We start from the raw sequence: 57,671 nt of genomic DNA on the forward strand, positions 1-57,671 counted from the left end.
CATCCGCCAGATCGCTGACTGCCTCGTCGTCGCGGGCGTAACCGAACTCTTCCAACATCGCGGCGAGACTTCTCTTCGTGAGAAGCTCCTCGGCGGGCCGGGCTGCCAGCCGGCGCCAGGCGAGCAGCAAAAGACCGGCGGGCCCGACGGACAAAAAATCGCCCGGTCGCGTGAGCAGCACGGCGTCGCGCAATTGGCTTTCATCCTCGACGCGACCGACCTGCTTTGCCGTGACCGCGGCCGCCGCAAGCGCCAGGCGCTGCCGCCAAGCGCCAGCCCACCGCTGCTGCCGACGGACCACCGCATCGAGCGCGCCAATGGTGGCGCCTGCGGCGAGCGCGACGTCCTCAAGGGCATTTGGCCCTGCGCCTTTTCCCGCAAGGCTTTGCGCATCCGGGATGGCCCGGCGCAGCCAGGCCGGGACGGGGACTGCCGGAGTGATGGCGGCCGCGCCAAGAAGCGTGCCGGGGTGGCGCGAGAGAGATGTGGGCCGCAGAATCATCGGAAGTAGCATGGATCATCGCGGCGCTTGTCGCAATCGGAATGAGCAATAACCGCCGCGCCTGTCGTGGATAAATAACGATTGATAATCTTGCATTATCGCTCGTTTGGAAAAAGGACTACTGCAGCACCTGCAAACCGTGCTTTTCGACCACCGACAGAAGCTTCAGCGCCAGCCCGCTCGGCCGCTTGGCGCCGGTCTCCCACTTCTGCACCGTCGATTCGGACGTGTTGAGATAGCGCGCGAACACCGGCTGGCTGACGTGATTGCGCTCGCGCAGCGCCTTGATCTTCTTGGCGTCGAATATCGTCGGCCGGGAAAGGCAGGCTTCGTCGAAGGAGCGCAGGGTCTGCATGTCGACCGTGCCGGCGCGCACCATGCCTTCCACCGCGCTGTGGATCGCCTCGAAGGCGTCGCTCTTGAATTTTCGTTTAATCGTCATCGCCAATCTCCATCAAAGCTCCAGCAGTCAATTCCGCGTCCAGATCCACGGTGGATTTGCGCCGGTAGAGCGCGGCCAGATCGCGAAACGCACGCAATTCGTCATCATCGATGTTCGCCCTGTCCTGTTTAGCGAACAGATAGACGTAAACCCAAAACTCGCCGCTCCTGGCGAGCAGGATCGATCGGAAGCGATTGTCGCCGAGCCGTTTTTTGAAAACGCCTCCGCCGAGATCGTCCGCCTTGCCCTGCGCGGCCTCCCTGGCTGCCCGCGTAAGCGCTGCATCCGAAAGCCGTGCCTTGCGCGCCGCCTTGGCGAACCATGCTGCCTTGAATATTCGATCCGGCATGACGAAAGATAGCACTTGGTGCTATGGTATTCAAGGGATGTCGCAACGGTTGTCGAGCGACGCCAGCCTCCGGATCACGACTTCCCTTGCAACCGCCTCATCCAAGGTGGCATCATCAATCGTGTCCCTGTCGGGTCCGTGAACCACAGCGGCCTCGCTGTAAAATGTTACGAAAAATCCGCTAATTCGGCTAGAATCCGGCAATGAATCCAAAATCTGATTCGTTCGAGATCAATGAATTGCCGCCCGTTGATGGAATGCGAACGACAGCCCAAGACGTCGAGCAGAAGCCCAAAATTTACACCCGGAATAACTCCGGGGCGTCCCACAGCACAACGCTGAATGTCGAGATTTCCGCCTCACAGGCCTGGACTGAGCCGTCAGCGCCGATTGCCCGCGACGGTCTCGACAGCGGCGGTCTCGACAACGAGTTGCCGGACATTATCGATCTCGTCATGGCAATGGGACGGCCGGTCGACGGCACCTCGGACTGGACGCCCTCCCCTCCCCTGTCGTCCACCGCGCCAAATCGCCTGCCGGCACACGTGGACCAGCTCGCCGACCGCGCCCGCGACTATGTCGAGGCGGCAAGTTCGGCCAACACGCGCCGCGCCTACGCCGCCGACTGGAAGCATTTTTGCGCCTGGGCACGCCGCCAGAATCTAGAGGTGTTTCCGCCTGGCCCACAGACCGTCGGCCTCTACATCACCGCCTGCGCATCCGGCAAGGTAACGGGGGACAAGAAGCCGAACTCCGTGGCGACAATCGAGCGCCGTCTCTCCTCCCTATCCTGGAACTATACGCAGCGTGGCCAGCCGCTCGACCGCAAGGACCGCCATATCGCCACTGTGCTCGCCGGCATTCGCAACAGCCACGCACAGCCGCCACGGCAGAAGGAGGCGCTTCTTCCCGAGGATCTGATCGCGATGCTGGAGACCCTCGACCGCGGCACCCTGCGCGGCCTGCGTGATCGCGCCATGTTGCTGCTTGGCTTCGCTGGCGGCCTGCGTCGCTCGGAAATAGTCGGCCTCGATGTTGGCCGCGATCAGACCGAAGATTCTTCGGGCTGGATCGAGAGTTTTGACAAAGGCATGCTGGTGACGCTGCGGGGAAAGACCGGCTGGCGCGAAGTCGAGATCGGCCGCGGCTCCTCCGACGCCACCTGCCCGGTGGTCGCCCTGCAGACCTGGTTGAAACTCGCTCGTATCGCGCACGGACCGCTGTTCCGCCGTGTCACAGGCCACGGCAAAGCGGTTGGAGCCGAGCGTCTCAACGACCAGGAAGTTGCACGGCTGGTCAAGCGCACCGCGCTGGCCGCGGGCGTTCGTGGCGATCTGTCGGAAGGCGAGCGCGGGACCAAATTCTCTGGGCATTCGCTGCGCGCCGGCCTCGCTTCCTCGGCCGAGGTCGATGAGCGATACGTGCAGAAGCAGCTCGGCCATGCTTCCGCGGAAATGACCCGTCGCTATCAGCGCCGGCGCGACAGGTTTCGGATCAACCTCACCAAGGCAAGCGGGCTGTAAACGCCCCTTTGGAGGGAGCCGCCGCTAATAACCTCCGTTTGCGCGATCGCCTTGCTGCTATCACAATATGTCGATAGATTACGGTTCTATCGACATGATTTGACAATGTGTCGATGCCAACGACATATCAACCCCGACATGTCGATCGAACAGGGAACCATCGACATGACGTTTCAGGCCGACCGGCCTTACAATGACCTCCCTCCCCTGCCCCCAAAGGAGGATGTTGAAACGAAGTCCGTGCTCAAGGCCTGCATAGCGGCGCGCGCGGCCCTAGCAGAACTCAGGATATCGGGTCAGCATATTCCGAACCAAGCAGTCCTCATCAACTCTATCCCGCTCTTAGAAGCCCAGGCAAGTTCCGAAATAGAGAACATCGTCACGACGACGGACCGCTTGTTTCGCTTCGCCAATGAAGCCGGAAATCTCGCTGATGCTGCCACGAAGGAGGCGCTGCGCTACCGCACCGCGCTCAATCAGGGCTTCCGAACTCTGCAAGAGCGTCCTGTGACGACATCAACGGCGGTCGCGGTGTGCCGCACCATCAAGGGCGTCGAACTCGACATTCGGTCGACGCCCGGCACGGCCCTGGTCAACCAGGCGACGGGTGCGGTTGTCTACACCCCGCCCGAGGGACAGAACCTCCTGCGCGACAAGCTGGCGAACTGGGAGCGCTACATCCATGAGGCCGAGGACATCGATCCGTTGATCCGCCTCGCCGTGATGCACTACCAATTCGAGGCCATCCATCCGTTTATCGACGGCAATGGCAGAACCGGCCGCGTGCTGAATCTGCTCTATCTGGTTGACAAGGGCCTCCTGGACATCCCGGTGCTCTATCTAAGCCGCTATATCATCCGAAACAAAGGAGCCTACTACGATCGCCTTCTCGCCGTGACGACGGAGGGCGCGTGGGAAAGTTGGATCCTCTACATGCTCGCCGCGGTAACGGAGACTGCAGGCTGGTCAACTGCCCGTATACGTGCGATCCGCGACCTGCTCGACCAGACCGCCGAGCGCTTGCGCCGAGACCTCCCGAAAATCTACTCCCGAGAGCTTGCCGAGATAATCTTCGTCAATCCGTACTGCCGGATCGGCGACCTGGTTTCATCCGGCATAGCGAAACGACAGGCGGCATCGGTCTATCTAAAGACCCTCGTCGACAATGGCCTGTTGCAAGAAGTCAAGGCTGGTCGCGAGAACCTCTATATCAATCCGGCCTTGCTGGCGCTTCTCACCGAGCGCGAGCCGGCGCAAGGCGGCCGGTGAAGCCCTCACCTTCCTACCGGCACTAAACCGCCCGTCGTGCATCTCGCCCTCATCCGAAGAGGACCGTTTGATTGCCCTGGTTTCCGGCATATCTGAAACGTGCCTGGGCTTTTTCGTTCGCCACATTGCCGCTAAAATTGTTCATCCGAGGTCACCGTTGGCCATGGCCAGGCAGGATCCTCGCCGGCCGCCTCCTCTTTTCGGGCGCGTTCCTGCAAGAGCTGGCATGCCGACACCCGCCATTCGTGCCCCTCTTTGGTTACCCACATTTTCATCCGGTCACCCTACCGGTACGGTTGGGGCTTGAGCGGCTACTGCAGCACCTGCGATCCGTGCTTTTCAACCACCCACAGAAGCTTCTGCTACAGCCCGCTCGGCCGCTTGGCGCACCGGTCTCCCACTTCTGCACCGTCGATTGCGACGTGTTGAGATAGCGCGCGAACACCGGCTGGCTGACGTGATTGCGCTCGGGCAGCGCCTTGATCTTCTTTGCGACGCATAACGTCGGCCGGAACAGGCAGGCTTCGTCGAAGGAAGGGTCTGCTTGTCGACCGTGCCGGCGCGCACCATGCCTTCCATCGCGCTGTGGACCGCCTCGAAGGCGTCGCTCTTGAATTTTCGTCTAATCGTCATCGCCTATCTCCATCAAAGCTCCAGCATTCAACTCCGCGTCCAGATCCACGTTTGGGTTTACGTCTATCTGTTCGCCAAACAGGACAGGGCGAACATAATGATGCCGAATTGCGTGCATTTCACTGGATTAGCGCCGGTAAGCGCCCCCCAAGGCTAGTCAGATGGCATCGTTTCAAAGTGCAGGTGGGGTTCTGGATGGGTCGATGAAACCGAGCAATTGAGGGTCGTCGAGGAAAATATCGATGTCGTGGCTTTCGCGATGGCCGATCTGTATCATCATCGCCATTCCGCCACCAAATGACCTTTCGAAGTCGTGGCCGCCGGCATTCTGGCGAAGCTGGTCGATTAGGTCAGATAGTGGGGCGACCAAGCTGGAAATCGGGCAGGCCGGCCAAGAGACACCGCCGACCGCCATCAGCCAGAACGTATCGCCGACTTCGTGCATCCGTTCCAGAGGCGGTCTGCAATGAGAGAAAGGCGCACCCTTCGCATCCATTGCGATTGCGTCCGCTCACCGACCGGTCGGGGCACGCTCGACATCTGAAGGCCGTGGAGCGTTCGATTATCTTACTTTGATAGCTATACATCATCCGAAATTAGGTCGGCCAGTTCGGCAGTTGAAAGGGTGGACGACCGCGCAAGTTCGCCTCCCGCTGAAGTTCGGCCCTCAGGTCGGCCCAGCACCGTTCCTATCTTGCACAGAGGGCATAACGTCAACCACGGAACCGGAATCGTGCCCCGACCGTTAAACTTGACAGCCGTGCAAATCGGATAATTGTGCCATCATTTCAATGGTGTAGACGTCCGAATGTCATGCCAAGCTCGTGCTGCCTTTATGGCTTGCGACAACGGTCCCAACAGCTCACAGATGCAATTTTAGATTATGCTTTCGAGGCGAGAACGCCCGTTAACCTCCTGTTAGCTAAAAACTTCTTGCTGGATTGTCCGAATCGGGCATTAATCACGCTTGAAGTGACAATCATGTCAGAAAAGCGTTATTCTGGAAATTGCCGAGTATGAATTTGATGCCCGATCACGACTTGGAGTTCGATTTCGACGAGGAGATTCTCGAACAGGGAGAGCTTATCTCGGACAAATTGAACATGCTGCGGCTTGAGCAGTATCCACCAAATGCGATGAAGGGGCTACGGCAATTTTCCTCGGTCGAAGTCGCGGATTTTCTGGGCGTCACCCAGAATCATATTAAAAAGCTGCATCTCGAAGGCAAGGGCCCCGCACCTGAGGTTTCCAATTCGGGTCGTCGTTCATACACTGCTCTGCAGATGCTCGAGTTGCGTCAATACCTCGACAAGCACGGTCGTTCGGACTTCAAGCGCTATGTTCCTCACCGCCGTCAAGGTGACACATTGCAAGTCATCTCCGTCGTCAATTTCAAGGGTGGCTCCGGCAAGACAACAACAGCTGCCCATCTAGCTCAATACCTCGCTCTGACAGGGCATCGCGTTCTCGCAATTGACCTTGATCCGCAGGCTTCCCTGTCAGCTCTGCATGGCATTCAGCCTGAACTCGACAAGAATCCCTCGCTTTATGAGGCACTTCGATACGACGAGCACAAAAAATCAATCAAGGAGATTATTCGGCCGACCAATTTCCCGGGTTTGGACATCGTGCCTGCCAATCTTGAACTGCAGGAATACGAGTACGACACTCCACTAGCCGCTTCTAGCAAGAATTCACCAGAAGGGCGCTTGTTCTTCACGCGCATTTCTGCGGCGCTCAAGGAAGTTGACGATCGCTATGACGTGATTGTCATAGATTGCCCACCGCAACTCGGTTACCTAACGCTCACATCTCTGACAGCTTCGACGTCAGTGATTATTACCGTGCACCCGCAGATGCTCGATGTGATGTCGATGTCTCAGTTCTTGCTCATGCTCGGTGGCATCCTGCAGTCCATCAAGGGGGCTGGGGCAGCGGTGAAGCTGAAGTGGTTCCGTTATCTCGTGACTCGATATGAGCCGACCGATGGTCCCCAGGCCCAGATGGTTGGTTTCCTGCAAGCACTTTTCAACAAGCGCATGCTCAAGAACCAAATGGTGAAGACTACGGCCATCTCAGACGCGGGCATCACGAAACAGACACTTTACGAGGTCGAGAAAAGCCAATTCACGCGAACAACATATGAGCGGGCGATTGAAAGTCTGAACGCGGTCAATTCCGAGATTACATCACTTATTCATAAGGCATGGGGGCGGAAGTGACCATTTTGACAGCCGTGCAGAACGGCAGTTTTGGAAGCAATTTCAAAAAGATGAGAGCAGGTCTGAGAGGACAGAATGGCTAGAAAGGACCTTCTGGCAAGCGTAACCGCGTCACTTACTCGGGAACAGCCAGTGCATTCGGCATCGCAGGCTAGGTCTGACTACGCCAAGCGTGGCGCGTCGCGTTCGATGATGCAGTCACTGGACGAACTGGCCGAGAATTCAGTGCGGATGCTCGACGGAGAAACCGTGGTGGCGATTGACCCCAAGGATCTCGATGGTTCGTTCATTGCTGATCGTATAGGGGAGGATGACGCAGAATACCTACAGCTCAGACAAGCCATTCGTACATCTGGCCAGTCGACACCGATCCTTGTGCGACCGCACCCCCATGATATAGGCCGCTACATGATTGTATTTGGCCATCGACGGGCAAAGGTCGCCCGCGATCTCGGCATTAATGTCCGAGCGGTCGTGAAGCGCTTGGCTGACATTGAGCATGTCATCGCACAGGGCCAAGAAAATACTGCTCGAGCCGACCTGTCGTTTATCGAGAAGTCGTTGTTCGCACGGAAGTTGATTGAGAGCGGTATGACGAAGGATACTGTCAAATCAGCCCTTACGGTCGATGACACGCTGCTGTCTCGTATGCTGTCGGTCGCTGAGACGGTTCCCGAAGCGGTGCTGAGTGTCGTTGGGGCCGCAAAGGGTGTTGGCAGGGATCGTTGGGAAGAACTCAAAAAACTAGTTCAGATTCCAGCCAATGCTACCAAAGCGATCGAGTACGTTCGAACCGAGGAGTTTGCAGCAGGTCAGGTGAAGGACGAAGTCTTCAACCTGCTCCTCAGTCATCTGAAATCATCCAAGACACCCAAGAAGCCAAAGGTTGCCCTCGCACCCAAAGCCTGGGCTCCTGCCGACAGATCACTGAGCGTTGCGATTAGAGGGACGCCAAAGAAAGCTTCGATAATAGTCGAGGCAGCTTACGGTCTCCATTTTGCTGAGTTCATAGCAGGCCAACTGGACGGTCTTTATGAGGCCTACAGGAAGCAGGAAAAGGAAACCAAGGGAGACTAAAACCGCAAAAGAAAAAGGCCCCCGACGGCGAACCGTGGAAGCCCTTCTCGATCTTTAGCAAGCCGAGAATCTCATTTCTGCGAATCAGTGTCAAGCGTTTTAAGCGTCGATTCGGCGGACGGATTTCTTTTGCCTAATTGAAGGCGAAGGGAAGAAATGGAGACTGGTATTGCAACGACGCCCTTTGGGCGGCGGCCGATGTCGCTTGCCATGCTGGCAGCGCGAAACGATTCACGTGAAATCCCTAAGGGCAGGGTTGTCGACAAGTGGCAGATCTACCGCAACCTCTGCGAAGGCAAGAGCATCGTCGGTATCGGCGATCGCGCTCTGGCCGTCCTGAATGCGCTGCTATCATTCTATCCTGACAGCGAGCTGAGTGAGGAAAACGGCCTCATCGTCTTTCCCTCGAACGCCCAACTGTCGCTCAGGGCGCACGGAATGCCCGAGCCCACAGTCAGGCGACACCTGGCGGCTCTTGTTGACTGCGGGCTAATCATCCGTCGGGACAGCCCGAACGGCAAGCGCTACGCCCGCAAGGGCCGGGGAGGGGAGATAGAGGAAGCATTCGGCTTCTCCTTGGCACCTCTGCTAGCCCGTGCTTGCGAGTTTGAGGCGGCGGCGGAGCGTGTTCGTGCCGACAACCGGGCGCTCAGGCTCATGCGCGAGCGGATCACCTTGCACCGCCGTGACATCCACAAGCTCATCGAGGCCGCCCTTGAAGAGCACGTTCCGGGCGGCTGGGGAGGCTTGTGGAAGCGCTTCCGCAGCGTTGTGGAGGCAATTCCGCGCCGAGCCTGCATTGCGGAGCTGGAACCGATCGTAGCCGATCTTGCCGTATTGCATGACGATGTGGATAAGCTGCTGGAAACTCATATGAAATCCACGAATCCGAGCGGCAATGACTCTCAAAGCGAGCGGCAGCAATCTGATTCAAATACCGACTCTACTTTTGAATTTGAACCTGCTTTAGAGAAAAGCGGGGCGACGGCCGAGCCCAGAACGAGGACCGCAGAGGCGCCGAAAACATACCCGCTGGGGATGGTGCTGAAGGCCTGCCCCGAAATTGCGGATTATGCCGTCGACGGGATCAGCAATTGGCGCGATCTCATGATAACCGCCGCCCAGGTGCGGGGATATCTGGGTGTTTCGCCGTCAGCGTATGAGGAAGCCTGCCATGCGATGGGTCAGGAGACCGCGGCGATGGTGATCGCCTGTATCCTGCAACGTGCTCAGCACATCAATTCCGCCGGCGGCTATCTTCGGGCGCTGACTGATAAGGCCAGGGTAGGGACTTTTTCGGTCGGGCCGATGCTGATGGCGGCGCTCAAGGCCAACGGCGCCACAGCAAGGATGACGGGATGATGATCGCCAAATCCCGCAGCTTATCGCTTTGTGCCCAGCTCAAGCGCGTATTACGATGGCCGGCTGATACCTGTGGAAAGCCCGGAAAACCCATGTCTTCCGGAAGAAAAGAGTTCAGCCGATGACCACCACCGTCACCGTCACCGCCGTCTCGAAAACCTTCGGCGCCTATCAGGATGCCGCGGTCCGCGACCCTGTCATCATCACCCAGAACGGCGGCCTCGCACCGTGCTGCTGGCTTACGAAGATTTTGTCCGGCTGTCGAAGCGCGACCGCCGGGTCGATCTGACCGCGGAACTCAGCGCCGACGAGATCGCCGCTGTCGAAGCCGTCGAAATGGAGTCGGGCCTTGACCATCTCAACGGCGAGCTTCTTCCGGCAAAGGTCTGACAGCAAAAAATGCTGCCGGCTGAAATCAAGGTCGGTCATGTCTTCCGCTATTCGTATCTCTGGCACTGGCAACACCGCGAGCGGCGCCAGCAAGCCGACACAAGGACCGGCAATGCCTGGTGCTAGTGCTGGTCGCCATGTAGGAGGACGGCCCCCGGTCGTCCACGTCCTGCCGATCACCCGTACACCACCGTCCAATCCCGATGATGCCATCGAGATGCCGGCCGCGGTCAAGCGCTTGCGGCTGACGGTGAGCGGGCGGATCGGTTTGAGTGTGCCAACGTCGAGACAGTCGAAATGGTACATTTCGAGATAGGCGGTCGGCGTCGGATTCGGATGGAAGGACGCCCTCCGGCTATTTCCAGCGCTAGGAGTGTGGTCTTGCCAAACCTGACGCGGTCCGAGCAGCGCTACGGCGGCCAGCGATTCCGTAAGTTCGGTCGTGGCGCGGCGCCCAGTTATCCTAGCAATTGTGGAGTGCGACTCCTATTTTGCAAGGAAGAATCGATGCTCACGCCGCGTCGCTGCTGCGGTCGAGCGTCCCAGCATGGCGGACAGATCATCCGGCAGCACCGCCTCTTCTGTGGCGGGGCGGCGTGTTTGTTGCCGTCGCGGTATGCTTGCTCTTGCCCAACGCGCATTTCCGGGTTTTGATCGACGAGAGAGAGCATCTCCTCTACAAGGATTAAAACGAAAGGCTACGGTTTATCGTTCGTTTTTAACTGTCGACGGGCGCGGCGGCTTTAGGCCATTTTCGTTGCCAGAAGCGCCGCGATGATTCATGCTGTCGACGATGATTCTGCGCCCGAAACTGCTTCGCCATGCACCTGTGGCCCTCACCGGTGCAGCCCCGGCTGCGCTGGCCACTCCCGTCCCGACCTGGCTGCGCGCCGTGGCGGCCGGTCCGGACTCGAGCGAAGACGCTGCGTTTGCCGCGGCTGCGGCGCTGACCGCCCTCGATGCGGTGGTGCGCCGGCAGGAGAGATGGGCCGGCGCCTGGCGGCAGCGCCTGGCACTCGGGGCAGCGGCGGCAACGGCCAAACGCGCCGGCCGGGTCGAGGACGAGGCGGCGCTGCGTGACGCGCTGCTGCTCACCCGTCCCGGCGACGACGTTGGACCCGCCGGCCGTATGCTGCTTGCCTGGCGAACGCTGGCATCGCGTCCAGTCGCGACGTTGGTCAGCGAGGGGGTATTGGTCGATGTCGCCGCGGATCTGGGGAGCGCGCTTGACGTGGGGGCGGCCGGTCAAATCGGTGACGAAATCCAGGCGATCGCTGGCGCGGTCGGTAATGCAGTCGCTGGCGCGGTCGACGCGATGGCCGTGCTCGAGCGTCATCACAGTCGCGCCACGCGTGAGCTTGGACCGTGGCTTGCGGACGCTGTTCTGGCCGACCGGCTAGGGTGGACGCATGCGCTGCCCCTGTTCGGCTTGCACCCGGTGGCGGGCGGTCGTCGGTCACCCCATGCCGGACGGGAATCCGGGCAGGCGTCCCGGCAACGCATTTGGGCGGCTTATGCGCAGGCGGCGCTGCAGGCGATGGATCTTGCGGCCGAGCTCGGCCGCCGCGCCGACCGCCTGCTGGCTGTCGCCCCAAAGCTGCGGGCGAAAGGGGCGGACACTGTCGTCGAGAAGCTGCTTTCCGACGACGCGATCGTCGCATCCTCAAAGATCGCCGCCTGTTCGACCGGCTGATCGAACTTGGCGCCGTGCGCGAGCTGTCCGGTCGTCCGACCTTCCGCATCTACGGGCTGTGAGACCATGGAGCAGGCGAGGGGGAAAAGGGCGAAGGAGCAATCAGATGGTCACCTGTTCGACCGCGAACTGGATCACCTGCCGCCAGAAGTACGTTGGCGCGAATGGATGAACCGCGTCGAAGCAACCATCTTCGCCGCCAGCGAACCGGTCAGCCGCGAGGTGCTTACCCGCATCGTCGGCAAGACCTGCAGCATCGACCTCTTGATCGACGACATCCGCGAGGAGCTGCGGGGCCGGCCTTACGATCTGGTCGCGGTCGCCAGCGGCTGGAAGCACCTGACGCGGCCGGCCTATGCCGACGCCATCCGTACCGCCGTCGGCTCTGGCGAACGCGCCGTCGACCTCACGCAATCCGAAGTGCTGGTCTTGATGTGCATCGCCTTCTTTCAGCCGATCACGCGCGCCGAACTCTCGTCATTCTTCGGCAAGGAGATCAGCCGCGACCTGATCGGCAATTTGCGCTCCTTCGGCCTGATCGCCTCAGGCCCGCGAAGCCCGACGCCCGGCGCCCCCTATACCTATGTGACGACGAAACAGTTCCTGCTGGAATTCGGGCTTGAAACCTTGCGCGATCTTCCCGACTTCGAGGCTCTCGAGGATGCGGGGCTGCTGTCGAAGGAAAAGCTTCTGGCGGGCGACATCATGCCGGGGTTTTTCCGCCCCCGGCGAGAATGATGCCGACGTCGACGAATAGAGCGCCTGTGCCTGGCCGGACGACCGCCATCGTCACCGCAACTTCTCGAGCGATATGACGGCGAGATCGATTTTTCCCACGAGGTCCCTCAACGGCGCACAATCCGGATAGTGTTGCATCAGGATGGACTGTGCGAGGCGGAGGTCCTCGATGTGTTGTTCACCCGCTTTTGACGTTCCTCCGGCGGAATTCTCTCCGTAGTAGAGGTCGAAAAACACCTCATCGGGCATGGCCGCCCGATCGTGTTCGCATTGAACCCAGTCATCAAGCTCGCTTCGGACTGCATCAACGCGCTTGTAGACGCCCGCGCGCGCTCGCATGTCGGTCAGCACACCCTTCAGCAGGGTGCCTATCCTGGCATGCGCGTCCACGGGCATCGCCGCCTTAGGGCGCCGGCGCCGCATGCCGCTGAGCGGCAGCCGGTACTCGACAGTGGTATTGGGACCGCGTGGCGCGGTAGCCTTTCGTTGAACATTTCTCGCGAGCTTCGCCTCGGCTTTAGCCTTCTCTCCCGGAGTCACAAAAGGAGCGCGACCGTCGATGGCGACCCGGTCACAATTCGCGGGCACGATCGGTGAAGGGCCTTTGGAAAGCGCCTTGAGAAGCCCATCAAGCGAATATCCCTTCGACGCATCGGCATACAGGTAAAGTTCACAGCTTCCCGGATAGTACATTCCCGGCCATTCCGGCCTTGCGAGCACCAGTTGTGTCGCCGCGCCCAGGCGTCCCGCTCTTTCGACGCAACACTCCTTGCGTAAGGTTCGTCGGCCCCGACGTGATGTTTTGCGACGGGATCGTACCAGCCACTTCCATGATCACGTCCAGGCAGGCGGGCCAGATATTCCGCTCCGGGTTCGACGTGTGCCTTGGATGGCTGCAGGCCCGTGATGTCCATGAACTGCAGTACCCTCGCAGCTCCGCAAGCGATGTCCAAAGCCGCGCTCGCAGAGTCTGGTCGATGCCCATCGACCACATGGTCTGAGGCACGACGCCGGAAACGACCGAGCTTATGAGCATATCGATACTGAGACGGCTTGATCAGTTCATCAAGCGGCTTTGAAATGAATACCCGGATAGTCTCACGGCCGGATGTTCGTGACCATCTTCCCAGAAGGTGGAGATATAGACCACATTCCGCGCCAGGCTGGCTTCCGCTGAACGATCGCCCAACGATCGGCGTGCATGCTGAAAATTGCCAAAGCCCGATACTTTAGATGCCGTGTCAAGGGCTTCGCTGTGCGAGATTGCATCTCGCTTTGAGATAGCCTTGGCAAGGCGCTTTATGCCCTCAATCGAGGACGGCTGAACATCTGTCTTGGACATGCCAGTTCTCCTGGCTCGTTGGGAAGTGTCGCCCGTCAACCACCTCGCGAGCCCGAACATGACATGAACGGGAGCGTCAGAATCGGCAGTGCTGTCAACAGCTTCGCAACGACGGGCGGCGCGCTCCTGCCAGAAGCACCGCATCGCAGAATACAATTGATTTCTTTTCGTGAGAAGTCTCTGGCCCACTGCCCAATCGAGCAAAGTGTCGAAGGTCACCGGGGCAGTGTTGCGAGCTATGCTGTGCGGATCGGGCGGGTGCCAATCGCATGGCCCGAGAGTTGGCCCAAGCAATTGGCGTGAGCAGCATACCGCCGTGGTGGGCGTTTCGACCTGACGACGCGCCACTGTCGCGTCCCGTTCTCATGGTCCGGCCGACAATCCTTTGCTGCCTACAGTGCACAATCCAAGATCCGAAGCGCCATACTGGTCGTGAGGGTGGGCCACGCGATGATGAGCGATGCCTTTTGAAACTTCGACGCGCCGCCATGCGCGAAAAAGCGCTTCGCCGAAATCTTCACGCGAAAGAGGAAACGTCTGGAGGTGACCGGCCGGAGCCGCAAAATGCCTGATCTACGATCTCGACTGGAATGAAGAAGAACGGCTGGCCAATGGCAGGACGTTATGGCCAGGACACGCGATCTGCCAGTCGTTCTGCGCTGCGCGATCCTGCTCGAGGCCTGATCGGACATGGAGGTGCTGCAGCATGCCGCCTGGCTTAGGCCACCGCTCGTGGTCGCACTGCTACGGCGGGAAGGTCTTGCCGCGCACCTATCTAACTTGACGAACTTGCGCTCTGTAACCATATTGGTGACAGCACGGGGGTGTCATCCATGGCCGCTCCAAAACGCAGCAACCATAGCGGGACCAGATCCCGTGCGGGAGTCGCCGGCCTGAGCTTTACCACGAAGCTGCCGGCACAGGCAGACTTCGAGAAGGTGTTGCTCGAACGCTATCAGGAAGCGATCGCACGCAGCCGCAAGATCGGCCATCGCGTATCATTCCGGGTAGAGGTCGATCCGGGCGCTGATGCGCAGACGATCACTCCGGTCGAAAAGCAATCGATCGCTTCAGACGATACTTTTCCCGTCGAGGACACGGGCAAGCCGGAGGGTGAACTTGAAGCGGCGCTTGCAGCGGCGCGCGAACGTGGCCGCAAGCGCGTCGCCGAAATTGTCGCCGGGGAAGACATGCTCAGTGCTGAAGCCTTCGCCAAGTTGCTAGGCACGTCGCGGGTGACAGTCAACGCCAAGCGACAGAGTGGGCAGGTGCTCGGGATCGATGGCGCCAAGCGCGGCTTTCGCTTTCCTGTGTGGCAGCTCGACAAGGTCGGTCGTCCCTTCGGCGCAGGCGCTCCATGCCATGTTGGGCAATAGTGCCTGGGCCGTCTATCGGTTTCTGGCGTCGCGCCATGGCGCCCTCGATGGGCGGACGGGTCTTAGAGCCCTTCAGCAGGGCGACGATGCCGCGGTGCTGGCCGCGGCCGAAGGTATGGCCAGGGGCGATTTCGACTGAATGCCGGGCGTTCCACCTCCTCCCGATTTCGGGCGTGCAAAGCTCGAAATCGAGACCATATCGCCGGGTCGGACATTCGGCCGGATCTACCGGAGCACCTATCCCAATCCGTTGGGGTACGGGAAGCCGCTGTGTGGTTCCTAGTGAGGCCATTGCCCAGATGGTCGTCGTCGACCAGCGCCTTCAGCCCCTTGTCGGCGAGCTGCAGGCAATAATGCAGCATTGCGTTGTTGAGGGCGTGGCCGAGGTGACCGGCACCGCGCCTGGCATGTTCGTGATAGAGCGCATAGAGCGTCCAGCAGACCCAGAAGTCCTTTTCGACATTACCGACCGGGGCACCAATGCGATTGGCCGTGGCGAGGAACAGGTCGAGCCGGTCACGTGGCGGCGCTGCGATGATTTGGCGGTAGGCGTCGGTGCTCATGATTTGCCCTCGTGCCGAGCGTCTAGGCTGAGGAGTTCGCGCAGGAACTCCTGCATCCAGATCGGCACAGCGGAGAGACCAGCGCGCAGATCCTCGCGGATCGGCATCGCGCCTTTTCTCAGTCGCTAACCCAAACTCTGCCTCGACTTGAAAGCGGTCGTTCTCACAACTGCAACAGCGGCAGCCAAGCGCCCTTTTTTGTGATGATTCCATGAGCCATTCCTCTGCCAGACTACGGCCTTTGGGTTACAGATAGGCAAGTGCGACCCCTGCTGCCTCGGCGTTTCTTCCGGGTTTGCGAACCGCAATATCGGAAGCCGATCGGCGGTGACCTCCGTCGCCGATTTGGATCAATCAGCGGTTCACAATTTGTTTCGCGTAGGATAATGCCGATCGTGAGAAATTTTGCGATCGTCAAAGAATGAACAATCTTGACCTGTTCCGCCACGACTTCGTTCTGAGCATCAAGCCAGAGTACGCTACCAAGATTGTAAGCGGTCAGAAGAAAGTCGAACTGAGGCGTCGATTTCCGTATGGGACGGTCACCGGCGCAGTCATGTACATTTATGCGTCGGCTCCCATCCAAGCGGTGATCGGCTACGCCACGATCTCTACCGTGGAAGAACTCCCGGTCGAGAGCATATGGGCGAACTATAATGACGTAGCGTTCATCGAGCGCGATGACTTCGATGCATACTATGCTGAGAGGACGTCCGGCTTCGTAATCAAGCTCCAGGATCCGGTCGCCGTCACGGAACCCGTCCCCCTATCCATACTCAAGGAACGTCTCGGCTTTACGCCACCACAGTCATTCGCCTATGCCGACGACGCTTTCCGTCAGCTGATCCGAGGTTCCGAGAGATGAAGCTGCTCATCGACACCAATGTCATCATCCAGCTCGAGGATGCGAAGGAGATCAAGGCTCAATTCGCCGACCTGCAGCGCAAATGCCAGGAGCACGGAATTTCCGTCTTCGTGCATGAAGCCTCTTTGGAAGATATCGAACGCGACCCCGACAAGGATCGAAGGAGGGTCACTCTCTCTAAGGTCAAGAAGTTTCGGCAATTGAAGGGCGTTCACGTTCCTTCCGAGGGGGAACTGGCAAGGCTCTACGGCAAGCTGCCGAAGCCGAATGACGTTTGCGACGCTAAGATGCTGCACGCGGTCGCGGATGGTGTCGTGGAGCTATTCGTTACCGAGGACGACGGCATCCATCGACGTGCGAAGGCCGCCGGTCTCAGCGAACAGGTCCTGACAGTCGCTGACGCGGTCGCTTGGCTTAAGCAAGCGTACGAACCTGATCAGGTTTTCCTGCCCTCCGTCGAATACGCCAAAGCGTATAACCCGACTTGAACAGTTGGAGGTGAACGGATGGCGAACGCTGTCCGTTAAGCTATTGAATTCACTCGCCTTGAGTTTTCGGCGCGAGAATGTGTGGTAACAACATTTGATCTGCTAGCCGCATGTTGTATGGATTTTATGGCATTTATTCGCTAACAACGCTGGCATGTTTGTCGTTGAGAGAGTCGCGCGCGGCCACCGCTATCTTTACCTCGTGGAAAGTGTCCGCGACGGCAAAACCGTTCGCCAGCGCACGATAAAGGCGCTGGGCCGCAAGGATGCGCTGGTTGCCAGCGGCGAACTTGACAGATTGGCGGCCTCGATTGCGCGCCATGGCGAACGCAGCCTCATCCTGTCCGACATTGACGCGGGGCGAATTGCCTCTCGCCGCATCGGCGGTCCGCTGTTGTTCGGGCGGCTGTGGCAGCGGCTCGGGATCGGCGAGGTGCTGGAAGAGGTGCTGGAAGGGCGCCAGTTCGGCTTTGCGGTGGAACGGGCGGTGTTCGTTGGCACGCTGCATCGGCTGTTCGTCTCGGGCTCGGACCGCGACTGCGCGAACTGGATGGCCGATTATGGTATCGAGGGCGCCGAGGGTCTGGCGCTCCATCACTTTTACCGGGCAATGGCGTGGCTGGGCGAGGAACTCGGCGAAAAGGCGCAAGGCGCGCTGGTGGCGCGCTGCGTGAAAGACGCGATCGAGGAAAAGCTCTTCGCGCGCCGGCAGGACCTGTTCACCGACCTCAGCCTTGTGTTCATGGACACCACCTCGTTGTCCTTCTACGGCGCGGGCGGCGAGACGCTGGGCAAGCGCGGGCATTCCAAGGACTTCCGCCCCGATCTGGCGCAAATGATCCTGGCGCTGGTCGTTGATGCCGAGGGCCGGCCGATCTGCACCGAGATGGTGCCCGGCAACACCGCTGACGTGACCGTCCTGTTGCCGGTGGTCGATCGGCTGCGAACGCGCTTCGGCGTCACACGCGCCTGCGTTGTCGCCGATCGCGGCATGATCAGCGCCGATACCATCGCCGCGCTCGAAAAGCTGGGCATGGAATACATTCTGGGGGCCCGCGAACGCTCGAGCAGCGTGATCCACAACGTCGTGCTCAATGACACGGCACCGATGGTTCCGCTCGTTCTCGAGCGCCAGCGTGGTGAAACTCAGTTGTGGGTCAAAGAGGTCAAGGTCGGTAAAGACCGCTATATTGTCAGCCGCAATGACGCCGAGGCCGAGAAGGACAAGGCCGACCGCCAGGCGATCATCGCCGGCCTCGAGGCACAGCTCAAGAAGGGCGACAAGGCACTGGTCGGCAACTCGGCCTACCGGCGTTACCTCAAGGCCAGCGGCAAGAACTTCAAGATCGATGTCGGCAAGCTTGCCGAGGAAGCCCGGTACGACGGCATCACCGTGGTGCGGACCAACGCGAAGGTGACCCCGCTCCAGGCCGTGCTGCGGTATCGCGATTTGCTCGAGGTCGAGAGCCTGTTCCGCGCCGCCAAGGCAACCTTCAATACCCGGCCGATCTTCCACCAATCCGATGCCGCCATCCGCGGGCATGTGTTCTGCTCGTTCCTGGCGCTCGTACTCAGCAAGGAACTGCGCCGCCTCTGCCGGGCCAAAGGCCTGACGCCCGAATGGCAGCCGCTCCTACGCGATCTCGACCGCCTCCAGGAAGCCACCATCGAAAAGGATGGTCGCATCGTCACCACCAGAACCCACGTTACGGGCCAAGTGGGCAACGTCTTCAAGGCAGCTGGCATCGCTCTGCCACACAACCTCGACGAACAACTCGCCTGAGATCATCCCCAAAATGTAGTGGTAACACGCGCCGGCGCGCGCCTAACGTGCTGATATAATTACATATTCTTACAGGCGGTGTTTAAGTGGGGTATAACATCGACTTCAAGGATGAGATTTTCGACGATCTGGCCGCCGATTACGTCGGGTTCCGTGAGGTCTGGGTGCCGAAGTGTAAGGAAGAGCACCGCGACTGCTGGGTGATCAAGGACGGCGGCAAGCTAGCCGGGATCGTCATTCGAAAAGACGAGACCCACGCCGAAGCCGGCACGCAGTACGCTGCTGCCAAGATTCTGAAAATCTGCACCTTCAAGGTGGCGCAGGGCCATCGGGGCCAGAAGTTAGGCGAGCAGTTGCTGAAGCAGGTCCTATGGCATTGTCAACGGAACGACTACGACCTGACCTACGTCACCGCATTTCCGAAGCAGGAAGGTCTGATCCGCCTCCTTGAAGAATACGGGTTCGAGAAGACAAAAACCCTCGCGAAAGGCGAGCTAGTTTTCGAAAAGCCAATGGGAAGTGGGCCGCTGGCGGCCGGAACCGATAAGCTCAAGACCGTGAAGAAGAACTACCCGCGGTTTTCGGACGACGCTGCTGTGAGCAAGTTCGTCGTACCTATCCAGCCGGGATATCATCGGAAGTTGTTCCCGGAGGCGACCGCTCCGACGACCGGAAGCACCGGGGTGCCAGGTGGTAAACCGGGTAACACCATCAAGAAGGTCTACATCTGCCACGCCCCCACGAACGCCATGCAGCCCGGAGATCTGCTCTTCTTCTACATGACCAAGTCCCCGTCGTACGGCTCCCAGTCGATGACGAGCGTGGGTGTCGTGGAATCCGTCCGTTGGACCCTCGATGTGAACGAGGTACGAAAGTGGACTGCGAAACGGTCCGTGTTCTCGGACGCGGAACTCGCGCACTGGGTGGCGGGATCGCGTCCGCTTAAGGTCATTGACTTCCTGCTGATCGGGCACGTAGAGCCAACCGTGCCGTTGACCGATTTGCTCGGCTACGGCGTCCTGCCTTCGTGGCCGCAGTCGATAAACAAGATTCCCGAATCGGCCTACACGAAGCTGAAGCCGCTCCTAAAGCTAGGCTTCAAGTTTTAGACCGAGGGGGATTCCAGCACGACGTTCCGGCCGCGAGTGTTTCGCTTCGTCGCCGTTGGCTCGAGGGCGAACTCGTAAATGCAGACCGTGTCTTCCGGCATTATGCGGCCGTAGAAGCGCTGCAGTGCACCGAGCAATTCGTCTAGGGAAGAAAACCCGTCGGAACGCGCATCCGCTTCAGTAAGGCCATTGAATGTGGAGTAGCGCACGCTCAGGACACGGAGACAGGCAAGGCAACGATACTCATCTTGCGGCCCGCGCTCTTCAGCCGCGTAAAGTGGCAGGACAGGCCCAGCGGGGTACTCGACCCTATCGCGGTCGTATCGGATCGTCGTCGATTTCTGCTCAGACAACACCTTGTCCGCGAGGCGTTCGGCCATGACGAAGCGCCGACGCGGAACGGAAGTTCGTTCGGGAAACTCGTCTGCGAGCCTTGTCTTCAGGCGCTCGAGAGCGGCGTCGTACAACCGTCGGGGAGTAGGAAAAACGAATTGCATTGCAACTCCTGTCTTTTCCGGATCCTATGCCAACACGAGAGAGATCAAAACGGTCCCAGGCAAACTTGTAGTGGACAGCGTGTGCGATGTAGCGGGCAATTTCGTCGCACGGTCGTCCATGGCAGAGGCTCAGGCTAGAGGAAGTTGAGGGGGACATGGCGAGAGCCGCACTGGTAGTCGGCGTGTCAGGTGTCGGAAAATCGTACGTGATTGGACGATGTGCCGCAAATGCCGGCTTCATCCACATTCAGGCAAGCGATGTCCTACGGCAAGCGAAAGCCGACCTGCTGGCTCGAACCGTAGACCGCGAGGAACTCAGAAAAGGTCAAGTTCTCGACAATCAGACGCTGCTAATCGAAGCTTTCGGGAAGCTGCGGGCCCAGGAGAGCCGCCCAATCGTTTTCGACGCGCATAACATCATCGACACCGACAACGGCTATGTCGAAATCCCTCTGGAAGTGTTCCGTGCGATCGATCTGTACGTTGTGATAGCTCTTTCCGGCGATCCTGAAAGCATCCTCGCTCGCAGGACTCGAGACACGGGTAGGGTGCGCCCAGACAGGACTTCTGGCCAGATTGCCGAGTACCAATCCCTGGTCATAGCGCTCGCCGAGAAACATGCCCGGGAACTCGGCGTGCCGTTCCGTTTAGTGGGCTCGGGTGACGAGGAAGCTTTCGCTCAGGCGATCCTGGCTTAGACGTCGATAGCACCTGGTCTTCCGTTGGAAGTCGCGGCAGCTATTCGATTACAACTCGTCGGGAAATTGAAGCGCGGCCCGCGCCGTCGTATCCTAACCGAACGATTCTTGTCCCTATTCTCGATTCTGGGTCGCATACTCTCGTTGAGCGGAAGATGGCGAAGAAGATTGGGCGTACCGATATCATCGGCGAACGCGGCATCGCGTATATTCGCCAAGTCGTGTTGAGCATGGGCTTCATGTTCTACGAGACTGGCGGCGTCGAAGCCGGAATCGATGGATTTATCGAACTACGTGATGAAACGACGGGAGCCGTCTCAAACCTGTTGCTACAGGTTCAGGGAAAGGCAACCGAGCGCACGCGACTGCAGGCCGAAACCGACACCACGTTTGAGTTCCCCGTGACAGAAGCAGACATCCAGTACTGGATGCATGGCACGGCTCCTGTTCTGCTGCTCGTCGTGAAGCTCGATGAAGGGAAGGCCTATTGGAAGTCGATCAAAGAATGGTTCAGTGACATCGAGCACTTGAAGTCGCGGAAGGTCGTGTTCGACAAGCGATCCGATTTCTTCTCTGTCGATGCAAAGGCCGCGATCGTGGCGGTAGCCACTTCGGCAAAGCCCGGGTCCACGGGACCTAGCGTGCGTCTCCACGAATCCCTGCTCGTGAATCTGTTGGAGATCGGTTTCGCGCCTAAGATCTACTGGGCCCCAACCCACCACCACACGGACAAATCTTTCGGAGCCGCCCTAAGGGAGCTGGACTCGAAAGCGTCTTCCGAGTGGATAGTCAGGAGCAATGCGGTTCTGTCATTCAACGACTTGGACAAGTGGCCCTGGAACAAGATCTGCGATGTGTCGGCGATGGAAGTCTTCGACACCTCCGAGTGGTCGGGCAGCGACGACGTGGACCGGGTTCGTGATTTCGTGGCGCTGTTGAATAGGGCGATCGGGGATTTTGTGAGACCCGACCTCCGTCGCGATCGCGACAGCGGCATCCTGTATTTCGTGAAGCCGAGAAACCGAGGGAAGCTCAACTACGCCTACAGGAGCCTCCGGAACTTGACTGCGCGTCGCGTTGTCAAGGGCTATGGCCGCCAGCGCGACCATCCGGGGAAGCCTGCTTACTTCCGTCATTCGGGCTTCCGCCCGCATTTCGTCCGCTATGACCAGAAATGGTATGTCGAGGTCTCGCCGACCTATCATTTCAGCAGGGATGGCTGGGAACCGGATTTCAAAGCAGGCGAACATCTGAAGAAGATTAAAGAACTCGAAAACAACGCTGCTGTCATGGGTCAGTTTGTGATGTGGCAGGCGTTTCTGACCACGCACCGCACAGGAGACCTGCTCGGAGAAGCCTACCCACATCTCAGATTCGCGCCGTTGGAATCATTCGAACTCGACGTCGGTGTCCCGGACCAACTTTGGACGGCGCAAGAATCCAATCCCACCTCGCCGCTGTTCGACTTCGACAAGATGCAGGAGGGCACGGAATGAGGCTTTCTCATCTGGCCGAGCCCGCACTGGAATTCGGAAGTGGGCTGCGGCATGCCGACATCCGCTGCGCGGCGACAATTAAGTTGGCCAGTTCGACGACAATTATCTTGGCCGGTTAGGGCGTCCGCCAGCGCCGTTTGAAGGGAGGGGCGGAGCCCCGACCGGAAAGCGGCACTGGCGGACGGCGGCGATTTCAAGCCCCCCTTCAGGGTGGGCCAGCCGTTCGGCGTCGAGGGTGGTATCGCAGCTCAATCAACCAACGATTTGAGCTCGATGCCAAACCTTCATGTGACCGACTGCCAGGTGATGCTCTACATGACCTCCCGTTCCCGACACCAAAGCAAGGATGCCGCCGCAGCCAGCGCCGGCTTTAGCGCGCGCACCGCACGCCGCATAGACAAAGACCCGCGTTTGCCGTCTCAAAAGAAGCAGCCGCGAACCTGGCGAACTCGCACCGACCCACTGACGGACGTCTGGCCCCGGGTATTGGAGATGCTGGGGATACCAGGTGTCATGGCCGTGACGATCTTCGAGGACCTCCAGGATGAACTCGGCCTTGACGCTCTTCCCGACAGCGTCCGCCGCACGCTGGAGCGTCGCATCGCCAAATGGCGCGCCCTTCACGGCGAAGACAAGGAGGTCTTCTTCCCTCAGCGCCATGATCCCGGCCGCCAGGCGCTGTCCGATTTCACCGTCACGGACAGCCTCGGCGTCACCATTGCCGGCGAGCCTTTCCCGCACCGCCTCTATCATTTCCGGCTGGCCTGTAGCGGCTGGGAACATGCGCGAGTCATTCTCGGCGGCGAAAGCTTTTCAGCTGTCGCCGAAGGCCTGCAGGATGCGCTTTGGAAGCTGGGCGGCGTCCCGCGCGAACACCGGACTGACTCGCTGTCGGCTGCTTTCAAAAACCTCGACCGCGACGCCGAACGCGATTTTACCAAGCGTTATGGCGACCTGTGCCGACACTACGGCATGGAGCCCACCCGCAACAATCCCGGCGTCGCCAATGAGAACGGTAGCATCGAAGCCGCCAACGGCCACATCAAGATCCGCCTCGACCAGAGGCTCCGGCGCCGCCGAAGCCGAGATTTCGACAGCCTTGAAGCCTATCGAGCCTTCGTCAGTGGCGTCTGCGATCGTCACAACGCCCGCCGCGCCAAGGCCGTCGCGGCCGAGCGCGAGACGCTCAAAACTCTGCCCAAGCGCCGAACCACCGACTTCGCGATGGTGACGGCGAAGGTGACACGCAACAGCACCATCAATGTCGATCGGATCCTCTATTCCGTTCCGTCCCGGCTCATCGGCAACAAGATCGAAGTGCGTCTCTTCGATGACCGGCTGGAATGCTTCCTCGGCCCCGACCCGGTCATGCGCATGACCCGCGCACGGACCGACCGAGCACGCGGCCACTCGATCGATTATCATCATCTGATCGGTACACTGCGGCGCAAGCCGCAAGCCCTCCGATACCTCGTCTACCGCGAAGCACTCTTCCCGCGCGCAGCCTACGCTCGCGCCTGGACCGCTCTGGACGAAGCCCTGCCGCCCAGAGACGCCTGCCGGTCAATGGTCGCTTTGCTGGCAATGGCCTCGACCTGCGAAGCCATTGAGATCACCTTGGCCGATCGTCTCGACGCAATCCTGGACGCCGGCCGGCTGCCTGACCTCGCCAAACTTGAGATCGAGTTCGCGAGCAAACCGAACTCGTCGAGCGAGGTCGCCATCCCAGAGCCAAATCTTGAAGCCTACGATCGGCTTCTGCCCTCGGCTTGCGAGGTACGGCCATGACCGACGCAGCCCTCCTCTCCTCCTTGCTGACCGAACTGCGCCTGCCCAGCATCGTGCGCAATTGGCGGCGCATCGCCGACACTGCCGACCGCGACGGCTGGCCAGCCCAAAAAACCATCGCTGCGCTGATGGAGATCGAGGTCGCCGAGCGCACCTCACGCCGCATCCAGCGTCATCGCGATCAATCCGAAGCGCCGGCTGGCAAAACCTTCGCCAGCTTCGATTTCGACGCCGCACCAGGCGTGCGCAAACAGCAACTTCTGTCCCTCGGCGCCGGCGGAGACTGGATCAAGAACGGCGACAACCTCCTGTTGTTCGGCAAAAGCGGCACAGGCAAAAGTCACGCTATCGCGGCCATCTGCCATGCTCTTATCGATGCTGGAAAGCGGGCCTTGTTCACGCGTACCATCGACATCGTTCAAAGGCTGCAGACTGCGCGTCGCGACCTTTCCCTGATCGGCGCCCTTGAGAAGCTCGATAAGTTCGACCTCATCGTACTCGACGACCTTTCCTATGTCAGGAAGGATCAAGCCGAGACCAGCGTCCTGTTCGAACTCATCGCGCATCGATACGAACGGCACAGCATCGCCATCACCGCCAATCATGCATTTTCAGCATGGAGCACCGTTTTCCCGGACGCCGCCATGACCGCGGCGGCGGTGGACAGATTGGTCCATCACGCCACGATCATAGAAATGAATGGCGAAAGTTATCGAGAGCGCTCCGCCGCCCGGCGAGCCACCAACGAGGAAACTCCCATCTTGGCTTAGGCTTTAACAGCAACACATCATCGCATGGGCTGTAATCGTCGCTGGGACAATAGCTAGCGACAATTACTCACGCCACTATCATAAACAGCCAGCGACAATTAAAATGATTGTCGCTAAGACTCCCCCTTGTCAAACGACAATTAGAAAGATAGACGTCTTGTCGCTACTCGGCGACTGTCCAAATATGCCAGTTTAATTGTCGATAGACGGACACCGTAATTGTCGCGTTGCAATCCGCTTCGGGATCATGGACTACGGTCCCTTTGACGTGCACATCGATGGTGCGCCAAGACGCATCAAGCTTGGAATAGTCGGGAGCGCGGACACGGTGGAAGGTACCGCCAGATGGATCGAGGCGTGCTCTGACGGTTTCGAAGCAAAGTCCAGCCGGCAGGCGAACCTGTTCCCACGATTCCCAGGTCTGCGAAACGATGAAACCTTTCGATGCGAATTCACCACATCGAGCGAGCTTCAGCGAATCCTTCCAACAAAGGAAATCGGTCGTCTGGTTGCGATCCCGGGACAAAGGGAGGTCACTCGCGAGGTGGTCAGCACCATCGTCAACGAAATCGCGGTCCTCGCTGAAAGGACCGCGCTACCGGATGTCGTTCTTATCGCGTTGCCTGTCGAGATCATCGAAAGGACCGTGAATGCGCGTGAAGCCACCCGCGAGAACGATGACGAGGTCGACGCGGAGGCCCCGGTGGAAGCGGAGCCAGGCAGCGAACTGGACTTCCGCGGCATGCTCAAGGCAGCGTGCATGCGCCTGCGTATTCCTATTCAGTTGATGTGGCCGACCACATTCGATCCGTCTTACCGCATACCTCGGAAACTGAAGGAGAACAGCGACCGGCGCATGCAGGATCCTGCCACCATCGCCTGGAACCTTATCACTGCCATCTACTACAAAGCCGGTGGCCTGCCGTGGCGCCTCGCAAGGGATGCCAGAGAACTTAGAACATCTTTCGTCGGTCTAAGTTTCTACCGATCGGTGGAAGGCGAGCATATGCATACAAGCACGGCCCAGATGTTTGACGAGAGAGGGGAAGGTTTAATCCTTCGTGGCGGACGCATGGTCGAGAGCGAAGAAGACCGTTCGCCCCATCTCACCGCCGAAGATGCTTATGCGCTCCTGAGAGATTCCCTGAAGGTGTTTCGCGGTCAGCACGGCCACTACCCAGCCCGCGTAGTACTGCACAAGACCTCGCGTTTCGATCGGAACGAACTGGACGGTTTTCACAAGGCCATTGACGAGCGCGACATCGACTATGCCGATTTCGTCTGGATCCAGAAATCGATGACACGCCTTTATCGCCTCGGTGTCTATCCACCGTTGAGAGGCAGCCTTTTGCGCTTCAGCAAGGATCAGGCTCTCCTTTACACGCGCGGCAGCGTCGACTTCTTCCGCACATATCCCGGAATGTATGTGCCGCGGCCGCTGATGCTGCGATGTCAGGTCCTCGGTCAACCACTGCAGCATATCGCGTACGAGACCCTGGCTTTGACCAAGATGAATTGGAACAACACTCAGTTCGACAACGGAATGCCGATTACTATTGCGGCGGCAAGACAGGTGGGGCAGGTGCTAAAGTACCTCGGAGACGGGCAGGAGATCGCCCCAAGGTACAGCTTTTACATGTAGAGAATCGGCTCTGACGCTGCGGAAGCAGCAGCTCTATGTCGGCTATGCCAGCCATATTCTTGCTTTCAGTGCTTCAGCACGACTTTCCCGGAAGCGCCCGCTGCAACCGCTTTTTGGGCCGCGCCAATCTGGTCCAGGGTGAAAGTGTGGGAAATCGGGATCACCAGCTGCCCACGTACGGCGGAATCCAGCACTGCATCAAGCGTGGCGGCATCGGTGCGGTGGTAGAGTTCAATGACAGCCACGCGATTTCCGGCATTGGCGCCCTCGGGCACCGGAACAACGCTGGCCACATGGCCACCGTCGCGGACATGGCTGATGAGATTGTCGGCCACGGGGCCGGCGGCGCTAATGGCATAGTCGAAACTCGGAATTGCGGCTGGGATCGTGATATCGAGCGCTTCGCCCGCCACGTCGCGGCCTTCACTCAGCCGCTCACGCCGGACGCCGGCCACCGGCTTGGCGCCGATCTGTTTGAGATACTGGATCGCGGACCGTCCCACCGTGCCAAGGCCGCCCGAGACCAGAACCCGATCGCCAGCCTTGATTCCCAGCGCTTCGACGGTTTGGCGCCCGGTAAGGCCTGCTTTGACGAGCGAGGCACCCTGCTCGAAACTTAGTTCAGCAGGCAGCTTGGCGACAGATGTGGCTGCAACGACGCCATATTCGGCGTGCGCGCCTTTGCCGTTTGCCGGAAAATCGGCCACAACCCGGTCACCGACCGCAAAACCGGTCACGCCTTCGCCGAGCGCCGAAATGGCGCCGGCGGCGTCTCCGCCAAGCACAGCCGGCAGCGGCAGCGGTATAAATTCGGCCATGAAGCCCTGGCGGAGAACAAGGTCGAATGGGTTGACCGCGGATGCCTCGATCTTAATGAGGACCTCGCCCGGCCCCGGCTGCGGCGTCGGAATATCGGCGATTTCGAAGTGATCGACGTCGCCGTAGGATTTGAGAAGTGCGGCTTTCATTGCGGTCTCCAAAATTCTGGTCGTCTGGTTTGGCACTTGCTTTTTCCAGATGCTGCCGTTTACGCCATGGCCGGGCGGCGAGCGTTCTCGAGGGCCCATGCCCCACCGCCTGCGAGGGCGAGATAAAGGAAGATGAAGCAGAACAGGATCGCGGGTTCGCCGAAATTCAGAGCCGGCCAGAAACCCTGCGACGCGTGTGCCATGAAATAGGCGGCTGCCATCTCACCCGAAGCAATGAAGGCGGCGAGGCGCGTGTAAAATCCGACGAACATCAACAGCGCGGTGATCACCTCGATTGTGCCGGCAACGATCATGATGGCGGGCAGCGGATAGGACACACCCGGAATCGCGGCCGGGAACTGCAGGAATTTCATGGTCGCGTGTTCGAGGAACAGAAGTGCGGTCATGATGCGAAGGATCGCAAGAACGCGCGGCGTCCATTTGACGGTATCAAGCATGACATCTCCAATTTGGTTGATGGGTGGTCAGGCGGCGGAAACCGCCTTCTTCAGTTCCTGGTTTTCCTTCCAGAGCTTCATCGACATGGCAAAGACGCCATCGACATAGTTCCGGTAGACCGGCAGCCTGGCCGGATCGCGGCCCGCCTTTGCCGCGAAGAATGCAACAATGTCGTCGGATTCAGTGACGTAACGACCGGGCTCAAGCTGCGCGCACGGAAAGCTCACCTCATCGAGGTGCGGCAGCAGCTCTGTCCGGATTTCTTGCTCCCCCGCGGTGCCGGAAACGAAGTCGCGGCTTTCAACTTCCGAAGCCAGGCCTGATTCCAGAAGAAACAGGCGAACTTTCAAGCAGAAGGGGCAGTTCTCCTTGAGATAGACGATCGGTTTGAACGTTTCGCTGATCATGGCGCATCTCCATTTGCTTGGGCGGCTGAAGGGGCGAGACCGAAGCGGAAACTCGATGCGGTGAGCCCGCCCGCGAAGTCCTTCTGGTGATAGATCGTGGCACCCGGTTCGTCTTCGGCGGCACCGACCACCACCATCAGCGGGATGAGGTGATCTTCACGGGGGTGCGCCGCGCGGGCGGCTGGCGCCCGTTCCCATTCGATGAGCCGTTCGGTTCGCTTCTCGGAAGGACAATGCATCAGAGTTTCCTGGAGCCAGGCGTCAAAGCGACGGGACGGCTCGTATCCGTCCGTGCCGCGCATGGCAGACAGGTTGTGATAGCTGAGGCCGCTGCCGATGATCAGAACGCCCTCGGCGCGCAGAGGCGCGAGAGCTCGGCCGACCTTGATATGCAGCGCCGGATCGTAACCCATATCCAGCGAAAGCTGGACCAAAGGAATGTCCTCGTCCGGATAGAGAGGCTTCATGATGCTGAAGGTGCCGTGATCGTAACCGCGTGTTGGATCAAGTGCCGCTTCGATGCCGCTTGCGAGGAGTCGCCGCTGAACACGGTTCGCAAGCTCCGGCGAGCCGGGCGCATTGTAGGCGATGCTATAGAGGTATTCCGGAAAGCCGTGATAGTCATAGACCATGCCCGGCTTGACACCTGACGAGATGGCAAAACCAGTCTCTTCCCAGTGGCCCGAGATCACGAGGACCGCCTTCGGCGCGCTGCCGAGTTCGGCGCGCATGTCCACCAGCGACTTCTCAAGCACGTCGAAATTGCGGCGGAACTCGCCCGTAATATAGGGCCAGGGTCCGCCGCCATGACTGATGAAGTAGGTCGGGAGCAAGGAATCTGTCACCAGGTTTGTCCTTCATGAGGTGACCGCAAAATCCGCGGCTGGGGCGCCGTTTGAAAAGCTTGCCTTCCAAGGGCGTCCGTTGCGGAAGAATTTGATTTTTTCTCCTTCAATGATCAATCTGGCTGATATTGAAGAACCATTTCCTGGATGTTGATGATAAATGGATACGTTGACGAGCCTGCGGGTGTTTTGCACCGTCGCCGACCTAAAAAGCTTCACCGCTGCCGCAGATCGCCTCGGCATTTCGCCGGCAATGGCCAGCAAACACGTAATGCAGTTGGAGAACCGCCTGGGCACCCGGTTGCTCAACCGGACGAGCCGAAGAGTCAGCCTCACAGAGTCTGGTGCGCTTTATTTCAATCAAACCAAACAGATGCTTGAAGGGCTTGACGAGGTGGAAGCGGCTGTCGGCAACGTCACCGTGGCACCCCGTGGGACCCTGAAACTGAGTGCGCCGGTTTGGGCAGCCAGCACCTGCTTTGTAGACATACTGGCCGCCTACAATCAGCGCTATCCCGACGTCTGCCTGGATGTGGATCTAAGCGGGCGTATCGTCAATCTGGTGGACGAAGGTTTCGACCTGGCTCTGCGGGCAACGTCGCGCGAGCGGCTCGATCCGGGCCTTGTTGCCCGTCCGCTGACCCAGATCGAGTTTCGTCTCATGGCATCGCCGGAATATCTGGAGCGAACAGGGCGACCCCAACGTATCACCGATCTCAATGGCCACGCGCTGCTTTGGTTCAGCGGGATCAACCTCGGCGACAGCCTGTCGCTGGAAGGTCCGGATGGACGGCACAGGGTCACATTCCGTCGCGTGATGCTGAGCGAGAACGAGACGATTTTGCAGCTTGCAGCGCTGCGGGGCATGGGCCTTGTTTTTCTACCGAAATGGATGGTTGAGCCGGATATCGAAGCAGGCCGGCTGGAGATGGTGCTTCCAGACGCGCTCGGGTTCACCAACACGCTACATGCCGTATATCCGAGCCGAAAATACCTTTCCGCCAAGGTCCGCACTTTCATAGACTTCATAACGGCGAGGCTGCAGGAGATGCAATAGCCACCACCCGTCTACAGTTCTCACCCCGGGCGATGTCGCTTTAACTTGAACTATGTTGTTGGTCTCGCGACACGACCCCATCGGGGCAAATTCAAACGATCACGTGCCGTTTTCCGACATGGCAGTCTTCAGCCCTTCAAGCAAGTGTCGCGCAGCCGGGCCCAGTTCGCCATCGCTGCGTTGCACCGCGTAGATCGGAAGCACTGAAGCCCAATGCAATCCTCCGGGATCGGCGGGCCGCAGTTCCATGAGGCGACCGTCCCGCCGATCATTCTCGATCATATGCCGGGGCAGGCTTCGGCTTCGGCATGGCGCGGGGCAGCCGCTTGACAATTTCTGCGCCGCCCGAGATCTCAGTGATATCTCCGAAGCCGCAGTACCCTTCGCACAGGGTATGAAGGGTGCGATCCCTCACCACCGCCTTTGCTAACCGCCGGGATTCCAGAGACGCGTGCCTTTACGAAGGAACTCAAACGGCCTATATTATTCTTTGCAAGGAGAAGAATAATGGGCGCACTTGCTCGCATCTATACCCCCGCAGAGGCAGCCGCTGTCAGCGGGATCGGCATCAAGGCCGTGCACAATGCGATCGACAAACGCATTGTCGATACTGTGCCGAGCACTGCTCGGCGCGTCGGTGGGGTCGTCCGACGGGCGTTGACCGGCGAGGATTTGCTGCGGCTCAAGCTTTGGTATGGCGTGGGTGCGACATTGCCCGCTGATCGTCGCCACCGCCTGTTCGAGGAAATCAAAGCTGCCCCAAAGGCCAAGACCGTAAGGGCCGACGACCTGCTGATCGTCGACGTCGCTGAGGCGCGTAAACAACTGAAAGCGCGCATTGTCGATCTCGATGAGGCGGAGGCTGCCATCGGTCGCGTTAAAGGGGTGATGGGCGGAGAGCCTGTGTTCAAAGGAACCCGCATCCCTGTTCGTATGATCACGACGATGCTAGCGCAAGGCGCAGATGAAGCGGAGGTTCTGGAGGGATATCCAAAGCTCACGCCGCGCGTGATAGAGCTCGCCAGGATGTGGGTCGCCGCGCACCCGGTTCGTGGGCGCCCCAAGAAGCTGTTCGAGAAGGGCGTGAAAATAAAGTCGTCGAAGCGCGTGGTCTTGAAGGGCGACCCACGTCCGTCGGCCAGGTCGAGACGCGTGTGACCTCGTGAGGTTTCTGATCGATGAGTGCCTCCACACGTCTCTGGTTGCGGTAGCCCAAGAACGCGGACATGAAGCAAACCACGTCAACTGGCTTGGGCTAAGCGGCGAAACCGACTGGGACCTCATGCCCCTCATTATCGAGGGGGATTTCACCTTCGTCACCAACAATGCCAAGGACTTCAGGAAGCTCTATGCCAAAGAACCGGTTCACGCCGGCCTGATCATCGTCGTCCCTCAGGTCGGGCCTGAAAAGCAGAGAGAGCTCTTCGATGCTCTCCTCGAAGATTTTGGCCCAGAGGAATTCCTGATTAATGAGGTTATCGAAATCGAGATCGAAAACGGCAATGCCATCGTAACACGATACGAGCTGCCGTCGCCCTAGCTGTGAGGCTGCGCGATCTCCGCTTAGGACCGACTCGGTTGCCAGTCGCTCATCTGCAAAATGTTTCCGCCGAGTTTTGCGAACGCGCGTTGGCGGCAGGAGAAGACGAGAATCTGCTGATCGCGTGATTGACGATGCAAAGCGTCGAACATGCGCTCAATGCGATCGTCATCGGAATAGACCAACGCGTCATCGAGGATAACCGGTGTGGGTCGCCCGTCGTGGGCGAGCAGACGGGCGAAGGCCAACCGGGTCAGAACCGAAAGCTGTTCTCGCATGCCGCCACTCAACCTCTCGACATCCTCGTCCTGACCATTGCGACGAACGGTCTGCGGCAACAGTGTATTCTCATCGAACACAATGGAGATGTCGTCGAATAGCAGTCTGAGCAGCGGCCGCAGCTCGGACATGACCGGCTTGAGATATAGATCGCGTGCCGCCGAGCGCGCAGCGACCAGCGTTGTGCGCAGCCGGTCGAGGACGGCCTTTTCGATTTCGAAGCGTCCCACTCGCTCTTCAGCGACTTCCAATTTTTCCCTGGCCTCGCGCCAAGCTTCTTCCACCGCGTCGTCGCACCGGGTGCGAATATGGCCATTGAGATCGGCAAGAGTTACACGCAACTGACCTGCTTCCTGCGTGGCGGCATCCTGGACCGAGCGGGCACGGCGCAGAACGGCTTCGGCGCTGATGAGATCGTGAGCGCCGTCGCGCAGGGGAGCAGCGCGCATTTCGGCAGCTTCGCGCAGAGTTTGTCGTGCGGTGGCCTCGGTAAGGAGCAAGCCCTCCTTTTCCTCGCGCGCTGCTTCAGGTCCCAATATGACCTCGAGGCTGGTCAGTTCCGCCTGGATGGTCACGTAAGCAGTCTCCGCGGCCATGACAGCCTCGTCGGCATGGCTGCGCAGGGGCAGGGCCTCGCGCACGTTGTTGCGTGTTGTCGCCACACGCTGCTGAGCTGCTGCATGATGTTGCCGGATCTGTTGCGAATCGACTTTGAGTTCGAGTTCCCCGGCCGCGAGGGCACTCAGTCGGGCAAGCTCCTCGTGCAATTGCTGTATTCCTTTGGGCGCGAGATCGCCAAGCCGCTGGCACGCCAAGCCCAGTTCGGCGGCCTTGTCGCGCGCTTCAACCAGGCGCTGGCGTGCCGTCATGAGGCTGTCGACACCAAGGGCCGCAAGCAGGCTGTGGCGCTTCGCTTCGGCTTCTTCGATGCTCCGGTTGGCTTGCAGCGGCCGATTTGAGCGCAGGGTCAAGGCTCCGATGCCGGCAATATCTATGCGCACGGTGCCAGCAAAGGTTTGATCTTCTGCATGGGCCAAAGGCTTGGCATCGATGGTCACCAAATCGGCGGCGCCGTCCCGGTATTCCATGCGTAGCGTCGGAAGGGTTCCCAGTTGGGCTGCACGAAGGCTGGCAAGGTCGATTTCGAGCGCTTGGAGTTGCTCGACAGCCTGTTCCGGCACTGCCAGCATAGCTAGCGCCGCCTCTCCATCTTCGATCTGGGTTCTGGCGACTTCGGCTTGTTTCAACCGGTTGTGTAGGCTGGCCAGTTGTTCGGCTGCGTCGCGCGCCAAGAGGGTCGCATCCAGCCGCGCGAGCAGTTCGCGAGCTTCGCGCTCTTCCTGTTCGGCTACTTGAACTTCGGCCATCGCTTGTTCGTTTTCGGCTATGGCAGAAGCGCGCCGATCGAGAACCTCACTGCGGCGAAGCTGCGCAATCGTCGACTGCTCGCGCAAATCCGCGGCTCGTTTGAGCGCGGTCCGAAAACTATCGAGGGCCTGCTTCGCTGCGTCGTGGTGAATTGCCGCCAGAGCAGCTTCCGCTTCAGCAGCTTTCAGGGCTTCGGTGTGCGATTTTGCGGCCTCGACCGCGGCTTCGGCGGCCGAAATACCCTCCCGCCGGATAGCGCCTTCTTCGGGCTTTTCAAGCTCGGACAGACGCGCCAACGCCATACGCCGCTTGTCGAGCGCATCGCGCAGACCGGCAACTTCGGCGCTGAGGCGCAGCTCTTCTTTCAGCAGTTTGTCACGCTCATCGAGCGCCGCCGCATAGAGACCGCCGCTCTTGGGACGCAGCGTTGACGTAACCAGGCTATAGAGTTCTTCTTCACATGCGGCGACGATTTCGGCCATGCGTCGCCCGCCGGTCAGGGCTTCAACTTCCCCCTGAACCGAGGACAGTAGGCTTTCGCGCACGCGTTTTTCGCCATCCTCCTCGCTTTTGCTGCGCTTTTCGATGCCGGTGACCCCTTGGCGAACCCAGAGCAATCCTGCCGGCCCCGCGGTTCCGCCATGGATTAGTTTGCCGATAAACCCTTCTGCCTCGTCCGCTTGAGCCAACAGTCGCCCCCGATCGAGGTCGATAACGCTGGCCAGCTTGCCTCCATAAAACTGCTTGGTAAGCCGATAGCGTCCTTCTGAAGTGGTGATGTCGGCCTCCACCACCGGATTACCCCCACTATAAGGTCGTAACAGTCGCACGCCTTCGGGCGTTCCCGTATGGGGCTGGAAAAAGAGTGCATGGAGGGCTTCGAAGAAGGTTGATTTGCCGAATTCATTGACTGCGCAAAGCACGTTGACGCCGTCGCCTATGTTCTCGATGGCGACGCCTTGCCCTGCGAACCGTTTGACGTTGTGGAGCCGAAGGGCTGTAAGTTTCATGATCCCATCGCCTCGCAATAGCTGAACAGCCGAACCAGTGCTTCTCGCGATATGTCGCGTTCGACTGTCGACCGCCTTTCGTCGGTGCTTTCATCCAACAGTGCCTGCGCTGCCTCGCGAAGGGCACCAGAGCGATCGATCCGATCCAAATCGCCGCTTTCGCAGTTGGTCGCGAGCCCGTCCCGTTGCAGCTCCAGGTAGGCGTAGTCGGGCGCGGCTGCCGCGACCGCCGCTTCGAGGGCGGTTCGTCTGCTTACCCGTACCCGGCCAGACGCGACAATTCGCAGCAAGGTCTGACGCCGCAAGTCTGCCGGTGGTAGCAACGCTTCAAATGCCGCCGCGCTGTCATCGCCAGACAGCAAATGCAGTGGAGCGGTTTTCCAGGAAAAGCTGGCTGTTTGGACGGCCACGATCTCGGGCAGGGCGCCAGGCCCGGCAATGGAAACGACAAGGGCCTGACCGGGTGTATCATGCTTGAAACGGTCAGGTTCGGGCGCACCGCTGTAGCGGCTGCGCTCATTGATGGTGACAGGCCCGTGCCAGTCGCCAAGTGCCAGATAATCGAGGCCGGCCTTGGTCGCGCGATCTGGTGCAATGACATCGGACGCTGCTGAATCTTCGGAAAAGTTCTGAATGGCGCCATGAGCAAGGCCGAGCCGGATGGCGCCTTGCGGCGTCGCGGCGCTGTTCATCCACTCGGTAAGGTCGCGACCGGGTCTGCGGGTCGTGCACGGTGCGGGCAGCAGCGCCACGTCCGCAGCAATGGTCAGGATCTCGGGCCGTATCGCCAGCATGACATTGTCTGGGACAACGCTACCCGCCGCGCTCCACAATTGATCAGCTAACAGTGAATCGTGGTTGCCTGGGAGCAATATCCAGCGCAAGGGCGCGCTCTGGCTCATCTCGGCAAGGGCCTGCCGCAACATCGCGGGTGAAGGCGTTTCGGTGTCGAACGTATCGCCGGCCAGAAATATTGTGGATGCACCATTGACCCGTGCCTGTTCTGCCAGCCGGCTGATCGCGCCATGGCGCGCTTCACGGAGCCGCCCGCGCAGATCCTCCGGCATGTTGCCGAACCGCTTGCCGATATGAAGATCGGAGCTGTGGATGAAACGAAACATGGAGTCTCCGAGACTATGTCGATGCCAGGTAGCGCCGGGCGCGATCGATGGCCTCATCCAGCCGGGAGCGTGATATCGCCGCAAGTCGCTCGACGCCGAGCATACGTGCAAGGTCGAGAGCGGGATCCGACTGTTCCAGAACGTCTTTGTTCGCGACGACGACAGCGGCTAGCTCGGCGATTGGAATGTCGGCAATGGACCGGCGGGCAAGGGCGTCAAACGGCATGCGATAATCAAGCAGATCGACCACCGTCCCCTTCTTCCATAGGAAGCTGCCGCTGGACTCATCAGTTCTATCGAAATCGCGCAGATGCAGGTCGATCCGCTCCCGGATCTTGTTGCCCGTTCTGAGCCAGCCATGCGCCCGTGCGATGCGCTGCGCAAGGACGTCTTCTCGCAGCGGGCCTTCCTGTTCGATCACCGCGTCGACCATGGTACGCAAAGTGCCTCGGTAGGCGAACTCGTAAAAATGATCCGGGCTGGTGGCGAATGCTGATAGGTCAGTGAGGCGATAACGGCCGCCTGTCGGTCCGGAATCATGCGTCGAATTCGCGGCAGCGGGCAAAATTGCTCCAGATGCCGATGGGTGCTCTAAAGTCCCGACGGGAGCGGCGACAAGTTCTGGCTCTGATATTAGCGACAAGTTTTCAGGTTCGCCGATCGATGCAAACTCTTCGGCTGGCAATGGGTCTATGGGGTCGACCTTATGTCCCATGTCCCATTGGATCGTCGCTTCACTTTCCCGTTGTTCAGCTTGCTTGCGACGGCTTTCCTCGAGCAGTGCGGCGAGGCTGGCATGAAGCCTCTCGGCGCAACCTTCGAGATCAAACCACCAATCGGTTGACCATACCCGGACGATGTTCCACCCGAGGCCCCGTAGGACCTGCTCGCGGACCTTGTCTCGATCTCGCGCCGTGGCAGAACTGTGATAGGTCGCGCCGTCACACTCGACCCCCGCCAGATAGGCGCCGGCGAGATCGGGATGCCGAATCCCTATATCCACTCGAAAGCCAGAAATGCCGACTTGCGGAACGATGGTCCATCCGCGCTTCTCAAGCTCGGCGGCTACAGCTTCCTCGAAAGGGGATTCCAAGGCCCCGACCGATCCGCGTTCCTGCGCTGGCAATGCCACAGCACCGCGTTCGGCAAAATCAAGGAAGGCTTTAAGATGCTGTACACCGATTGCCTTGGTCCGGTTGGGGTCGATCTGGTCGGCGGTAAAACCTGAAAATACTATCAGTTCCTGCCGCGCACGCGTCACCGCGACGTTCAGCCGGCGTTCGCCGCCATCCCGATTTAGCGCGCCGAAATCCATGGAGCGCTTGCCGGCGTTATCTTGAGAGAAAGTGATCGAAAACAGGATGATGTCGCGCTCGTCACCCTGGACATTTTCCAGATTCTTGACGATAGCGGGTTCAATACGATCGTCGGCAAAGAACCATTCAAGAGCCGGCTCCATCTGTCGCGCCTTGTCGAAGAAATCGAGGATGAGCGACTGCTGTTGCGCGTTGAAGGTGATGACTCCGAGCGTGGGTCGGTCCTTTTCTGGAAGGGCCAGCCAACGCCGCATCCTGCTGACCGCCTCGTCGGTGACCGCTTGGGCTTCGATGCGGTTGGTGCGACTTTTTCCGCGGTCGTAGATGCCGGTCGTGATTTTTCGCAGCTGCACCGCCCGATCTTCCACCGTTGGGGAAGGGAAGGTGATGAGCCGATTCTGATAGTAGTGATGGTTGGAAAAGGCGATCAGCGACTCATTGCGGCTGCGATAATGCCAGCGCAGGTCACGCACGGGGATGCCGGCTGCTTTGGCTTCGTCGAGAATGCTCTCAAGATCCTTTTCGTGCTCGACGACTTCCTCGTCCTCCTCGTTGCGGCCAAAGAAATTGGTGGGCGGCAACTGCTTGGGATCGCCCACGATTATGGTTTGATGGGCTCGCGCGATAGCACCGACGGCGTCCCAAGTGGTGATCTGCGATGCTTCGTCGAAAATCACCACGTCGAACAGCGCCTGGTCGGGAGGTAGGTATTGAGCGATGGAAAGAGGCGACATCAGCATGCAGGGCGCGAGCTTGGCAAAGCTCGACGGCATGGCGCCGATCATCTCGCGGATTGACCTGCTGGGCCGCTGCAATTCCATCTGATGGCGCAACAGGCCCAACTCGGAATTGCGCGGGACGCTTTGCACAGCCGGCAAACCATGAGCGATGGCACTGATGACGCGAAGGCTCGCTTGAGCGCGGACCAGATCGTCGATCTCCCGGAAATCTTCGATGGCGTGCTCGTGCTGGAAGCGACGGAAATCTCGCAGCACTGGATCGGCATCGAGCGTGGCCGGCAGCCACCAGCGTACATAAGCCAGGCGGAACGCGGATTGAGCTTCGGTTGGTCGCACTAGACCCGCCTCGATATCGTCGACCAACGCTCCCAGATTCTGGCTGACAGCTCTGCGACGAATGCCGCACCACGAAGTCCAGTCCCTCAGAAGATGACGGACATCGAGCAAGTCTCCCATCGCCGTCGTCAATTCGGTCAGCGGGTTATCATGTCCTGCCCACGAAGGCGTCTTTCCAGCAGCGATCGCAAATTGGGCCCTCGCAGCCTCGAATGCTGTAGAAGCCGCAAGGAAGCGGGCTGCCCCGTGGCGCATCGTGCTATCTGCCTCACCGCTTCGCAGGCTCGGGGCGGTTGCCTGGAGGAGCGCTCTGAGATCCTCCCTGCCGAGGCCAGGCAGGCGTAGCGTCTGTCGAAGCCTTTCGGCCATCGAGAGTATCTGATCGATACCATGGGTGTCGGTATCAAGTGCAGCAAATCCGACCGGCTTGCCAGATAGGATGTTGGCTTCGACAGTGGCGCGGCGGTCCTGCATCACGCGCAACAGTGGCAAGTCCCGCTGAGGATCGGCCACGCCCTCTGTGACATAGCCTTGAAGCAGCTTCTGGACTTTGCGTTTGCCCAACTGACTGTTTGGCCAGAACGCAGAAGCGGCCTGTTGCCATTGCTGCTCTATGTCCTCCATTCGTATCCGCGCAACGGCTGCCTCGTCATAGCTTGCCGACAGGTCCTTGCGAGACTTGCGATAGTCTCCGATTGCATCATTGAGAGTGGCAAGGGCTCCCCGCAACTGGGCAAAATCTCGATCAAAGACAATGCTGACGTCATAGCCGGCACTGTCCTGGAGTGCCGCTGCCAGTTTTCGCAGCGCTTCGAGCTCCGCTTTTGACGCATCGCCTGTGGCGCGCAGGCCGATACTCACGAGGAAGGCGTCGAGTGCGGTCGCTAGAACCTCGGACGCACTCTTGAGGGTCTTTGCCCCTTCGAGCAAATTGTCCTGCCAGCCTGAAGTCCACTCGGTGACATCTATGAGACGCAAGACCGGTCGCATCTCCACTGACTGAAATGCGAGACCTGTTTCGGTGGCAATATGCTCCAGCGCCAGCCGGCTTGCCTCGTCATGGCCATCGCGCGATGGCCACGATAATCGCGGAGCGTGCTGTTGCTTGTTCTTGAGAGCGATGCCAAGCGCCAGATAGGGCGTGAGACCATTGACATGGCGCCGATGCAGCGCTTCGACATAGGCATTCAGTTCGTCGCGACGGACGCGAAGCCGCTCGTTGATCGCAATCCATTCCGCTGCTTCCACGCGCACGCCGCTTTCCCAGCTGATCCTGAGCTGGTTGAGAAAGTTGCGTCGGTCCGCCTTGCTGGAATGGAGTTCGAGGCAGTGCGCGCCCAGGCCATGTTCGCGCAGGCGGCGATACACCACATCAAGTGCTGCCGTCTTTTCGGCCACAAACAGCACGGTTTTGCCAACTGAAAGACAGTTGGCAATCATGTTGGCGATGGTCTGGCTCTTGCCAGTGCCGGGAGGACCGATGATGACAAAGTCGCGGCCCTCAGCGGCGGCAAGGCTTGCCGCGGTCTGTGAAGAGTCGGCCGGCAGCAGCGAAACGATATCGGACGGTGCATAGTGCCGGTCGAGTTCGCGCTCGTCCCGGAATGATGCGCCACTGCCCTCGAACGCTATCTCCGGCGTATCGATCAGGTGGCGTACGACGCGGTTTTCGCGCAGAGCATCGGTACGCTCGACCAGATCTTTCCACATAAGAAACTTGGCGAAGGAAAAGGTGGAGAGCGCCGTCTCGTCCACCACCTCCATGCCGGGGACGTCGCGCACTGCCTGACGCATAAGACCTAGCAGACGCGGCACATCAACGCCGCTTTCGTCTTCGGGGAGCTCACCGGAGAACTGTGGCAGTTTGAGCTCGAAGTCGCGCTCAAGAAACTGCAACAAGGTTGCGTTGAACCGCGGCTCATCTTCATGAAAGCGCAAGGTAAAACGCGATGTTGCGCTGCGGCGCTCGATTTTGACCGGTACGAGCAACAATGGCGCGCGATAGCTGCGCTCGTCCTCCGGCTTTTTCTTCCAGCGCAGAAAGCCGACCGCCAGGAAAAGCGTATTAGCGCCGCCCTCGGCAAAGTCGTTGCGAACTTGGCGGTAAAGATCGATCAGGCGGGATTCCAATTGGCGTCCATCGAGCGTCGAGGGGAGCTCGTCGCGCAGGAGCGCTTCTGCTGCAAAACCGCGCTGCAGGTCACGTCCATGGACTTCGCGATAGAGAGCAGCATCACGCTCGCCCAATGGATTCTGTTCGGGCAGTGATATGAGCCTGATCGAAGCGCCTGCCATCAGGCGATCCTCTAGATAGCCGACGTCAGTGCAAAGAAATGGAATTGTCTTCTTGGAGTCCGGAAAATTGAGCAGGCGGTTCCGCAGTGTCAAATCGAGAAGCTTTTTCTGCCAGCGGTCGATCCGCCCGGCAGCTGTCGTCGGCTTCACCTCGACGATGTCGGCAGGCAGGGCTGTCACGGCCGGTGCCGCTGGCAGCGGCAGCGCAATTTCGGTTGCCACTTCGGTATCCACGCTGCGACGCATCGGTTCGTGCGAGGCAAGCGGTGTAATGCCGCCGCTACGCGAGCGGCGGATATCGATGGCGGCGACAAAGGTGCCCACCTGCGTTTCGTCGAGCCGCTGTTCGATTGCTCGTTGCGCAGCCTCCAGCGTCATCGCCGGCCGATGCGTCACGCCGGTCGTCTCGAACACGATCAGTTCGCGCGATGCCAGCGCCTTGCGGATCTCCATGGCATCGGCTTCGATGGCGTTGGCGAGCGTCTTTTGTGTCATCCAGACGCCGACGGCAGCGTGGCCCTGGAACATAAGCACGACTGGGTGCAGGCCCGTCGCTTCCAGGGCGGATGCGAACAACAGACTGGCATCGAGACAGGTTGCCAGCCTCTCCGCGGCAATTGTTGAGGGACGTCGGATTTTTTGGCCTCGGCTTTCGAAGCTTGCAGGTGGCTCAGCATAGTGCAGCGATAGACCGGCAATGGCCGAATAGATTGCGGCCGCCAGCATGAATGCGCGTTGCGGATTGCTGCTTTGATAGCCATCGAGGCTGGAGGCATGACCATGCGCTGCGAGCCGCTCCGCTGCGGAACGCAGCAGTCCTGCGATCGCGGGGTCGTTCGGCATGACGAATGCAGGCAGCAGTTGCGCCATATCGATGACGCCACCCCATTCGTCGCGAGCTAGCAGGCGCACCGCAACGCGCTGCTCGGCCAGCACCGCGCCTGCTGAGGTGAGCCGCAGCGTTATCTCCCCGCGCTCAGCCTCGTTGAGACCGGCCAGATAGCTGGCGTCGAGATCGATTTTTCGGTCGCTTAAGGGAAGCCGGTCGCCAGCAACGATTCGATCAATTGTCCAGCTCTTGGCGCGCAAAAAAGGTGGGTTCGATATCAGCTCGAGAGTACATTTTTCGAAGCCCTGCTGCGTTGGGTTGTTGAGCGAGATAGACCGGATCACCGGAATGGCATTTTGGAAGGATGCATATGTAAAGCTGGCGGCGATGTCAGCCACTACTTCTATTACGGGCGCGGCTGATATACCGGCTGCGTCGCCAGTGTCCGAATTCGTTTCCATGCCCCATCCCCTATTTTCATTTACGATAGAACTTTGCGGCCAGAATTTGAAAGAAAATTCTCGGAATGGTCGCCGCTTAGTTCTTCAGCAGCATAGGTTTCTGAAATTGGAACCGCCTCCATCAGCCAGATAGCTGTCGAGATGCCCGAAGCCGCGATCCCGATCCTTGCTGCGGGTACGGCATGCGTTTGGCTCGCCTTGTTGAAGGCAATCTGACCCCGCTGTCGCGCGACTGTGTCAACGACCGTCCGTTCGCACCTCACCTCAAAACCCAAGCCACGCGAGCAAATGGGTCCACAGATTGCGGGCTGACTTGTCCGGCTGGTTAGTGATCGGTGCCTCGCTATCATTCGGAGGCTGCTCGGTGCCATAATATTCCGCCTTAGCGCGCGCGGCGCGTCGCTGTTCGGCCTCGACCTGCTCGTCACTCTAAGGTGCGGCATCGATTACTCTCCCCAGCCCTGATCACGCAGTGCGACCGGCAGGGGAGCTGCCAATTGCCGATCGAAGGGTGAAGAGCGATGATCTCTCCGTCGAACGCCATCTTCCAGTCGGTGGGGCTGAACCGGGTCACGACTTTTTCGCCGCAACCGCTGCAGCACCTATGTGCCGAGGTTGCGTAGTCCATCGAGATGTACAGCATTCCATTTTTCAGCGTGTCCGGGACATTGCGGAGGAAGCGATGCTCAAGGCGCTGATACCGGATCATTCCTGATCCCCATTGGGCAGCATGTTGCCGTCGACCGTGAAGGTAGAATAGTGCTCGTGCTCGAGATCGCGGTAGAAGCCCAGGCTTCTTCCACTTGATGACGGCCATCACGGCGTTGATGGCGTTGAGATCGGCGACCTGGATGTTGGTAGCGTCACGGGCCTTTATCAACCAAAGACAGCTACGGCTGATTTGATAGTGATGCCGCCATACGGGCTTCGGCGCATCTGACGACCCGTGGCGGTGCGAAAAACATTCGTCAATTGCAGCGCAGGCGGCACGCGCGACCACAAGGTTCGCACGCTCTCCCGGCCATGCCGGGTTTTGCGAATGACGTTTCCTGTGACGACGCGCTGCGACCATCGGAAGCCGATCTCGTGGAAATACAGGTCGGCATGCTGCGGGCTGATATGATGAAAGACGCCGGCGATGTTACGGCGGACGCGGGAGTTGAAACCTTCGACCGAATTGACGTGGACGGCGTCCCGGACATACTCACCGCTGGAATGCTTCACGGTCTCGTGCTTGGCAAAGCTCTCACCAATGGCCATGAATGCCTTCCACTCGTCGCTCATCAAATGAGCTCCCAATTCGATCTGCGCTTCAGTGACGCGTTCGCTTGCTCGCGCCGAGAGACTGGTCACGACCGCGGCACGCGCGTCACCGGACGGAGCGCCGGGCGTGACGTCGGTCGGCCGCTGCACCATCGCCATGACTGGCGTTTTGTCCGTATTCGCCTGGCCTTTCCGGCCCCGTCCCGGAGGTGGGTCATCCGGCCGCTTTCGGGGACTTCCCCCGAGATGGAAATGGTCGATCTCAACCGTGCCGACGAGCATGTTCTCCCGCGCCACCATGAGACGCAGTGCATGTCCCATCCGCCAGGCCGTTGGCTGGCTCACCCCGAGCGCCTCGGCCAGGCGCACCGACGACAAGCCCTTGTCGGATTGCAGTAACAGCCACATTGCCTTCAGCCAAACACGCATGGGAAGCTTCGTGGAGTGCAGAGGCGTGTGTGTCGTCACCGTGAACTGGAACCGGCAATCGCCGCTGGAACATTGATAAAGGCCCGGTCGGGCGCGACGCTTGCCGGTATCGCGACCGGCAAGCGCGATCGAACGTTTGTATCCGCAGGCGGGGCAGATCCGGCCATCCGGCCACACCATGCTTTCCAGCAACCGACGGCAATGCTGCTCATCCCGGAAGGCCGCGATCATTTCTTCAACAGTCCGAATGTTGGAAAGCGCTGCAAGTATTTCAGGCATTCTCACCTCCTTAGACCAGCCCGAAGAATCGCATGAAAGGCCATAGGTCACAAGGATATTGCGGTCTTTGGTTGATAAGGGCCGCGTAGAGATCCCGTCAACGCCGCCCTCAAAGGAGATACGTCCCCCGGGCACCGTAAACTTAACGCTGTGAAAACAAGATCTGGGAGTGAGGCTTTGGTTCATTCGGCGTGAAGTCGCGCGATTTGGCGCCATGCTTGCATGGCAGTTGCTCGCAGTTCTCGATGGTGGGTGGATGGAATATCGTGGCGGGGAACGTTAAAGAGGTTGGCGATCGGGTCGTGGACGGAAACGAAACGCTGAAGATGTCGCGCTGACTTGAAGCGCTTCATGATCCTCTCCCGCCGTCGGACGGGTTGATGAGAGTTCTCCGCCCGATTGTTCAGGCCCTTGTGCGAGCGATGCTCGACGCCTGGCATGATCTCCCGCTTCGCCGCACCGTAGGATCGAAGCTTGTCGGTGATCATCACACGCGGCGAACGGCCTTGCCCTTTCAGAAGCTTTCGCATCAAGCGCTTTGCCGCCTTGGCATTGCGACGGCTTTGCACCAACACGTCGAGAACAAACCCGTCCTGATCAACGGCGCGCCAAAGCCAGTGTTTCTTTCCACCGATGGTGATGACAACCTCATCGAGATGCCATTTGTCGCCGAGCTCGCCGGCCGATCGCTTCCGGATATCATTGGCAAAGTGTCTGCCAAATTTCTCAGCCCAAAGTCGCACGGTCTGGTGAGAGACGATGACGCCACGAGCTGCCAGCATATCCTCGACCATCCGCAGGCTGAGCGGAAACCGGAAATAGAGCCAAACGGCATGGGCAATCACCTGCGCCGGAAATCGGTGGCGACGATAAAGAGGATCACGGGAAAATCTGGTCATGCCGCCAGATCCCACATTTTGATCGATGCCCGGTTAACGTTACGGTGCCTCGGCGGATGGTCTCGTAGGAAACGACGATCCCGCGATCGAGCAGCATTTCCTCGACATCGCGCAGGCTCAGATTGAAGCGGAAGTAGAGCCAGACAGCACGGGCCACAATTTCGATCGGATAGCGGTGGTTCTTGTAGGTCGGTGCACTCACGGTCATGGGCGCGCTGCTACCTCAATTTCCTTACCCCTCAATCAATGTGACAGCACCCTCGCAACTACTGAGTTGGGACGCGCTCCCATTCGGGGGGCACGCTTCGCTAAGGTGCTTTTCTAGCTGCGCGCCGAGCAAGGCACTTGCCGCCTCGGCGGCGGAGGTGAGCGGCATGTGGGCGGATGAGATGAGGCATACTGTCAGATGAATCGGTGGATCGATGACGACAGGCCTCAGAGCTTCGTAGCCTGGAACGTCTGAGAAATCCCCCTTGGGAACGATCGCGCTTGCTACGCCGGCTTTGACCAAGGAGAGCACGCTGCAGAACGTGTCGACCTCCGCGACGCAGTTCGGTATCACTTCGGCCGCTCCAAACGCCCGGTCCAGTGCGACGCGGATCGTATGCGGCTGTGCTGGCAGCACAAGAGGAAGTCCCGCCAGCTCTTCGAGGGACACTGAGGTCGCCACATTTTCCGCATTGGCAGGCCGGACCAGATAGAGGCGCTGGCGGAACAGCGGCTTGCGGGAAACACCATGGGTGGGTGTGTCCTCGAAGACCAGGCAAACGTCAAGCTCGTGCGATTCGATGAGCGAGCTAATGCGGAGAAAGTCACCGGTCACCAAGCGCAGGGTCACTTTGGGGAGTGCTGTCCTGCAGGCGCCAGCTAAGGGGCCAGCGAGGGAGACCGCGAGCGACGAAGAAATACCGAGCCCCACTGAACCTTCTGGCTCTCCCCCGGTGGAGCGAACGATGCCGCGCAGTTGCTCTACCCGCTGCAAGATGGAGACGGCCTCCCGATAGAAGATCTTGCCCACTTGGGTCGGGCAAACGCCGCGTGCGCTCCGGTGCAACAGGGTGGCGCCGAGCGTGGCTTCAAGGCCAGCGATCTGTTGGCTGAGGGCCGGCTGGGCCACATGAATGGTGGCCGCTGCCCGGCAGAAGCTCCCTGCATCGACGATGCTCACGAAATATCTGAGGTGGCGTAGTTGCATGGGATAGCCTTGTCAAGGTTGAATAGAGCTAGATTACGCCTGTTGCCGCTTGTGGCAGTAGCGACATCACCCGTGTTTCCAAATAGGCCGAGAGGACCCATTTTGATGGGCTCTGAATCGCGAGCGAGCCTCTGCTTTGCGATCCGGCGGGCTCCGTACTTCGCAAGGAGAATTTGATCGCCGCCCTCAAGCGCGCATGAAGAGTTTTGCTCGGTCGGCTCGCCTCGCCGCTGGGCCGCTACCGGTCCACCGTCGGAAAGACGCGCATTCCAAAGGCCGCAGCGACAACGAGCGGCCGCAGCTCTTCGTCTTCTATGAGGACACCGAACTCGTACTCCCTCCACTTGCGCCAATACCCGCGCAGAGCGCGTCCGATCACGAGCAGAGTCCGGCCTCCGGCAGTCCAAGCCTGGTGAACGAGCCTGATTCACCTCGCATGCCTGTCGCCGCGCCATCAACGCGCTTGGCCTCATCATCTGGTTCGACGGGGTGGTCAGGTGCAAGGCGTTCGGCTCAAGAAAGCGACGCTGTTCCAGCGGCACATCAATGCCTGCAGACTGATCTGTGATTGTCCCTTGCTCGATGCTTGGGGCCGACACAGTCGGACGTCGCTTCAACATGACTCTGAGGGACAGCCACGTTCCTGGCTACAGAGGGGCGCTGGCTCAATAGGGGGGCTCTAGAGGAACTCAGGATAAGGTTCTTGGTCGAGTTCTGCTTGAATGCTGATTTCATAATCACGCCTCTCTTCGAAGTTTACGGACAGCACCAATCGCAGGAAGCCAGGCGGAACGGCGTAGGCGAAGCATTCACTCACGACGCCACTTGGTGGACTGGAACTTCTGCAACTAACTTTGTTGTGCTGCGATAAAGCACAGCGCAAAATCCAGGCCACTTTGCGCCGCTGTTCGTCGCGACGTCCGCAGCCCGATATCCGCTGCAGCCCGGAGGGCCTAAGCGGCAAGGGGCTCTATCTGACCTCGTTGCACGCTTGCCGCGCATGCCGGATCGGGCGGATGGGAGCGATGGACAGGTCTTCTCGGGGGAAATCATCAACCGACTAGGAAAACGGACGGTCCGAGCCTCTTCGCGGGGAAAGGTTCCGCTCCTGGGCAATGCCGCGCCGCTTCACATCTGGCATCTATTTCTTCGCTCGAAGCAGACATGCCGAATGTCGACAATCCGCCAATTTGTTGGGAAGGCAACCAGCGCCCACCGAAAGAAGAGGATCGCAGCCGTGGCCAGTGCCGAAATCCGCATCGAGGTATGCCGGGAATGCTGAGATCAAATCGATCGCTCAAGTGGCGCATTTTTTGCTTGGAAGCATCTGATGATGAAGACGATCCTACACATCAGGCTGTGCATAATGCAGGTTGTTTCTGGCGGTTTGAAATTCGCCACCACAGTGCACAACCGACAGAATGTTGAATTGTTCGGGGCCGGCTGGAACTGGCGGCTTTTGAACCGGCTTCCTCCGACAGGGCAGCTCGCCTCGTTGCCGACAAATCAATTTATCCGTCGAGGGCAAGATCAACCAGCTCAAGCTGGCGACCAGATGATCTCAGTTTGTTGGTCGATAGGAGGTGAATTATGACGGGCATTGACGAGCGTGGCAAGGCGCCCATGGCGATATTTAGCGCCATCGAAGGTGATATCACGGATGATTCTCCCGCCCTACCGGCTGTTGGGGTTGAAGGACCCGGACAATCATCCCGTTCTGTTGTAGCGCACACACGCTCTGAGCCTCAAGCGTCAAGCGTTTCCTCCTCTCGCCGCATGCGGCACACCAGTGTCCTTGATTTGCAGCAGGAGCTACTCTGTCAGATTGCTGAGCGGCTCAGCCCGACCGATCTTCTGAGCATGTCGCAGACGAATCAACAGATGTACCACGCCACTACGGCAATCTGGATGCCTCAAGAAGGGCGTGAAAGGGCTATCCGGGCTCAGGCTATCTGGAACAGGTTGACGCAAGACCGCCCTGGCGTCGAGGATCGCCTTGCCCCGCTTCTGTATGGGGGCGTGATCCAATCACTCGCGGCCAACTTCAATTACCTCGCCTGGGCGCAGCAGGAGAGCTCCAGCAGCGTCTCATCCTCCTCACCGAGACGCTTGAGGACCCCGACAATCGCGTCACAGCCTTATGGGGCTTCGGAGTAGGCATGGCAGGGCTTGCCCCCGAGCTCCAGCAGCGCCTCGTCGTCCTCGCCGAAGGACTTGACGACGACGCCGAGCTTTGCGCCTCGGCCCTGGAGAGCCTCGGAGCGGGTGTGGCCGGGCTGGACCCCGTCCTCCAACAGCGTGTTGTCGTCCTCGCCGAGGGACTTGAGGGGGCCGAGCATCGCGCCTCGGCCTTGCAGGGCCTCGGAGCGGGTGTGGCGGGGCTTGCGCCCGGGCTCCAGGAACGTCTCGTCGTCCTCGCCGAGGGACTTGAAAACGCCAGGCATCGCGGCTCGGCCCTGATGGGCCTTGGTGCGGGTCTGAGAGGGCTTGCCCCCGACCTTCAGCAACGTCTCGTCGTCCTGGCCGAAGGCATTGACGACCCCGAGGGTCGCGTCTCAGCCCTATGGGGCTTCGGAGCGGGTATCGGAGGGCTTGCCCTCGAGCTGCAGCAGCGTCTCGTCGTCCTGGCCGAAGGCATCGGCGACCCCGAGAATCGTGGCAGGGCTCTCAAAGCCTTCGGGACAGGCGTGGCGGCACTTCCGCGCGAGCTACGAGGGCGCATCGCGGCTCTTGCCGACGGACTTGCCCAGCCGCAGCATCGGACTCCCGCCTTGGCAGGACTATTGCCTAGGTTGTGCTAAATGCCCGTGTATGGAAGGCAGATGTCAGTGGGTAGCGCCCCAGGCGGCGCGCTATTGCACGCCCTGCTTTTGGCCGTGGTCTGCTCGACCGCGCTGGCCGCGCAATCAAGGTCCGCAGCCGCGTTCGAGCTGTTCGGCCTCAAGCTGTGGGCGCCTTCCAGCGACGAGGACGCCGACACCGTCGATCCACTGCGCTACACGGTGACCATCGAGGCGCCCGACGCCGACGAGGACATCGCCGAGAAGCTCGAAAACGCCTCGGCGCTGAAAGACGACGAAGAACGTCCAGTCTCTGGTTCGCTCGGCCTGCTGGCCAAGGCCCGTGGCGACCGCGACCAGCTTGTCGCCGCACTTTACGCGGACGCCCGCTACGAGGGCGTCGTCACCATCACCATCGAAGGCAAGCCGCTCGACGATTTGCCGCCCGACGCCGAATTTTCGGGTCCGCAGCCGATTCCGGTGGTGATCAACATTGCGGCCGGGCCGAAATTCACGCTTGGCGACATCAGGCTGGAGGGCGATGCGGCGGGGCTGATGAGTGCCGATTATGGTTTGATATCGGGCGGCGACGCTAGTTCGGGCGCAGTCCTCGAAGCTGAGGCGCTGATAGTGCGGACGCTGAAGGAGCGGGGCATGCCGCTCGCTGAGGTCACCGACCGGCAGATCGTCGCCAACCACACCACCTCGACGCTCGACGTGACGCTGACCGTGGCCGCCGGGCCGGCTGCCGGCTACGGCAACACCACGGTCGAAGGCACCGAAAAGGTCGACCGCAATTTCGCCGAATACATGACCGGCCTGAAGCGCGGCCGCCAATATTCGCCGGAAGAGGTCGACGAGGCGCGTGACCGGCTGCTCGCGCTGGAAGTCTTCAACAGCGTGACGCTGAAGGAGGCCGAGAGTCTCGATGCCGACGGCAACATCCCGATCGGCGTCGAAGTGAGCGATCGCAAGCCGCGCTATTTCGGTCTAGGCGGAACCTTCTCTAACACCGATAGCCTGGACCTGAAAGGCTATTGGGGCCACCGCAATCTGTTCGGCCGTGCCGAAAAACTGCGCATCGAGGGCGCAATCAGCGGTATCGGCAGCAAGCCGAGCGAGCTCAACTACAATGCCGGCATCATGTTCGAGAAGATGATCGGGCCGGCGTCAAAGTTTTTCGCCGGCGTCAAGACCGTGCTCGAGCACCCTGACGCCTATGAGCATTTCTCGGTCAAGGCCAACACCGGCCTGTCTTATGAACTCGACAAGCAACAGACGGTTTCCGCGGAAGTCGCGCTCGACTATTCGGAGATCACCGATCCTTTCGGCGAGCACAAATATCTGATCGCCAGCATTCCGCTCCAATATGTCTACGACGACAGAGACGACCGGCTGAACCCAACCAGCGGATTCCGGGTACTGACCTCTGCCGATCCCAGCCGCGACATCATGAGCGGCGCGGCCTTCCTCCTACTGACGGGGGAGGGATCGGCCTATCAGTCGCTGGATTCAGCCTCGAAGTTCGTGCTGGCCGAAAGGGTCGCGGTTGGTTCTATCGTCCGCACCGGGTTTCAGAATGTGCCGGCCAACCGGCGCTTCTATTCCGGCGGTGGTGGTTCGGTGCGCGGCTACGGCTATAAGGGCATAGGCCCGAAGGACTTCACCGGCCAGCCTATCGGCGGCCTATCCTTCTTCGAAACCTCGCTCGAGATGCGGATCGCCGTCACCGACAAGATCGGCATCGTGCCCTTCGTCGATGCCGGTACGGTATCGAATATGTCGGTTCCCAACTTTTCCGACGTCAAGGTCGGCGCCGGTGTCGGCCTGCGCTATTTCACGCCATTCGGGCCGCTGCGTATCGATGCGGCGGTGCCGTTCAACCGGGGTCCCGATGACCCGCATTTCGGCATCTATGCCGGCATGGGACAGGCGTTCTGAGCGATGGAGATATTCAGGCGCATCCTTGGCATTGTCCTCTACTCGCTGCTCATCGATAGGCGGAGCGATTGGGGCGCTCGTCGTCCTGGGCAGGAACGAGCATGGACAAGACAACCTCGCCGGCATCGTTTAGCGCCTGACTTCGAGCGACGAACGCAAGATCACGGGCAGCGGCATCGACGGCATCTGCTCTGGAGCGTTCAGCGTCGACCATTCGTACTAAGACCGCGAAGGCGCTTGGCTGGTGGCGCGCGAAGTGGCCATCCATTGGTGGCCGCTGGCGCTGCTGTCCAAGAGTTTCTGCGCTGATCGCATCGGGGCTGAGCGCATTCCAACTCGCAAGTCCGCCGTGGTCGGTACGCAGCCACCCACGCAGGGCGGCGAGGCGATCGGGGGCGATGTGGAATGAGCCGATGCTCCGCCAAACGCCGCTGGCTTCGCACGCGTGACATTCACACACGGTCACATGAGGCAACGTCGGCGGGGCAATCTTGCGTCCAGCGGCCGGTTTACGCGAGGCCGGCCTCGCGATTGGTTTGGTGACTCCGATCGAAAGTGCGGAAGCTGTTGCGATCGTGCTCCGCGGCTCCTTTGAAGGTGGCGGCGAACACATCGCTCTGGGTGGTACGATACCCCCGAAGAAAGGTGGTCCTACGGGGCCCTCTTTAAACGGTCTGTGGAATGAGCCGAAGCCGTCACAGGCATCCGTCCCATGGGCTGCGACAGCCGGGGGCTATGCATATTGGCGCCGGTATTTTTTCGGGTGTCCCTTTCGTCCCGTTGGCTCAACGGCCGCCAGAAGTCGTCTCGCTTGTGTCAGCCTCGACATGGCCCCTCTCGACGTCCGTTAGGATGGCGCAGCCGAGAACCGACCAAAATCGCTTTCCGGGATCCGCGCAATCGCGGTCCGTGAATTCTGACAACGAATGGCCGCTCCACATCGGATGCAGGTTCACCGACACATTATCGTCTTGCTCCCTGCCTAAACGAGTCTGCCTCTGGGCGAAATCCTCCGATTCCAAATCCGCTGAGCGCTCTTCCTCGAGGGTGGCGTCGGAGCGCAGGGCTCGAACGAGACTCTCGAATTTGCTAACCTCGCGCCCTGCCTCACGCGCCGTGCCGTACGCCTCCTCACGTGCCTGCCGAGCTAAGTCGGTTTGTGCCCTTGCCTGTTCGAGGTGCTGTTGGAGTAGCTGTTCGTGTTGACGCAGCGAGATCATCTTCGCATTCACCTCGTCAAGATCAATGAGCGCGGCGGCTTCCCCGATCAAAGGGTCGTATAGCGCGGCTTCGCGAGCGGGAAGGTCTTCGCGCCATCTACGAAGGTCCGTCAAGGCGGTTCCGACAACCGCGACAGCATTGTCGAGAGTCGTGTGCCTCAGGCGCAGTGCATCTTCGGCGCGGCGGCGCCGCATTTTCTTCAATTCGAGAAGGCGGTCCACGGGGTTGGGAGTCATGCCAGACACGCGGCAAGCTCATCGAGCATTGCGTCGAAGCCGATCTGCTCATTTGTCGACTGTCGCAAGAACCTTCGCACCTGGTCTATCTTGGCGATCGCTGCATCGACGAGCGGATCGGCTCCTTTCCTGTACTCGCCAACGCGTACCAACAGTTCCACCTCCTGGTATTTGGCCATCAGCTGCCGCAGGCTGCCCGCCAACAATTCATGGTCTGACGACACGATAGCGCTCATGACGCGGCTCACACTGGCCAGAATGTCGATAGCGGGATAGTGGTTCGACATCGCCAAGGCGCGTGAGAGCACGATATGACCATCGAGGACAGATCGGGTTTCATCGGCCACCGGTTCGGCCATATCATCGCCCTCCACAAGCACGGTGTAGAAGGCCGTTATGGATCCAAGGTGGTTGTTCCCAGTGCGTTCCATAAGCCGCGGCAGTGAAGCAAAAACCGATGGCGGGAAACCACGCCGCGTCGGCGGCTCGCCGGCCGCAAGACCAATTTCCCTCAGTGCACGCGCGAAACGGGTCACCGAATCCATGAGAAGCAGCACACGCTTTCCTTGGTCGCGGTACCATTCGGCGATCGTCGTCGCGACGTAGGCCGCCTTGGCTCGCTCCGTTGCGGATCGGTCGGAACTGGCGACGACAAGAACGACTCTTGAACGCGCTTCTGCGTCGACGCTGTGTTCGATCAACTCCTGCACCTCCCGGCCACGCTCGCCGATTAGAGCTATCACGATCACGTCGACCGCTGCGCCACGCACCAGCATCGACATGAGGGTACTCTTGCCCCCGCCCGCAGCGGCAAAGATGCCGATACGCTGTCCCTCGCCGCACGTTAGAAGACCATCAATCGCCCGGATGCCGACAGGAAGAACGTTGTCGATGATACGCCGGGTTAAGGGATCCGGTGCCTCCCTGTAGACGGGTACCCGGTCTTCCGAAAGCAAAGGCCCATTGGTGGATGTGTCCAGAGGTCGGCCGAAACCGTCGAGTACGCGGCCGAGCAAGTTCCAGCCGGTTGGTACCATGAGCGGCTTTCCCGTAGGGATCACTTCAGTGAGCGTGGAGAGGCCCTGCATTTCCCCTAGAGGTGTCAGTATAGCGACGTCGCACTGCACCCCAACCACTTCCGCCGACAGTTCGAAGTTGTTCTCCGGATTGCGAAGAGTGCAAAGGTCGCCGATGCGGGCGCCCGGCGCCATGGCACGGATAACCGTTCCAACGATCTGGAGGACACGGCCGCGGACGTGCATTGTCGAAGCCTGCGCAACTGCTCGTTTTGCGAGCTGGAAGAAACGATCGATGTTCTCGTGCTCGGGGGAAATAGCGTCCGTCGGCTCGGCTGGCTCGGACATCACCTTGGTGTTCCGACATCACTATGGTTTGGCTTTGCAGAGTCTAGTAGGGCGCTACGCAGGCCGCTTTCGATCGCCGCAAGCTGGCTCTCGATCGTGGCGTCGACCAGTCCGGCATCGGTCTCGAGAATGCATCCCGCATCCTTTACGCGCGCGTCGGCGATCAGGTCGACGACGGCGCGCGATGTCGCGGTGGGGAGGATCTCGTCTAACCGGTTGCGGACCGCCTCTAGGAGCGACGGTGCCACACGTACTCGGACGAGGGAGTTGTGGCCCGCGAATTTCAGACCGCGCATAGCGATCTGCACTGCCGCCTCCACCGGCTCGATAGTGTCGATGATGCGGCGCGCGATCTGCAGGCCCATGTCGATGATCTGTGCCTCATTCTGCGCCATAATGCGCAGAGAATCCGTGGCGATCGCGGTCAAACGGGCTTCGATTGCCGCTTGTGCTGCAGCCAGGCCAGCCTCTTTGGCCCTTACCTCGATCGCTCGGGCAGATCCGCGCGCCGCATCGATGAGCGCATTAGCTTCGCGCCGTGCCTGTGTAAGCACTTGCTCGGCATCTATCAGTGTCTGTGCGCTCCCGGCCGGCAAGATTCGCCCAGGGCCGAGGATACCGGCCGATGCATGTGTCAGCTGAACCAATGCGACCATTGGGGCATCCTTTTACGGATCAGGCGCCGCATCGCATAAAATGCGTCCTCGCCAGCATTGTCGTCACGACATTTGTCCACCGCCGCCGCCCAGATTGGCGCGGGCCGGCGCAAGCCCAACCGAGTCCGCAGCATTTTCGGAATGTCACCAATCGCAAGACCGAACATCGCCGCGCCGCATTGAAGCAAAGCGCTGGGCGCTGACGGAATGTCAGAAACACCGAGCGCCGACATCAGTTCGGCAGTCGGCCGCGGCAGAAGTGCGGCTTGCGAAGCGAATGCGACGGCTTCTTCACCGAGGTTAGCGCGAGCGGCCACGATTTCGCTCGTCCGAAGAAGTCTTGTAAGGCCGGATACACCCACCCAGGCGCCGGCCAGGCGCATAAGGCGCACGGCGTCTGGAGCCGGGAGGAACGCGAGCCGGCTTCGTCGCGCGGCGCCAGCGAAAATGATTGCGGACGGTTCATCCCTTTGGCCACGAAGGAGCCAGCACCCAAGCTTAACACGAGTGAACGGGTCCGTGTGAGCACTATCCAGCGGCATCCATTCGGGCCAACCATGCACCATTGTGAAATCGAGATCAGCGGCAGGATCGGCAATGCAGTACATCACGGCCCTCGCCCACGGTGCTTCAAGCCATTCATCCGACATCGCGTCTGATCTTCCGGTGATCACTGCTGAATTGTTCGATACGATTAATCTCACTGAGCCGCTATCCAGATGTCTGACGGGGGCGACGGCATAGCAGGAACGCGAGGACGCCATTGCCGATTAGCAATACCGCTATGCCGCATACAAGCCCGATCACCAGATGGGGTGGTGCGCTACTATGTTGTGACGTGACAACGGGCGTTCTATCGACGGAACGCAATGCATTATCCTGGCTTGCCTCTACGAGGACGACGGAGACCCTTTCATAGGATAGGCCTGCCAAGCTGTTTGCGACGAGCTCCTTGATTTTTGGTACCATCTGATCGACCGTAGTGCCGGGTGTGTAACGGACAAGCACAGCAGCGCTCGAGGGGAAGGACGGTCGTCGATCGTCACTCGCCTCTTCGGGTGACACCACATGGACCCGGGCATTGAGCACGCCATCGAAGATGGACAGGGTCCGCGACAGCTCCTGTGTGATGCCATAAATGTAACGCACACGCTCTTCTTTCGGGGATGAGATCATGCCTTCATTCTTGAAAAGACTGCCCATATCGGCGTAGGGGTCATGAGGCAGTCCGGCGCCGTTCAACACTTCCATGGCAGGGGGAACATCCCTAATATCTACTGACAACGAGGCAGTGCCGCTGTTGTCTGTCGTTTTTTCGGCATAGATGCCTTGACTCATGAGTAGTGCGAGCATTTCGTTCGCTTCGTGCGCCGGAAGATCGCGATACAGCTCGAGCTTCGATTCGCAGCTCCCCAGCGTCAACAACAAGAGAAGTGTCGCCAGCCGCTTCAAGACAAAGTCATGCCATCCGTCAGCGTAGATCATTGGTTTCTCAGGAAATTGTCCAGGCTCTGCGTGGCCTTTCCGACCACCTTTGCCAACATGTCGCACTCCAGGGACAAAGCTGAGAGCGCGAGCTGTGCGTTCAGCCAGTCGCCTGAGTGGATTTCTTCCATGCCCGCTGTGCTATGAGCGGCTTCCACGGCGTGGGTAAAGCTGGCGCTTAGCTTCTCCATGCTGCTGAGGATGGCGTCTCCCGGTGTCCGGGCGACGCCAGATCCGCGCGCCACCTCGGTCGACTCATCGATTGCATCGGTCGCTGACTGGTCGTGGTGTGGCGACAACTCGGATCGATGGAATTCGGCACGAAAGGCGTCAAGGGATTCAGTCGGTAACTCCGATACAAATGCAGCGTCCGTTGGCAAAACAGACGTCACCGCGAGTGGGCTGATGCTGCTCACCAGATGTCCCTCTCTACAGCATGTCCCACCGAGTGCTTGCCAAAAGCGGCGACGAGTCCATCGACATCAGGATCTCCACCCGGAACCCGTCTGAGTACAGCATCGCGCTCGCTGAGCCGTCCGGCAAGATGGAGAGCCAGCGCCTTGAACGCTAACCCGTATGCATCATTACTATCCGAAAGCGGACGAAGCTGCTCCAGCGCTGCCTCAATATCCCCTACCGTCAGATCCGCAACGGCGTGAGCGATAACGGACTCCCTACTGCCCGGCGCAAGAGCGCTAAGTCCTTTCGCAATCCGTCTTGCCCGCACTACGTCGTTCGAGATGCAAGCCAAGAATGCCGCTTCGGCAAGTTTTCGCCGTAAGCCGCCCCCGATCTCAGTGCTACTCTCGGATGATACAGATGTACACCAAGGAGACATCGTATATCGAACTCCCTTTCTCCGCCGTTTGCGCGCATTTCCGGTGACTATTCCATCGGGCTACGGACCGTTCTGACCGGCCTGAACCTCTTCATCGCTCCCGAACACGGCTCCTTAACTTACATCCGGGACGGCCAATCAATACGGTGGCGGCCACTTCGATAAGGGTTTGCCAACTGGTAAGCACGCATAAGAATCATATTCTCACCGCCTATGTTGTTCCGTACAACTCCACGCACAAATACAAATTACATATGCAACCATAGTTTCTGCCTATGGCACTGAACGGGACAGCGTGTTCCTCATCCATCACATTGTCTCCGCTGCCATCGCGCGTTCTTATGTATGCATATTGTTATAATATTGGTCGTTCTGTGAACCTTGAGCTATTGAATACTACTGCTGCATCTATGGTGATCCATCGGTGGGAACTGGGGCGCAAACGCCATCAAGTCACTGACGGTAAAGTTCTCGCCTTGAGCAAGAAGGGAATGAGGGCGTGACGCCAACATCGACAGAGCATGTCATGTCAGTGGCCTTGGGGCACTTGTTGAAAAGTTCAGATCGTTTTTCCGCCTCGTCCGTGGGTGTGGCGCGTGTTGAGCTTGCCGTCGACGATGTTGGGATCGTTCTTGAGGCGACAGGCCTACGATCGGCGCGACTAATCAGCAGGATTGCAAAGACACTGCCGGACAATGAAGGGGAGATCCGTGAATTGCTCGGAGAGAACCTGCTTTACTGTGTTTCCGCCCAGGTGGCGCTCTGTGCTGATGGAGGCGGTGCTCTGCTCCTGTGGACTGACATTGATAATGTCGATGGCGATCGGACGGTTGTAAGAGAACAAATGACGTCATTCTGTAATGCGGTTATTTATTGGGATGGAATCTCCCGTCGGCATCGCAGCGTTAAGCAGTCGCTGCTCTCCAGGGATCAAAACTTCGCCCGCGACCTCGATATTCATTGGCGCAATGCCTGCGATCCCGCGGATCAACGTACGGATGGCAAAGATGTCGATAGGACGCTGGAGAGTGCGCGGCAAACGATCACGCAGGTGGAGAGCTTCTTGAGAGAAGGTCAGGAGCAGTTCGGTCGGCAAGCTGAGCTCTTCGGCGACTATGCCATCACCGACGATGTCATTTCCGCGTTCGTTGAGGCTCAAGACGAGGGTTTTCGGCAAGCTTACACATGTGAGCGGCAGGCGGTGCTGAGGGACGTCATGACTCCCATGTCCAATCAGCTGCCGGTACGTGGGCCGCGCGTCAAGCCCATGCGGCAGAGGGTCTAAGGCGGTGACGCAGAAGGTAGAGGAGCCAGTAACGGGCGGTGGCGAAGTGGACACTTCTGAGGCTGGACGGCTGGCACGGCTTACGGAAGAGATCATCGGAGGGCGTACGGATTTGGCGGCTGTCATTGGGATCACGGATGACGAACTCGATG

The 57,671-nt window shown here is 59.6% G+C and carries 45 protein-coding genes and 10 pseudogenes (2 of these 55 only partly in view); 27 read left to right on the forward strand and 28 right to left on the reverse strand.

Features of this window, described 5'->3' with window-relative positions; genetic code table 11:
- From HB777_38045 to HB777_38055, 3 genes are all read right to left on the reverse strand, one after another.
- Nucleotides 1-502, reverse strand: partial view of a DUF1403 family protein gene (locus tag HB777_38045; GenBank protein ID QND69462.1) — the 5' portion only. 545 nt of this gene lie to the left of the window's left edge; 502 of the gene's 1,047 nt are visible here — the first part of the coding sequence; its start codon is at nucleotides 500-502; its stop codon lies beyond the left edge, outside the window.
- A gap of 118 nt (nucleotides 503-620) precedes the next feature.
- Nucleotides 621-944, reverse strand: a complete 324-nt coding sequence (locus tag HB777_38050; protein QND69463.1) for a DNA-binding transcriptional regulator — start codon at nucleotides 942-944, stop codon at nucleotides 621-623.
- A complete protein-coding gene (locus HB777_38055; GenBank protein QND69464.1) occupies nucleotides 934-1,293 on the reverse strand; it encodes a type II toxin-antitoxin system RelE/ParE family toxin in 360 nt (119 codons plus the stop codon). The genes HB777_38050 and HB777_38055 overlap by 11 nt, the downstream gene beginning before the upstream one ends.
- Nucleotides 1,294-1,550: 257 nt before the next feature.
- Here HB777_38055 and HB777_38060 point away from each other — a divergent pair, with 257 nt between their 5' ends.
- Both HB777_38060 and HB777_38065 read left to right on the forward strand, forming a co-directional pair.
- Nucleotides 1,551-2,816 (forward strand): site-specific integrase, encoded by a 1,266-nt coding sequence (locus tag HB777_38060; GenBank protein QND69465.1) that lies wholly within the window; start codon nucleotides 1,551-1,553, stop codon nucleotides 2,814-2,816.
- 165 nt (nucleotides 2,817-2,981) lie between these two features.
- Nucleotides 2,982-4,085: a Fic family protein gene (locus HB777_38065; GenBank protein QND69749.1), complete on the forward strand. Its 1,104-nt coding sequence runs from the start codon at nucleotides 2,982-2,984 to the stop codon at nucleotides 4,083-4,085.
- 362 nt (nucleotides 4,086-4,447) lie between these two features.
- On the opposite strand, the pseudogene HB777_38070 reads toward HB777_38065, so the two are convergent.
- A pseudogene (locus HB777_38070) lies at nucleotides 4,448-4,718 on the reverse strand (DNA-binding transcriptional regulator).
- Between HB777_38070 and HB777_38075 the strand changes: the two are divergent.
- On the forward strand, nucleotides 4,630-4,875 hold the full coding sequence (locus tag HB777_38075) for a hypothetical protein (protein ID QND69330.1): 246 nt from the start codon (nucleotides 4,630-4,632) through the stop codon (nucleotides 4,873-4,875). The pseudogene HB777_38070 and the gene HB777_38075 overlap by 89 nt on opposite strands.
- 15 nt (nucleotides 4,876-4,890) lie before the next feature.
- On the opposite strand, the gene HB777_38080 is transcribed toward HB777_38075, so the two are convergent.
- On the reverse strand, nucleotides 4,891-5,163 hold the full coding sequence (locus tag HB777_38080) for a nucleotidyl transferase AbiEii/AbiGii toxin family protein (GenBank protein QND69331.1): 273 nt from the start codon (nucleotides 5,161-5,163) through the stop codon (nucleotides 4,891-4,893).
- A 571-nt stretch (nucleotides 5,164-5,734) separates the two neighbouring features.
- Here HB777_38080 and repA point away from each other — a divergent pair.
- The 6 genes and pseudogenes from repA to HB777_38110 all read left to right on the forward strand — a co-directional run bounded on the left by repA (nucleotide 5,735) and on the right by HB777_38110 (nucleotide 12,200).
- A complete protein-coding gene (gene repA, locus HB777_38085; GenBank protein QND69466.1) occupies nucleotides 5,735-6,940 on the forward strand; it encodes a plasmid partitioning protein RepA in 1,206 nt (401 codons plus the stop codon).
- A gap of 75 nt (nucleotides 6,941-7,015) precedes the next feature.
- The gene (repB, locus tag HB777_38090) at nucleotides 7,016-8,017 is read left to right on the forward strand and encodes a plasmid partitioning protein RepB (protein ID QND69467.1); all 1,002 of its coding nucleotides are present in this window, start codon (nucleotides 7,016-7,018) and stop codon (nucleotides 8,015-8,017) included.
- A 156-nt stretch (nucleotides 8,018-8,173) separates the two neighbouring features.
- A complete protein-coding gene (locus HB777_38095) occupies nucleotides 8,174-9,379 on the forward strand; it encodes a replication initiation protein RepC (protein ID QND69468.1) in 1,206 nt (401 codons plus the stop codon).
- Nucleotides 9,380-9,500: 121 nt separating this feature from the next.
- Nucleotides 9,501-9,769: pseudogene (locus HB777_38100) on the forward strand (type II toxin-antitoxin system Phd/YefM family antitoxin).
- 793 nt (nucleotides 9,770-10,562) lie between these two features.
- A pseudogene (locus HB777_38105) lies at nucleotides 10,563-11,524 on the forward strand (DUF1403 family protein).
- Nucleotides 11,525-11,528: 4 nt separating this feature from the next.
- Nucleotides 11,529-12,200 (forward strand): SMC-Scp complex subunit ScpB, encoded by a 672-nt coding sequence (locus HB777_38110; protein QND69469.1) that lies wholly within the window; start codon nucleotides 11,529-11,531, stop codon nucleotides 12,198-12,200.
- 51 nt (nucleotides 12,201-12,251) lie between these two features.
- Here HB777_38110 and HB777_38115 read toward each other — a convergent pair.
- Nucleotides 12,252-13,738 (reverse strand): annotated as a pseudogene (locus tag HB777_38115) (DUF5623 domain-containg protein).
- A 637-nt stretch (nucleotides 13,739-14,375) separates the two neighbouring features.
- On the opposite strand from HB777_38115, the pseudogene HB777_38120 reads away from it, so the two are divergent.
- Nucleotides 14,376-15,057 (forward strand): annotated as a pseudogene (locus HB777_38120) (XRE family transcriptional regulator).
- Between the two features lie 145 nt (nucleotides 15,058-15,202).
- Here the strand turns inward: HB777_38120 and HB777_38125 are convergent.
- Nucleotides 15,203-15,336: pseudogene (locus tag HB777_38125) on the reverse strand (alanine dehydrogenase).
- Nucleotides 15,329-15,481 (reverse strand): annotated as a pseudogene (locus HB777_38130) (nucleotidyl transferase AbiEii/AbiGii toxin family protein). Before HB777_38130 ends, HB777_38125 begins: the two co-directional pseudogenes overlap by 8 nt.
- A 421-nt stretch (nucleotides 15,482-15,902) precedes the next feature.
- On the opposite strand from HB777_38130, the gene HB777_38135 reads away from it, so the two are divergent.
- The 4 genes from HB777_38135 (at nucleotide 15,903) to HB777_38150 (ending at nucleotide 19,726) form a co-directional block, all read left to right on the forward strand.
- Nucleotides 15,903-16,346, forward strand: a complete 444-nt coding sequence (locus HB777_38135) for an ASCH domain-containing protein (protein ID QND69470.1) — start codon at nucleotides 15,903-15,905, stop codon at nucleotides 16,344-16,346.
- Complete coding sequence (locus HB777_38140; protein ID QND69471.1) at nucleotides 16,343-16,834, forward strand: hypothetical protein; 492 nt, start codon at nucleotides 16,343-16,345, stop codon at nucleotides 16,832-16,834. The genes HB777_38135 and HB777_38140 overlap by 4 nt, the downstream gene beginning before the upstream one ends.
- Before the next feature lie 154 nt (nucleotides 16,835-16,988).
- Nucleotides 16,989-18,617, forward strand: coding sequence for an IS1634 family transposase (locus tag HB777_38145; GenBank protein ID QND69472.1), 1,629 nt, complete (start codon nucleotides 16,989-16,991; stop codon nucleotides 18,615-18,617).
- Between the two features lie 86 nt (nucleotides 18,618-18,703).
- Nucleotides 18,704-19,726 (forward strand): GNAT family N-acetyltransferase, encoded by a 1,023-nt coding sequence (locus HB777_38150; protein QND69473.1) that lies wholly within the window; start codon nucleotides 18,704-18,706, stop codon nucleotides 19,724-19,726.
- Here the strand turns inward: HB777_38150 and HB777_38155 are convergent.
- The gene (locus HB777_38155; protein QND69474.1) at nucleotides 19,723-20,223 is read right to left on the reverse strand and encodes an ASCH domain-containing protein; all 501 of its coding nucleotides are present in this window, start codon (nucleotides 20,221-20,223) and stop codon (nucleotides 19,723-19,725) included. The genes HB777_38150 and HB777_38155 overlap by 4 nt on opposite strands.
- Nucleotides 20,224-20,378: 155 nt before the next feature.
- Here HB777_38155 and HB777_38160 point away from each other — a divergent pair, with 155 nt between their 5' ends.
- The 5 genes and pseudogenes from HB777_38160 to HB777_38180 all read left to right on the forward strand — a co-directional run bounded on the left by HB777_38160 (nucleotide 20,379) and on the right by HB777_38180 (nucleotide 26,617).
- Complete coding sequence (locus tag HB777_38160; protein QND69475.1) at nucleotides 20,379-20,921, forward strand: AAA family ATPase; 543 nt, start codon at nucleotides 20,379-20,381, stop codon at nucleotides 20,919-20,921.
- A 155-nt stretch (nucleotides 20,922-21,076) separates the two neighbouring features.
- On the forward strand, nucleotides 21,077-22,417 hold the full coding sequence (locus tag HB777_38165; protein QND69476.1) for a DUF4365 domain-containing protein: 1,341 nt from the start codon (nucleotides 21,077-21,079) through the stop codon (nucleotides 22,415-22,417).
- A 315-nt stretch (nucleotides 22,418-22,732) separates the two neighbouring features.
- Nucleotides 22,733-24,205 carry an IS21 family transposase gene (locus HB777_38170; protein ID QND69750.1) on the forward strand — a complete coding sequence of 491 codons (1,473 nt, stop codon included), beginning with the start codon at nucleotides 22,733-22,735 and terminating at the stop codon, nucleotides 24,203-24,205.
- Nucleotides 24,202-24,975 carry an ATP-binding protein gene (locus HB777_38175; GenBank protein QND69477.1) on the forward strand — a complete coding sequence of 258 codons (774 nt, stop codon included), beginning with the start codon at nucleotides 24,202-24,204 and terminating at the stop codon, nucleotides 24,973-24,975. Before HB777_38170 ends, HB777_38175 begins: the two co-directional genes overlap by 4 nt.
- 232 nt (nucleotides 24,976-25,207) lie before the next feature.
- Nucleotides 25,208-26,617, forward strand: a pseudogene (locus HB777_38180) (hypothetical protein).
- 65 nt (nucleotides 26,618-26,682) lie between these two features.
- Here the strand turns inward: HB777_38180 and HB777_38185 are convergent.
- Genes HB777_38185 through HB777_38200 form a run of 4 tightly spaced genes read right to left on the reverse strand, consistent with a single transcriptional unit; the run spans nucleotide 26,683 to nucleotide 29,296 of the window.
- On the reverse strand, nucleotides 26,683-27,585 hold the full coding sequence (locus HB777_38185) for an NADP-dependent oxidoreductase (GenBank protein ID QND69478.1): 903 nt from the start codon (nucleotides 27,583-27,585) through the stop codon (nucleotides 26,683-26,685).
- A 59-nt stretch (nucleotides 27,586-27,644) separates the two neighbouring features.
- Nucleotides 27,645-28,043, reverse strand: coding sequence for a DoxX family protein (locus HB777_38190; protein ID QND69479.1), 399 nt, complete (start codon nucleotides 28,041-28,043; stop codon nucleotides 27,645-27,647).
- Nucleotides 28,044-28,070: 27 nt separating this feature from the next.
- On the reverse strand, nucleotides 28,071-28,451 hold the full coding sequence (locus tag HB777_38195; protein QND69480.1) for a glutathione S-transferase domain-containing protein: 381 nt from the start codon (nucleotides 28,449-28,451) through the stop codon (nucleotides 28,071-28,073).
- Nucleotides 28,448-29,296 carry a dioxygenase gene (locus HB777_38200; GenBank protein ID QND69481.1) on the reverse strand — a complete coding sequence of 283 codons (849 nt, stop codon included), beginning with the start codon at nucleotides 29,294-29,296 and terminating at the stop codon, nucleotides 28,448-28,450. The genes HB777_38195 and HB777_38200 overlap by 4 nt, the downstream gene beginning before the upstream one ends.
- Nucleotides 29,297-29,456: 160 nt before the next feature.
- On the opposite strand from HB777_38200, the gene HB777_38205 reads away from it, so the two are divergent.
- From HB777_38205 to HB777_38215, 3 genes are all read left to right on the forward strand, one after another.
- A complete protein-coding gene (locus HB777_38205; GenBank protein QND69482.1) occupies nucleotides 29,457-30,353 on the forward strand; it encodes a LysR family transcriptional regulator in 897 nt (298 codons plus the stop codon).
- A gap of 507 nt (nucleotides 30,354-30,860) precedes the next feature.
- Nucleotides 30,861-31,511: a DUF433 domain-containing protein gene (locus HB777_38210; GenBank protein QND69483.1), complete on the forward strand. Its 651-nt coding sequence runs from the start codon at nucleotides 30,861-30,863 to the stop codon at nucleotides 31,509-31,511.
- A 4-nt stretch (nucleotides 31,512-31,515) separates the two neighbouring features.
- On the forward strand, nucleotides 31,516-31,893 hold the full coding sequence (locus tag HB777_38215; protein QND69484.1) for a DUF5615 family PIN-like protein: 378 nt from the start codon (nucleotides 31,516-31,518) through the stop codon (nucleotides 31,891-31,893).
- A 23-nt stretch (nucleotides 31,894-31,916) separates the two neighbouring features.
- Here the strand turns inward: HB777_38215 and HB777_38220 are convergent, their stop codons facing one another.
- From HB777_38220 to HB777_38255, 8 genes and pseudogenes are all read right to left on the reverse strand, one after another.
- The gene (locus HB777_38220) at nucleotides 31,917-34,550 is read right to left on the reverse strand and encodes a DNA-binding protein (GenBank protein ID QND69485.1); all 2,634 of its coding nucleotides are present in this window, start codon (nucleotides 34,548-34,550) and stop codon (nucleotides 31,917-31,919) included.
- Entirely contained in the window at nucleotides 34,547-35,671 is a 1,125-nt protein-coding gene (locus HB777_38225) for a DNA repair exonuclease (GenBank protein QND69486.1), read from the reverse strand. Before HB777_38225 ends, HB777_38220 begins: the two co-directional genes overlap by 4 nt.
- Nucleotides 35,672-35,684: 13 nt before the next feature.
- Nucleotides 35,685-41,648, reverse strand: a complete 5,964-nt coding sequence (locus HB777_38230; protein QND69487.1) for a DUF3320 domain-containing protein — start codon at nucleotides 41,646-41,648, stop codon at nucleotides 35,685-35,687.
- A 424-nt stretch (nucleotides 41,649-42,072) separates the two neighbouring features.
- Complete coding sequence (locus HB777_38235) at nucleotides 42,073-42,357, reverse strand: hypothetical protein (GenBank protein ID QND69488.1); 285 nt, start codon at nucleotides 42,355-42,357, stop codon at nucleotides 42,073-42,075.
- 167 nt (nucleotides 42,358-42,524) lie between these two features.
- Nucleotides 42,525-43,619, reverse strand: a complete 1,095-nt coding sequence (locus tag HB777_38240; GenBank protein QND69489.1) for an IS1595 family transposase — start codon at nucleotides 43,617-43,619, stop codon at nucleotides 42,525-42,527.
- Between the two features lie 182 nt (nucleotides 43,620-43,801).
- The gene (locus tag HB777_38245) at nucleotides 43,802-44,518 is read right to left on the reverse strand and encodes an IS6 family transposase (GenBank protein ID QND69490.1); all 717 of its coding nucleotides are present in this window, start codon (nucleotides 44,516-44,518) and stop codon (nucleotides 43,802-43,804) included.
- 49 nt (nucleotides 44,519-44,567) lie between these two features.
- Nucleotides 44,568-44,726 (reverse strand): annotated as a pseudogene (locus tag HB777_38250) (IS6 family transposase).
- Between the two features lie 24 nt (nucleotides 44,727-44,750).
- On the reverse strand, nucleotides 44,751-45,686 hold the full coding sequence (locus HB777_38255) for a LysR family transcriptional regulator (protein QND69491.1): 936 nt from the start codon (nucleotides 45,684-45,686) through the stop codon (nucleotides 44,751-44,753).
- A 1,357-nt stretch (nucleotides 45,687-47,043) separates the two neighbouring features.
- Between HB777_38255 and HB777_38260 the strand changes: the two genes are divergently transcribed.
- The gene (locus HB777_38260) at nucleotides 47,044-47,307 is read left to right on the forward strand and encodes a hypothetical protein (GenBank protein ID QND69492.1); all 264 of its coding nucleotides are present in this window, start codon (nucleotides 47,044-47,046) and stop codon (nucleotides 47,305-47,307) included.
- A gap of 544 nt (nucleotides 47,308-47,851) precedes the next feature.
- On the opposite strand, the gene HB777_38265 is transcribed toward HB777_38260, so the two are convergent.
- On the reverse strand, nucleotides 47,852-48,220 hold the full coding sequence (locus tag HB777_38265; GenBank protein QND69493.1) for a hypothetical protein: 369 nt from the start codon (nucleotides 48,218-48,220) through the stop codon (nucleotides 47,852-47,854).
- 294 nt (nucleotides 48,221-48,514) lie between these two features.
- Here HB777_38265 and HB777_38270 point away from each other — a divergent pair, with 294 nt between their 5' ends.
- Together HB777_38270 and HB777_38275 are read left to right on the forward strand one after the other, a co-directional pair.
- Complete coding sequence (locus HB777_38270; GenBank protein QND69494.1) at nucleotides 48,515-50,434, forward strand: outer membrane protein assembly factor; 1,920 nt, start codon at nucleotides 48,515-48,517, stop codon at nucleotides 50,432-50,434.
- Nucleotides 50,435-50,437: 3 nt separating this feature from the next.
- Nucleotides 50,438-50,765, forward strand: a pseudogene (locus HB777_38275) (hypothetical protein).
- 454 nt (nucleotides 50,766-51,219) lie between these two features.
- Here HB777_38275 and HB777_38280 read toward each other — a convergent pair.
- From HB777_38280 to sctI, 6 genes are all read right to left on the reverse strand, one after another.
- On the reverse strand, nucleotides 51,220-51,900 hold the full coding sequence (locus HB777_38280; GenBank protein ID QND69495.1) for a YscO family type III secretion system apparatus protein: 681 nt from the start codon (nucleotides 51,898-51,900) through the stop codon (nucleotides 51,220-51,222).
- The gene (locus tag HB777_38285) at nucleotides 51,888-53,255 is read right to left on the reverse strand and encodes an EscN/YscN/HrcN family type III secretion system ATPase (GenBank protein ID QND69496.1); all 1,368 of its coding nucleotides are present in this window, start codon (nucleotides 53,253-53,255) and stop codon (nucleotides 51,888-51,890) included. Before HB777_38285 ends, HB777_38280 begins: the two co-directional genes overlap by 13 nt.
- Nucleotides 53,255-53,911, reverse strand: a complete 657-nt coding sequence (locus tag HB777_38290; protein QND69497.1) for a hypothetical protein — start codon at nucleotides 53,909-53,911, stop codon at nucleotides 53,255-53,257. Before HB777_38290 ends, HB777_38285 begins: the two co-directional genes overlap by 1 nt.
- Nucleotides 53,890-54,519 carry a hypothetical protein gene (locus HB777_38295; protein QND69498.1) on the reverse strand — a complete coding sequence of 210 codons (630 nt, stop codon included), beginning with the start codon at nucleotides 54,517-54,519 and terminating at the stop codon, nucleotides 53,890-53,892. The genes HB777_38290 and HB777_38295 overlap by 22 nt, the downstream gene beginning before the upstream one ends.
- Nucleotides 54,520-54,622: 103 nt before the next feature.
- Nucleotides 54,623-55,396 carry a type III secretion inner membrane ring lipoprotein SctJ gene (gene sctJ / locus HB777_38300; GenBank protein ID QND69499.1) on the reverse strand — a complete coding sequence of 258 codons (774 nt, stop codon included), beginning with the start codon at nucleotides 55,394-55,396 and terminating at the stop codon, nucleotides 54,623-54,625.
- Nucleotides 55,393-55,812, reverse strand: coding sequence for a type III secretion system inner rod subunit SctI (gene sctI, locus HB777_38305; GenBank protein ID QND69500.1), 420 nt, complete (start codon nucleotides 55,810-55,812; stop codon nucleotides 55,393-55,395). Before sctI ends, sctJ begins: the two co-directional genes overlap by 4 nt.
- Nucleotides 55,813-56,733: 921 nt before the next feature.
- On the opposite strand from sctI, the gene HB777_38310 reads away from it, so the two are divergent.
- Together HB777_38310 and HB777_38315 are read left to right on the forward strand one after the other, a co-directional pair.
- Nucleotides 56,734-57,519: a hypothetical protein gene (locus HB777_38310; protein QND69501.1), complete on the forward strand. Its 786-nt coding sequence runs from the start codon at nucleotides 56,734-56,736 to the stop codon at nucleotides 57,517-57,519.
- Nucleotides 57,520-57,523: 4 nt separating this feature from the next.
- Nucleotides 57,524-57,671, forward strand: partial view of a SycD/LcrH family type III secretion system chaperone gene (locus HB777_38315; protein QND69502.1) — the beginning only. 389 nt of this gene lie beyond the right edge of the window; the window shows 148 of its 537 coding nt (coding positions 1-148); it begins with the start codon at nucleotides 57,524-57,526; the stop codon falls past the right edge of the window.

Source organism: Mesorhizobium loti (assembly GCA_014189435.1).
Taxonomy (GTDB): domain Bacteria; phylum Pseudomonadota; class Alphaproteobacteria; order Rhizobiales; family Rhizobiaceae; genus Mesorhizobium; species Mesorhizobium loti_G.

Bases quoted from the DNA above. Each gene is read 5' to 3' on its own strand.
- HB777_38050 (QND69463.1), bottom strand. From the start codon at position 944: ATGACGATTAAACGAAAATTCAAGAGCGACGCCTTCGAGGCGATCCAC.
- HB777_38055 (QND69464.1), bottom strand. From the start codon at position 1,293: ATGCCGGATCGAATATTCAAGGCAGCATGGTTCGCCAAGGCGGCGCGC.
- HB777_38060 (QND69465.1), top strand. From the start codon at position 1,551: ATGCGAACGACAGCCCAAGACGTCGAGCAGAAGCCCAAAATTTACACC.
- HB777_38065 (QND69749.1), top strand. From the start codon at position 2,982: ATGACGTTTCAGGCCGACCGGCCTTACAATGACCTCCCTCCCCTGCCC.
- HB777_38080 (QND69331.1), bottom strand. From the start codon at position 5,163: ATGCACGAAGTCGGCGATACGTTCTGGCTGATGGCGGTCGGCGGTGTC.
- repA (QND69466.1), top strand. From the start codon at position 5,735: ATGAATTTGATGCCCGATCACGACTTGGAGTTCGATTTCGACGAGGAG.
- repB (QND69467.1), top strand. From the start codon at position 7,016: ATGGCTAGAAAGGACCTTCTGGCAAGCGTAACCGCGTCACTTACTCGG.
- HB777_38095 (QND69468.1), top strand. From the start codon at position 8,174: ATGGAGACTGGTATTGCAACGACGCCCTTTGGGCGGCGGCCGATGTCG.
- HB777_38110 (QND69469.1), top strand. From the start codon at position 11,529: ATGGAGCAGGCGAGGGGGAAAAGGGCGAAGGAGCAATCAGATGGTCAC.
- HB777_38135 (QND69470.1), top strand. From the start codon at position 15,903: ATGAACAATCTTGACCTGTTCCGCCACGACTTCGTTCTGAGCATCAAG.
- HB777_38140 (QND69471.1), top strand. From the start codon at position 16,343: ATGAAGCTGCTCATCGACACCAATGTCATCATCCAGCTCGAGGATGCG.
- HB777_38145 (QND69472.1), top strand. From the start codon at position 16,989: ATGTTTGTCGTTGAGAGAGTCGCGCGCGGCCACCGCTATCTTTACCTC.
- HB777_38155 (QND69474.1), bottom strand. From the start codon at position 20,223: ATGCAATTCGTTTTTCCTACTCCCCGACGGTTGTACGACGCCGCTCTC.
- HB777_38160 (QND69475.1), top strand. From the start codon at position 20,379: ATGGCGAGAGCCGCACTGGTAGTCGGCGTGTCAGGTGTCGGAAAATCG.
- HB777_38165 (QND69476.1), top strand. From the start codon at position 21,077: ATGGCGAAGAAGATTGGGCGTACCGATATCATCGGCGAACGCGGCATC.
- HB777_38170 (QND69750.1), top strand. From the start codon at position 22,733: ATGACCTCCCGTTCCCGACACCAAAGCAAGGATGCCGCCGCAGCCAGC.
- HB777_38175 (QND69477.1), top strand. From the start codon at position 24,202: ATGACCGACGCAGCCCTCCTCTCCTCCTTGCTGACCGAACTGCGCCTG.
- HB777_38185 (QND69478.1), bottom strand. From the start codon at position 27,585: ATGAAAGCCGCACTTCTCAAATCCTACGGCGACGTCGATCACTTCGAA.
- HB777_38190 (QND69479.1), bottom strand. From the start codon at position 28,043: ATGCTTGATACCGTCAAATGGACGCCGCGCGTTCTTGCGATCCTTCGC.
- HB777_38195 (QND69480.1), bottom strand. From the start codon at position 28,451: ATGATCAGCGAAACGTTCAAACCGATCGTCTATCTCAAGGAGAACTGC.
- HB777_38205 (QND69482.1), top strand. From the start codon at position 29,457: ATGGATACGTTGACGAGCCTGCGGGTGTTTTGCACCGTCGCCGACCTA.
- HB777_38210 (QND69483.1), top strand. From the start codon at position 30,861: ATGGGCGCACTTGCTCGCATCTATACCCCCGCAGAGGCAGCCGCTGTC.
- HB777_38220 (QND69485.1), bottom strand. From the start codon at position 34,550: ATGAAACTTACAGCCCTTCGGCTCCACAACGTCAAACGGTTCGCAGGG.
- HB777_38225 (QND69486.1), bottom strand. From the start codon at position 35,671: ATGTTTCGTTTCATCCACAGCTCCGATCTTCATATCGGCAAGCGGTTC.
- HB777_38230 (QND69487.1), bottom strand. From the start codon at position 41,648: ATGGAAACGAATTCGGACACTGGCGACGCAGCCGGTATATCAGCCGCG.
- HB777_38235 (QND69488.1), bottom strand. From the start codon at position 42,357: ATGATCCGGTATCAGCGCCTTGAGCATCGCTTCCTCCGCAATGTCCCG.
- HB777_38240 (QND69489.1), bottom strand. From the start codon at position 43,619: ATGCCTGAAATACTTGCAGCGCTTTCCAACATTCGGACTGTTGAAGAA.
- HB777_38245 (QND69490.1), bottom strand. From the start codon at position 44,518: ATGACCAGATTTTCCCGTGATCCTCTTTATCGTCGCCACCGATTTCCG.
- HB777_38260 (QND69492.1), top strand. From the start codon at position 47,044: ATGATGAAGACGATCCTACACATCAGGCTGTGCATAATGCAGGTTGTT.
- HB777_38270 (QND69494.1), top strand. From the start codon at position 48,515: ATGCCCGTGTATGGAAGGCAGATGTCAGTGGGTAGCGCCCCAGGCGGC.
- HB777_38285 (QND69496.1), bottom strand. From the start codon at position 53,255: ATGTCCGAGCCAGCCGAGCCGACGGACGCTATTTCCCCCGAGCACGAG.
- HB777_38290 (QND69497.1), bottom strand. From the start codon at position 53,911: ATGGTCGCATTGGTTCAGCTGACACATGCATCGGCCGGTATCCTCGGC.
- HB777_38295 (QND69498.1), bottom strand. From the start codon at position 54,519: ATGTACTGCATTGCCGATCCTGCCGCTGATCTCGATTTCACAATGGTG.
- sctJ (QND69499.1), bottom strand. From the start codon at position 55,396: ATGATCTACGCTGACGGATGGCATGACTTTGTCTTGAAGCGGCTGGCG.